Origin of the sequence: Rhodococcus olei, assembly GCF_039540555.1 — a bacterium.
GTDB classification, from domain to species: Bacteria; Actinomycetota; Actinomycetes; order Mycobacteriales; family Mycobacteriaceae; genus Rhodococcus_G; species Rhodococcus_G olei.
Map to the genome: position 1 here is coordinate 56,796 of NZ_BAABFB010000048.1, position 57,671 is coordinate 114,466.

Annotated in this window: 49 protein-coding genes and 1 pseudogene (2 of these 50 cut by a window edge); 25 read left to right on the forward strand and 25 right to left on the reverse strand. The window is 70.5% G+C overall.

The window, feature by feature from the left end; all coding sequences use genetic code 11:
• Together ABD951_RS14975 and ABD951_RS14980 are read left to right on the forward strand one after the other, a co-directional pair.
• Positions 1-999, forward strand: partial view of an NAD(P)/FAD-dependent oxidoreductase gene (locus ABD951_RS14975; protein WP_345346381.1) — the 3' portion only. It extends 390 nt beyond the left edge of the window; 999 of the gene's 1,389 nt are visible here — the last part of the coding sequence; its start codon lies beyond the left edge, outside the window; its stop codon occupies positions 997-999.
• Between the two features lie 531 nt (positions 1,000-1,530).
• Entirely contained in the window at positions 1,531-2,307 is a 777-nt protein-coding gene (locus ABD951_RS14980; protein ID WP_345346154.1) for a VOC family protein, read from the forward strand.
• Positions 2,308-2,546: 239 nt separating this feature from the next.
• Here ABD951_RS14980 and ABD951_RS14985 read toward each other — a convergent pair whose 3' ends face one another.
• The 5 genes from ABD951_RS14985 to ABD951_RS15005 all read right to left on the reverse strand — a co-directional run bounded on the left by ABD951_RS14985 (position 2,547) and on the right by ABD951_RS15005 (position 6,798).
• The gene (locus tag ABD951_RS14985; protein WP_345346157.1) at positions 2,547-2,990 is read right to left on the reverse strand and encodes an SRPBCC family protein; all 444 of its coding nucleotides are present in this window, start codon (positions 2,988-2,990) and stop codon (positions 2,547-2,549) included.
• A gap of 6 nt (positions 2,991-2,996) precedes the next feature.
• Entirely contained in the window at positions 2,997-3,623 is a 627-nt protein-coding gene (locus ABD951_RS14990) for a maleylpyruvate isomerase family mycothiol-dependent enzyme (protein ID WP_345346160.1), read from the reverse strand.
• A gap of 141 nt (positions 3,624-3,764) precedes the next feature.
• Entirely contained in the window at positions 3,765-4,481 is a 717-nt protein-coding gene (locus tag ABD951_RS14995; RefSeq protein ID WP_345346163.1) for a type 1 glutamine amidotransferase, read from the reverse strand.
• Positions 4,474-5,724 (reverse strand): MurT ligase domain-containing protein, encoded by a 1,251-nt coding sequence (locus ABD951_RS15000; protein WP_345346166.1) that lies wholly within the window; start codon positions 5,722-5,724, stop codon positions 4,474-4,476. Before ABD951_RS15000 ends, ABD951_RS14995 begins: the two co-directional genes overlap by 8 nt.
• Positions 5,725-5,760: 36 nt before the next feature.
• Positions 5,761-6,798 carry an EamA family transporter gene (locus tag ABD951_RS15005; protein ID WP_345346169.1) on the reverse strand — a complete coding sequence of 346 codons (1,038 nt, stop codon included), beginning with the start codon at positions 6,796-6,798 and terminating at the stop codon, positions 5,761-5,763.
• A 72-nt stretch (positions 6,799-6,870) separates the two neighbouring features.
• Between ABD951_RS15005 and ABD951_RS15010 the strand changes: the two genes are divergently transcribed.
• The gene (locus ABD951_RS15010) at positions 6,871-7,767 is read left to right on the forward strand and encodes a LysR family transcriptional regulator (RefSeq protein WP_345346172.1); all 897 of its coding nucleotides are present in this window, start codon (positions 6,871-6,873) and stop codon (positions 7,765-7,767) included.
• Positions 7,768-7,855: 88 nt separating this feature from the next.
• On the opposite strand, the gene ABD951_RS15015 is transcribed toward ABD951_RS15010, so the two are convergent.
• The gene (locus tag ABD951_RS15015; protein ID WP_345346175.1) at positions 7,856-8,245 is read right to left on the reverse strand and encodes an SHOCT domain-containing protein; all 390 of its coding nucleotides are present in this window, start codon (positions 8,243-8,245) and stop codon (positions 7,856-7,858) included.
• A 150-nt stretch (positions 8,246-8,395) separates the two neighbouring features.
• Here ABD951_RS15015 and ABD951_RS15020 point away from each other — a divergent pair, with 150 nt between their 5' ends.
• The 3 genes from ABD951_RS15020 to ABD951_RS15030 all read left to right on the forward strand — a co-directional run bounded on the left by ABD951_RS15020 (position 8,396) and on the right by ABD951_RS15030 (position 11,188).
• Complete coding sequence (locus tag ABD951_RS15020) at positions 8,396-8,821, forward strand: DUF6325 family protein (protein ID WP_345346178.1); 426 nt, start codon at positions 8,396-8,398, stop codon at positions 8,819-8,821.
• A gap of 27 nt (positions 8,822-8,848) precedes the next feature.
• Positions 8,849-9,205 (forward strand): SHOCT domain-containing protein, encoded by a 357-nt coding sequence (locus ABD951_RS15025; protein ID WP_345346181.1) that lies wholly within the window; start codon positions 8,849-8,851, stop codon positions 9,203-9,205.
• A gap of 81 nt (positions 9,206-9,286) precedes the next feature.
• Positions 9,287-11,188: an alkyl/aryl-sulfatase gene (locus tag ABD951_RS15030; RefSeq protein ID WP_345346184.1), complete on the forward strand. Its 1,902-nt coding sequence runs from the start codon at positions 9,287-9,289 to the stop codon at positions 11,186-11,188.
• A gap of 12 nt (positions 11,189-11,200) precedes the next feature.
• Here the strand turns inward: ABD951_RS15030 and leuA are convergent, their stop codons facing one another.
• Entirely contained in the window at positions 11,201-13,009 is a 1,809-nt protein-coding gene (leuA, locus tag ABD951_RS15035; RefSeq protein ID WP_345346187.1) for a 2-isopropylmalate synthase, read from the reverse strand.
• A gap of 220 nt (positions 13,010-13,229) precedes the next feature.
• Here leuA and ABD951_RS15040 point away from each other — a divergent pair, with 220 nt between their 5' ends.
• Together ABD951_RS15040 and ABD951_RS15045 are read left to right on the forward strand one after the other, a co-directional pair.
• Entirely contained in the window at positions 13,230-14,933 is a 1,704-nt protein-coding gene (locus tag ABD951_RS15040) for a SulP family inorganic anion transporter (protein WP_345346190.1), read from the forward strand.
• A 153-nt stretch (positions 14,934-15,086) separates the two neighbouring features.
• Positions 15,087-15,758 carry a pentapeptide repeat-containing protein gene (locus tag ABD951_RS15045; RefSeq protein ID WP_345346193.1) on the forward strand — a complete coding sequence of 224 codons (672 nt, stop codon included), beginning with the start codon at positions 15,087-15,089 and terminating at the stop codon, positions 15,756-15,758.
• A gap of 149 nt (positions 15,759-15,907) precedes the next feature.
• Here the strand turns inward: ABD951_RS15045 and ABD951_RS15050 are convergent, their stop codons facing one another.
• The 5 genes from ABD951_RS15050 to ABD951_RS15070 all read right to left on the reverse strand — a co-directional run bounded on the left by ABD951_RS15050 (position 15,908) and on the right by ABD951_RS15070 (position 20,443).
• Positions 15,908-16,132: a hypothetical protein gene (locus tag ABD951_RS15050; RefSeq protein ID WP_345346196.1), complete on the reverse strand. Its 225-nt coding sequence runs from the start codon at positions 16,130-16,132 to the stop codon at positions 15,908-15,910.
• Positions 16,133-16,268: 136 nt separating this feature from the next.
• A complete protein-coding gene (locus ABD951_RS15055; RefSeq protein ID WP_345346199.1) occupies positions 16,269-16,598 on the reverse strand; it encodes a carboxymuconolactone decarboxylase family protein in 330 nt (109 codons plus the stop codon).
• A gap of 120 nt (positions 16,599-16,718) precedes the next feature.
• Positions 16,719-19,358, reverse strand: a complete 2,640-nt coding sequence (locus ABD951_RS15060; protein ID WP_345346202.1) for a winged helix-turn-helix domain-containing protein — start codon at positions 19,356-19,358, stop codon at positions 16,719-16,721.
• A 276-nt stretch (positions 19,359-19,634) separates the two neighbouring features.
• Entirely contained in the window at positions 19,635-20,051 is a 417-nt protein-coding gene (locus tag ABD951_RS15065; RefSeq protein ID WP_345346384.1) for a carboxymuconolactone decarboxylase family protein, read from the reverse strand.
• Between the two features lie 53 nt (positions 20,052-20,104).
• Positions 20,105-20,443 carry a GNAT family N-acetyltransferase gene (locus tag ABD951_RS15070; protein WP_345346205.1) on the reverse strand — a complete coding sequence of 113 codons (339 nt, stop codon included), beginning with the start codon at positions 20,441-20,443 and terminating at the stop codon, positions 20,105-20,107.
• Between the two features lie 115 nt (positions 20,444-20,558).
• Between ABD951_RS15070 and ABD951_RS15075 the strand changes: the two genes are divergently transcribed.
• From ABD951_RS15075 to ABD951_RS15090, 4 genes are all read left to right on the forward strand, one after another.
• Positions 20,559-21,536, forward strand: coding sequence for a pirin family protein (locus ABD951_RS15075; protein WP_345346208.1), 978 nt, complete (start codon positions 20,559-20,561; stop codon positions 21,534-21,536).
• A 99-nt stretch (positions 21,537-21,635) separates the two neighbouring features.
• Positions 21,636-22,727, forward strand: coding sequence for an LLM class flavin-dependent oxidoreductase (locus tag ABD951_RS15080; protein ID WP_345346211.1), 1,092 nt, complete (start codon positions 21,636-21,638; stop codon positions 22,725-22,727).
• Positions 22,724-23,332: a CE1759 family FMN reductase gene (locus tag ABD951_RS15085; protein WP_345346214.1), complete on the forward strand. Its 609-nt coding sequence runs from the start codon at positions 22,724-22,726 to the stop codon at positions 23,330-23,332. Before ABD951_RS15080 ends, ABD951_RS15085 begins: the two co-directional genes overlap by 4 nt.
• A 76-nt stretch (positions 23,333-23,408) precedes the next feature.
• Positions 23,409-23,927 (forward strand): GtrA family protein, encoded by a 519-nt coding sequence (locus tag ABD951_RS15090; RefSeq protein ID WP_345346217.1) that lies wholly within the window; start codon positions 23,409-23,411, stop codon positions 23,925-23,927.
• Between the two features lie 51 nt (positions 23,928-23,978).
• On the opposite strand, the gene ABD951_RS15095 is transcribed toward ABD951_RS15090, so the two are convergent.
• Positions 23,979-26,324 carry an arylsulfatase gene (locus ABD951_RS15095; RefSeq protein ID WP_345346220.1) on the reverse strand — a complete coding sequence of 782 codons (2,346 nt, stop codon included), beginning with the start codon at positions 26,322-26,324 and terminating at the stop codon, positions 23,979-23,981.
• 146 nt (positions 26,325-26,470) lie between these two features.
• Between ABD951_RS15095 and ABD951_RS15100 the strand changes: the two genes are divergently transcribed.
• Positions 26,471-28,195 (forward strand): SulP family inorganic anion transporter, encoded by a 1,725-nt coding sequence (locus ABD951_RS15100; protein ID WP_345346223.1) that lies wholly within the window; start codon positions 26,471-26,473, stop codon positions 28,193-28,195.
• 187 nt (positions 28,196-28,382) lie between these two features.
• Here the strand turns inward: ABD951_RS15100 and ABD951_RS15105 are convergent, their stop codons facing one another.
• Positions 28,383-28,574, reverse strand: coding sequence for a hypothetical protein (locus ABD951_RS15105; protein WP_345346226.1), 192 nt, complete (start codon positions 28,572-28,574; stop codon positions 28,383-28,385).
• Positions 28,575-28,712: 138 nt separating this feature from the next.
• The gene (locus tag ABD951_RS15110) at positions 28,713-30,008 is read right to left on the reverse strand and encodes an ion channel protein (protein ID WP_345346229.1); all 1,296 of its coding nucleotides are present in this window, start codon (positions 30,006-30,008) and stop codon (positions 28,713-28,715) included.
• 109 nt (positions 30,009-30,117) lie between these two features.
• Here ABD951_RS15110 and ABD951_RS15115 point away from each other — a divergent pair, with 109 nt between their 5' ends.
• From ABD951_RS15115 to ABD951_RS15135, 5 genes are all read left to right on the forward strand, one after another.
• Positions 30,118-31,839: a SulP family inorganic anion transporter gene (locus ABD951_RS15115; protein WP_345346232.1), complete on the forward strand. Its 1,722-nt coding sequence runs from the start codon at positions 30,118-30,120 to the stop codon at positions 31,837-31,839.
• 92 nt (positions 31,840-31,931) lie between these two features.
• Complete coding sequence (locus ABD951_RS15120) at positions 31,932-33,269, forward strand: DUF1254 domain-containing protein (protein ID WP_345346234.1); 1,338 nt, start codon at positions 31,932-31,934, stop codon at positions 33,267-33,269.
• A gap of 278 nt (positions 33,270-33,547) precedes the next feature.
• Entirely contained in the window at positions 33,548-34,204 is a 657-nt protein-coding gene (locus ABD951_RS15125) for a GAP family protein (RefSeq protein ID WP_345346237.1), read from the forward strand.
• A 232-nt stretch (positions 34,205-34,436) separates the two neighbouring features.
• Entirely contained in the window at positions 34,437-35,081 is a 645-nt protein-coding gene (locus ABD951_RS15130; protein WP_345346240.1) for a protein kinase family protein, read from the forward strand.
• Between the two features lie 75 nt (positions 35,082-35,156).
• A complete protein-coding gene (locus tag ABD951_RS15135) occupies positions 35,157-36,125 on the forward strand; it encodes a helix-turn-helix domain-containing protein (RefSeq protein ID WP_345346243.1) in 969 nt (322 codons plus the stop codon).
• Here ABD951_RS15135 and ABD951_RS15140 read toward each other — a convergent pair.
• Entirely contained in the window at positions 36,076-37,653 is a 1,578-nt protein-coding gene (locus ABD951_RS15140) for a bifunctional 3'-5' exonuclease/DNA polymerase (RefSeq protein WP_425569860.1), read from the reverse strand. The two genes, ABD951_RS15135 and ABD951_RS15140, sit on opposite strands and share 50 nt — an antisense overlap.
• Positions 37,654-37,685: 32 nt before the next feature.
• Positions 37,686-38,897: a low temperature requirement protein A gene (locus ABD951_RS15145; RefSeq protein WP_345346246.1), complete on the reverse strand. Its 1,212-nt coding sequence runs from the start codon at positions 38,895-38,897 to the stop codon at positions 37,686-37,688.
• A gap of 138 nt (positions 38,898-39,035) precedes the next feature.
• On the opposite strand from ABD951_RS15145, the gene ABD951_RS15150 reads away from it, so the two are divergent.
• Positions 39,036-40,301, forward strand: a complete 1,266-nt coding sequence (locus ABD951_RS15150) for an aspartate kinase (protein ID WP_345346249.1) — start codon at positions 39,036-39,038, stop codon at positions 40,299-40,301.
• Positions 40,302-40,305: 4 nt separating this feature from the next.
• Positions 40,306-41,343 carry an aspartate-semialdehyde dehydrogenase gene (locus ABD951_RS15155; RefSeq protein WP_345346252.1) on the forward strand — a complete coding sequence of 346 codons (1,038 nt, stop codon included), beginning with the start codon at positions 40,306-40,308 and terminating at the stop codon, positions 41,341-41,343.
• A 165-nt stretch (positions 41,344-41,508) separates the two neighbouring features.
• Here ABD951_RS15155 and ABD951_RS15160 read toward each other — a convergent pair whose 3' ends face one another.
• Entirely contained in the window at positions 41,509-41,889 is a 381-nt protein-coding gene (locus ABD951_RS15160; protein WP_345346255.1) for a DUF309 domain-containing protein, read from the reverse strand.
• Positions 41,890-41,899: 10 nt separating this feature from the next.
• Entirely contained in the window at positions 41,900-42,910 is a 1,011-nt protein-coding gene (locus ABD951_RS15165; protein ID WP_345346258.1) for a hypothetical protein, read from the reverse strand.
• A 160-nt stretch (positions 42,911-43,070) separates the two neighbouring features.
• Between ABD951_RS15165 and ABD951_RS15170 the strand changes: the two genes are divergently transcribed.
• Both ABD951_RS15170 and ABD951_RS15175 read left to right on the forward strand, forming a co-directional pair.
• Positions 43,071-45,428, forward strand: coding sequence for an arylsulfatase (locus tag ABD951_RS15170; RefSeq protein WP_345346261.1), 2,358 nt, complete (start codon positions 43,071-43,073; stop codon positions 45,426-45,428).
• A 199-nt stretch (positions 45,429-45,627) separates the two neighbouring features.
• Entirely contained in the window at positions 45,628-47,094 is a 1,467-nt protein-coding gene (locus ABD951_RS15175) for a catalase (protein WP_345346264.1), read from the forward strand.
• A gap of 52 nt (positions 47,095-47,146) precedes the next feature.
• On the opposite strand, the gene ABD951_RS15180 is transcribed toward ABD951_RS15175, so the two are convergent.
• The gene (locus ABD951_RS15180; RefSeq protein ID WP_345346267.1) at positions 47,147-48,781 is read right to left on the reverse strand and encodes a GMC oxidoreductase; all 1,635 of its coding nucleotides are present in this window, start codon (positions 48,779-48,781) and stop codon (positions 47,147-47,149) included.
• A 150-nt stretch (positions 48,782-48,931) separates the two neighbouring features.
• Here ABD951_RS15180 and ABD951_RS15185 point away from each other — a divergent pair, with 150 nt between their 5' ends.
• Complete coding sequence (locus ABD951_RS15185; protein ID WP_345346270.1) at positions 48,932-49,369, forward strand: Fur family transcriptional regulator; 438 nt, start codon at positions 48,932-48,934, stop codon at positions 49,367-49,369.
• Positions 49,370-49,497: 128 nt separating this feature from the next.
• Here the strand turns inward: ABD951_RS15185 and ABD951_RS15190 are convergent, their stop codons facing one another.
• From ABD951_RS15190 to ABD951_RS15205, 4 genes are all read right to left on the reverse strand, one after another.
• Positions 49,498-50,964 (reverse strand): pyridoxal phosphate-dependent decarboxylase family protein, encoded by a 1,467-nt coding sequence (locus ABD951_RS15190; protein WP_345346273.1) that lies wholly within the window; start codon positions 50,962-50,964, stop codon positions 49,498-49,500.
• A gap of 3 nt (positions 50,965-50,967) precedes the next feature.
• On the reverse strand, positions 50,968-52,308 hold the full coding sequence (locus ABD951_RS15195) for an MFS transporter (RefSeq protein WP_345346276.1): 1,341 nt from the start codon (positions 52,306-52,308) through the stop codon (positions 50,968-50,970).
• 130 nt (positions 52,309-52,438) lie between these two features.
• Complete coding sequence (locus tag ABD951_RS15200) at positions 52,439-55,042, reverse strand: beta strand repeat-containing protein (protein WP_345346279.1); 2,604 nt, start codon at positions 55,040-55,042, stop codon at positions 52,439-52,441.
• Positions 55,043-55,296: 254 nt separating this feature from the next.
• Positions 55,297-56,157, reverse strand: a complete 861-nt coding sequence (locus ABD951_RS15205; RefSeq protein ID WP_345346282.1) for a GmrSD restriction endonuclease domain-containing protein — start codon at positions 56,155-56,157, stop codon at positions 55,297-55,299.
• A 171-nt stretch (positions 56,158-56,328) separates the two neighbouring features.
• On the opposite strand from ABD951_RS15205, the gene ABD951_RS15210 reads away from it, so the two are divergent.
• Positions 56,329-56,706 (forward strand): VOC family protein, encoded by a 378-nt coding sequence (locus ABD951_RS15210; RefSeq protein ID WP_345346285.1) that lies wholly within the window; start codon positions 56,329-56,331, stop codon positions 56,704-56,706.
• A gap of 45 nt (positions 56,707-56,751) precedes the next feature.
• Here the strand turns inward: ABD951_RS15210 and ABD951_RS15215 are convergent.
• Positions 56,752-57,381: pseudogene (locus ABD951_RS15215) on the reverse strand (dienelactone hydrolase family protein); the annotation flags it as partial.
• Between the two features lie 210 nt (positions 57,382-57,591).
• Here ABD951_RS15215 and ABD951_RS15220 point away from each other — a divergent pair.
• Positions 57,592-57,671, forward strand: partial view of an NADP-dependent oxidoreductase gene (locus tag ABD951_RS15220; protein WP_345346288.1) — the start only. Its footprint extends 847 nt past the window's final position; only the first 80 of its 927 coding nucleotides appear in the window; the start codon lies at positions 57,592-57,594; its stop codon lies off the right edge, out of view.

The following is a 57,671-nucleotide window of genomic DNA, read 5'->3' on the forward strand; positions in this document are numbered from 1 at the left end:
GTCGACGACGCCGAGCGGCTGCGCGCCCAGATCGTGCGCTGCTTCGAGGAGGCGCACACCACCAGCGATCCCGAGCGCCGCAAGAACCTGCTCAGCTTCATCGTGATCGGCGCCGGCGCGACCGGTGTCGAACTTGCCGGCCAGATCAAGGAACTCGCGGGCCGCTACTTCGAGCAGTCGATCCGCGGCGTCACCGCCGACGACGTCACCGTCACCCTCGTCGAGGGCGCGGGTGTCGCGATGCCGGCCTACGGCGGCAAGCTCAGCGAGTACACGAGGACGTCGCTGGAGAACGCGGGCGTCGAGGTCGTGCTGAACACCCTGGTCACCGACATCGACGAGCACGGCGCGACGCTCAAGGCGCACGGTGAGCAGGACGGCGTGCGGCGCACCGCCGAGACGATCATCTGGTCGGCCGGCGTGCAGGCCAACGACTTCGCGCGGGTGCTCGCCGAGCGCACCGGCTGCGAGACCGACCGCGCCGGACGGCTGCTCGTCAACCCCGACCTCACCGTCGGCGGGCGTGCCGACATCTTCGCCGTCGGCGACATGACGTCGCTGAACAACCTTCCCGGCCAGTCTCCGGTCGCGATGCAGGGCGGCCGTCACGTCGCCCGCACGATCCTCGGCAAGACCAAGCGCGGCACCCCGTTCCGCTTCCGGGACAAGGGCAGCATGGCGATCATCAACCGTTTCCGCGCCGTGACGAAGGTCAAGGGCATCGAACTGACCGGCGTCCTGGCCTGGGTGCTGTGGCTCGCCGTGCACATGGTGTACCTGGTCGGTTTCCGCAACCGCTACGTCGCGGTGATGTCGTGGTTCGGGTCGTTCCTCGGCCACCGGCGCCCGCACTTCCACTACGCGCAGGAGCCGCAGCACATCGCGGAATCTGTTGCAGGAGACGGCGGTTCGGGCGACGGCACTGCAGAGGCGATCAAGCCCGAGGTGATCAAGAGCGCGGTGCCGGTCGAGCCGAAGGAGCCGGTCGCGGTCTCCTGACCCCCGCAGACGGCCGAGTGCGCCCCACCCAGGGATTCCGGGTGGGGCGCACTCGCTTCTTCCGGGCGGCCGACTCGGTCGGCGACAGCCGCGCCGGCGACCCGAAGAGTCGGGCAGGTCGGTCGGTGCCTACGTGCTGCCGAGTGCATCCGGCTCGGGGCCTCCGGGCGGTCCGTCCGAGGGGGGTCCCGCACGGAAAGTCGTCGGGTCGAATGCTCTTCGGTGCCCTTGCCCGACGTCACGGTGCGGACACGCGCGTCGGTGTCGGGTTGCAACTCGGGAACGGTCGGTCGGAGCCCTTGCTCGACCGTTCGCTGCGCGTAGCATCAGTGCTGCGGATCGAGTGAGTAATCGGAAACGGTGAAATCCTCGTGAAACAGAGATCCGGCCGAGAGTGCGCAAGCATTCCCGGCCAGACCCCTGTTCGGGGGTTCGCCTCTTCGGGCCGGGTTGTCACCCGGCACCTGTCGGTGGCCGGGCGTAGGTTGGGGCGAGCACCAAGCCCTCAGCACCCTGCCGAAGGAGTCCGTTGTGCCCGAGCGTAAGTCCCTGGTCGGAGCCCCCTGCTGGATCGACCTGTCCAGTTCCGACCTGTCCCGCGCAGTCCCGTTCTACACCGGCCTGTTCGGCTGGTCCTGTGACACCAACGAGGACCCGCAGTACGGCGGGTACGCGATCTTCAGCAAGGACGGTGAACCGGTCGCGGGAATCATGAAGCAGGACGAGGAGAACCCGTACGGCGACGTGTGGACCGTCTACCTCGAATCCACCGATGCCGCGGCGACCGCGGAGGCGGCCACGCCGGCCGGCGGTCAGGTGATCATGCCCGCGATGCAGGTGGGGGACCAGGGCAGCATGGCGATCCTCACCGACCCCGCCGGCGCGGTGATCGGGGTCTGGCAGCCGGGGCAGCACCGCGGCTTCGGGCGCTGGGGCGAACCGGGCACGCCGGCCTGGTTCGAAACGCTGTCGCGCGACTACCGCGCGGCGCTGCCGTTCTACGAGACCGTGTTCGGCTGGACCCTGAACCCGATGGGCGACGACGACGAGTTCCGCTACTCCCAGGCCCGGATCGGCGGCGAGAACATCGCCGGACTGATGGACGCCTCCGGCTTCCTCCCGGCCGAGGTGCCCTCCTTCTGGCGGTGGTACGTCGCGGTGCCGGACGCCGACGCCGCGGTGTCCACGGTGCTCGAGCTCGGTGGCTCGGTCGCGGGGCCCGCGGAGGACAGCCCGTACGGCCGCGTGGCCACGGTCGCCGACCCGCTCGGCGCCCAGTTCCAGATCGTCGCGATGCGCGACGAGTAGGCCGCCCCGCCCCGCCCGGCCCCTGTCTCGCGGGCCGGGCCGGGTCGCGGCTGCGCGGGCACGGGAAACCTCGAATTGCTGATCAGGGATATTGCCCGAGGTGCACAGTGCGCGTACCGTAAGTGATGCGGATCGAGAAGAGCGAACTGGTAACGGTTCGAAGAACTCGAAAAGCAGAGATCCGGCCGGGAACGCGATTTATCGCTACGTTCTCGGCCGAACCCCTGTCCGGGGCCGGGTCATTCGGCTTCCAGCAGTTCCTTCAGTCGGTCCAGGTCCTTGCGGTTGGCCCGACGCATCGCCGCGGCCATCAGCGGAGCCGCCACGGCGCCGAATCCGGATGGCTCACCGACATTGCGCAGCGTCATCAGCGTCGACCCCCGGCCCGCGTCCCGCCACTCGTATTCCGTCCGCATCGGGAACGGCCCCCGCGCGGTGCTCATCACGAGCCGTTCACCCGGGGTGTACTCGCGAACCTCGTAGGTGTAGGCCAGCCGCCGACCGAGGAACTCGGCGACGAACTCGAACGTCGAACCCACGACGAGCGGTGGATTCGACGTCCACCGCGCCTCGGTGATGTTCGCGTACCACGCGGTCGCGTTCACCGGGTCGCACGCGAAGTCCGCGACCACCGAGCGGGGTCGTGCGATCACGGCCTCGGTGCGGACGTCGACAGCGGCCACCGGCCGTCAGGTCCGGTCCCGGAGGGTCTGCACACCCTCCCCGGACAGGTCGTCGAGCGCCGCCGCGCGGCCTGTCATGGCCATCGTCAGTGCCAGCATCGGGCCCGCCACCTCGGGTCCGGACCCGATCGTCCAGGCGGTGTCGGTCGCCCGCAACGTCAGGCCGGCGATCCGGTTCTTCGCGCCGATCAACAGGTTCGAGCCCTTGTAGAAGTCGGCGACCCGCACCAGCGCGTCCATCGGGTAGGCGTGCTCGATGCCGAGGGGGCGGCGAATGTCCTCGGCGTGCACGATCGTCTCGCCCAGCCAGGAATCCACCGGTCCGGGTGGTGACGTGGTCGACCCGGCAACCGCCCGGAACTCGGCGAGCGTGTCGGCCGGCGTGCCGCGGGTCTCGGCGGCCACGTTCTTCGCGGCGAACGTCTCGAACCGCAGACCGGTGCCGAGCATCCCGAGGAAGAACTTCGGCGGGGTCATCTTCGCGGTCGCGGTCATGTGACCGAGCGTTTCCCAGACCGACCACTTCGCGCACAGGGACCGGGTGGACCACTGCTCGTCGGTCAGCGAGGCCAGGTCGTCGGCGAGAGCCAGTCGTTCGGCGTGGATGGTCGCCCAGGGGCTGTTGGATGCCACGGTTGCCTCCTCAGCAGGGCGCGGCCGCGGTACGTGCCGCTGCTCGGAACGTACACCCGCTGCGCCGACCCCGCCCGCTCTCGGAGCCCGCGCACCGGACGTTCCGTCGCGAGCGCCCCTCCGGCCTGCCCGCCGCCGGCCTCAGCGGCCTGCCGCGAGCCGCTCCCGGCGCAGCCGGTCGACCTCCGGAAGTTCGAGCGGTGCCAGCGCGTCGACGCCCAGCGCGCGGGCCAGCAGCAGGTCCGCCAGTTCCGGATTCCGGGCCAGCGCCGGGCCGTGCATGTACGTGCTGATCACCGACCCCTGCACCGCGCCCTCGAAACCGTCCCCGACGCCGTTGCCGACACCGTGCGTGACCGTCGCCAGCGGGCGGGCGTCCGGGCCGAGGGCCGTGCCGCCGCGGTGATTCTCGAATCCGGTCAACGGCTGACTCAGTCCGTCGATCAGCGGACGGGTGATCACCTCGCCGATCGCGCGGGTCTGCTGCGGGGAGGTGGTGACGTCGAGCATCGACACGCCCTCGACCCGCTCGCCGGCGGAGGTCTCGTACCAGTGCCCGAGGACCTGGATCGCCGCGCAGATCGCCAGGACCGGTGCGCCGCGCTCGGCGGCCTTCTGCAGACCCGGGTAGCGGCGCAGGTGCCGGGTGGCCAGGCGTTGTGCCGAATCCTCCGCGCCGCCAAGGGTGTACACGTCGAGGGACTCCGGAACCGGATCGGACAGCGTGATCTCGACGATCTCCGCGTCGATTCCGCGCATCCGCAGCCGCTGCCGCAGGATCAGCGCGTTGCCGCCGTCGCCGTAGGTGCCCATCACGTCGGGCAGCACCAGCCCGATCCGTACGGTCGACTCAGACACGCTCGGCTCCCTTCGCGATGGCGGTGTTCAGGTCCCGGAACGCGGTGTAGTTGGCCAGCACCTCGACCCGTCCGGCCGGGCAGGACGCGATCGCGCGCAACGGATCCGGCTCGAGTGTGTGCTCGACACCGGCGTAGGTGAGCCGGACCGCGAGATCGGTGGCGCGTTCCCCGGACGCGACGACCTTGACCCCCTCGAAGTGTTCGAACCGCACGTCCCACAGCCAGGAGAGGTCCTCGCCGTCCGGGACCTGACCGTTGACGGCGATGACGAGACCGTCGACCGTCGGGTCGATCATCGACAGCGCCTCCTGCCAGCCGGCCGGGTTCTTCGCGAGCAGCATCCGCAACGAGTGCTCGCCGACCTGGACGGCGGCGTACCGTCCGGCGATCTCCCGGACCCCAGCCGCCGCGGCCACCGCCGCGCGCGGGTCCGCGCCCATCGCGACGGCCGCCGCGACGGCCTGCGCCGCGTTGCCGCGGTTCGCGCGACCCGGCAGGGTCAGTGCCATCGGGACCACGACACCGTCCGGGCCGTACAGGTTCTCGTCGTCGACCCACCAGTCCGGCGTCGGGCGGGCGAAGTCGGCGCCGGTGCTGCGCCAGTTGCCGTCGGCGTCCCACACGATCGGTTCGCCGCTGCGCGGACAACTCGTGGCGTCGTTCGCCCACCCGGATCCCGCGGCCACCCACACCACGTTCGGGTTGTCGTACGCCGCGGAGGCGACCAGCACGTCGTCGCAGTTCGCGACCACCACCGCGTCCGGGTGCGCGGCCAGGCCCGCCCGCAGCCTCCGCTCGATCATGTTGATCTCACCGACCCGGTCCAGCTGGTCGCGGCTGAGATTGAGCAGCACGATCGCCTCGGGCCGCAGGGCGTCCGCGACGTGCGGGGTGTGCAGCTCGTCGACCTCGATCGCGGCGAGCCGGGCGTCGACGTGCGCGCTCAACGCCGAGACGATGCCCGCGTCCATGTTCGCGCCGTCCGCCTGCGTGGCAACCGTGCCGACGGTCGCGAGTGCGGCCGCGGTCATCCGGGTCGTCGTCGACTTGCCGTTCGTACCGGTGACCAGCACCGTGCGCTTGCCGTGGCCCAGCTGGGTCATCAGGGTCGGGTCGATCTTCAGGGCGATCAAACCGCCGATCATCGACCCGTTGCCGCGCCCCGCCTTCTGCGACGCCCACGACGCCAGCGCGGCCGCGCGCAACGCGAGACGGCCGCGGGCGGAAAATCGAGTGCTCATAGCCACGCGCGCAGTTTTCCACACCGCGCGACCGGGTCAGACGCGCGCCGGGTCGGGGGTGGGCAGCACCACAGCCGCGCGCCCGTCGACGGCCACGCTCGTCGGCCCGCCGACGGCCACATCTGTCGGCCCGCCGACGGGTGCGGATGCCGCCCCGACCCGGGTGCGGGACCCGGTGGCTCCGTGTAGACACCCCGCCACCACCAGGGCACCGCCGCACAGCGAGAGCGGGGTCGGGCGCTCGCCGAGGACGATCCAGGACGCCGCGATCCCGACCACCGGAACCAGCAGCGAGAACGGTGCCACCGTCGATGCCGGGTACCGGCTCATCAGCACGGTCCACAGGCCGGATCCCGCGATCGTGCCGAGAGCCACGATGTAGACGAGCCCGATCAGGGCGGGCAGCCCGTCGGTCGTGGTGAACGCCGTCCCGAGCGCCGACCAGCCCACGGTCGGTCCCTCGAGCACAGCGGACAGGGCGAGCATCGGGAGCGGCGGGATCACCGTCATCCACAGCATCAGTCGCATCGGCGACTCGGATCGAGCTCGCGGACCGGCGATGGTTGCCTGTCGGCCGGCGATGGTTGCCTGCCGGCTGGCGATGTTGCCGACGGCCCAGCCCAACGCGCCGCACAGCGTCAGCAGCAGGGGGAGCAGGCTCGCGTGCGCGAACCGGTCCCATCCGATCGTGACCATCCCGGCCACCGCGACGACGATCCCGACGACCTGACGGCGGCTGACCCGCTCGCGCAGCAGCAGCGCGCCAAGCAGCACCGTCATCGGCGCCGACGACTGCAGCACGAGCGAGGCCAGCCCGGTCGGCATGCCGGCGTGCATCGCCCAGAACAGGAACGTGAACTGGAGGATCCCGAATCCGATCCCGTACAGCAGCAGCCATCGCACCGGTACGTTCGGCCGCGGCACGAACAGCACCACCGGGATCGCGATCACGAGGAAACGCAACGCCGCAAAGAAGAACGGCGGAAAGTGATCGAGGCCGGCGCGGATGGCCAGGAAGTTCAGTCCCCACAGCAGCGCGACGGTGATCCCGATCAGGCGGTCCCGGTTGGTCATGTGCTCAATCGTCCGGGCCGAAATACATCAGGACAATCGAATATTGGTACACCATCCATGTAGATTTTCTGCATGGATGTGGAGCGGTTGCGGGTGCTGCGCGAGCTGGCGGACCGGTGCACTGTCGCCGCCACCGCGGCGGCCCTGTCGCTGACGCCGTCCGCGGTGTCCCAGCAGTTGAAGATCCTCGCCCGGGAGGCCGGTGTCGCGATTCTCGAACCCGACGGGCGGCGGCTGCGGTTGACCGACGCCGGCCACGCGTTGGTGCTGCGCGCCGACGACGTGCTCGCCGCGCTCGACCGGGCGACCGCGGAGATGGCGTCGTACGCGGGCTCGCCGCGAGGTCGCGTCCGCGTGGCGCTGTTCCCGTCCGGCGCCGCACTGCTGCTGCCGGGCGTGCTCGAGCGCGCCGCGCGGGTCGGCGTGCTGATCGACGCCCAGGACGTCGACGAGCCGGCCGCCGCGGTGCCGCAGCTGCTCGCGGACTTCGACGTCGTGCTCACCCACCGCGACGAGCGGGCGCCGACGCTGATCTCGCCGCGGGCGCGGTTCGAGACAGTGATGCGGGAGCCGATCGACCTGGTGATGCCGCCCGGGCATCGGCTGGCCGGGCGATCCGCGGTCGGGCTGGAGGAGTTGGCGGACGAGAGCTGGATCAGCGTCCGGGGCGGATTCCCCGTCGACGACGTGCTCGAGTCGGTGGCGACGGTGACCGGGGTGCAGCCGCGGGTCGTGCACCGCATCAACGACTTCGCGGTGATCGAGGCGCTCGTGCTCGCCGGTCACGGTGTGGCGCTGATGCCGAGGTACGTGCCGCTTCGGGCCGGCCTGGTGAGCGCCCGCCTCGCGGGCGTGCGGGCGGCGCGCAGCTACGAACTCGCGACCCGCCCCGCGGCCGCGGCGCGTCCGGCCGTGGCGGCGGTGCTCGCCGCGTTTCGCGCGGAGGCCGCGGAACGCTCCGGATCGTGACGGCCGGTCCGGCGGAGCCGCGCGGAGAAACGACCGCGCCGGTCCGGGCGGGGGCCCGAACCGGCGCGAGACGTCGGTGAGACTGCGGTCAGCCCAGCGCCTTCGACTTCAGCGACTGGAACTCGGCCTCGGTGATCGTGCCCTCGTCGAGCAGCGCCTTGGCGGCAGAGATCTGGTCGGCCGGGGACTTGCCCGCAACCTCCTTGATGTACGCGTCCTGTTCGCTCTTCATGACCTGGGCCGCCGCGAGCGAGCGCCTCGTCATGCCTTCACCGCGGGCGATCAGGTAGATCAGGGCCGTCAGGAACGGAACGAAGATCAAGAAGAAGACCCACACGGCCTTCCACCATCCGGACAGCTTGTGGTCGCGGAAGAGGTCGCCGATGATCGAGAAGAGCAGCATCAGGTAAGCCACGAAGGCGAACGTGATGAGGATTATCCAGAGAACGTCCCAGAACGAGTTGACGGCAGAGTTCATCGGAGTGACTCCATTCCACATTGATGATTCGATTGTGGAACGAGGATCGCGTGTTTCCGGCCGCCCCGCCTCATCCTCCGTAGGTGAGATCGGCCTCATTCATCCGCAGCGGGTGATGTGCCGGAAGCCGGGCTCGACGAGGGTGGGGGCATGGACGAGACGGTGAGCATCGGTCCGGTCGAGTTGGTCGTGTTGACGTTTCCCGGTGCGGGGGTCGACCCCGCAACGGTCGCCGCCCTGCAGGATGTCGTGTCGAGTGGTTACGTGACCCTCCTCGACCTCGTGTACATCTCCAAGGACGAGGCGGGCAACGTCATCCAGATCGACGTCGACGAGGACCTTCAGGACGTGGGCCTCGAGATTCTGTCGATTGAGGCGAAGGCACTGATCAGCGACGAGGACCTCGACGTCGTGCGCGACTCGCTGGACCCGGGCAGTTCGGCCGCGATCATCGTGTACGAGCAGAGCTGGGCCCGGCAGTTCACGTCGAGCGCGCGCGCGGCCGGTGGCGAGGTCGCGTTGCACGTGCAGATTCCCCATGACGTCGTTGTTGCCGCGGTCGAGGCCGCGCTCTAGTTTTCGCGCCCGAGCTTAGGAGGAACCATGGTTTTCAGGGCAGGACGCGTCGGACGTCCCGGACTGCTCGGTACCGTCGCACGGACCGCGGTGGTTGCGGGAACGGCCCGAGCCACCACCAACGCGATGGACCGTCGCGCGCAACGCAAGTACTCCGAGCAGCAGGCGTACGCGGAGCAGCAGGCCGCGGACCAGCAGGCCGCCTACGCGGCCCAGCAGCAGGCGGCCGCCCAGCAGCAGGCGGCGCAGCAGGCCGCGGCGCAGCAGCAGGCGCCGGCGGATGACGACATGATCGCGAAACTGCAGCAGCTCGGACAGCTGCACCAGTCGGGCGTGCTGACCGACGACGAGTTCGCTGCAGCGAAGGCCAAGCTGCTGGGCTGAGGCGGTTCCGCCGCCCGTGCGCGAGATCGTGGTTGCGGGGTCCCGGAGGGGCGCGGACACAACGCACCGGAGGTGCGGGGCATGACCGAGCAGGCGGACGCGGCGCCGACGATCGCCGCGGCCAACGCCGCCGCGGCGGCGATGTTCCCCGACGACACGGCCGGCCTGGCGGAGGCGGACCGCGGATTCGTCGCGGCCCTCGACCCCGGTGTCGTCACCGGGGAGGGGGGCGCCCCGGTGTGGGACGTGGACACCTACGACTTCCTGGCGGGGTCGTGTCCACCGACCGCGCACCCCGGTCTGTGGCGGCAGTCGCGGTTGTGCGCCAAACAGGGATTGTTCGAGGTCGCCGACGGCATCCACCAGATCCGCGGACTCGACCTGTCGAACATGACCCTCCTCGAGGGCGAGTCCGGCGTCGTGGTGATCGACCCGCTGATCTCGGCGGAGACCGCGGCGGCCGGGCTCGCGCTGTATCGCGCCCACCGCGGCGACCGTCCGGTCACCGCGGTGATCTACACGCACTCGCACATCGACCACTTCGGCGGTGTCCGCGGTGTCACCACCGCAGCCGAGGTCGCGTCGGGGCGCTGCCCGGTCCTCGCCCCGGTCGGGTTCACCGAGCATGCCGTGGCGGAGAACGTCTACGCCGGCACGGCGATGGCCCGACGGGCGGCGTACATGTACGGCGCGGCGCTGCCCCGGGGGCCGCGAGGTGGCATCGGGGCGGGTCTCGGGCAGACGACCTCGACCGGTACCCCGACGCTGATCCTCCCGACCCGGCTCGTGACCCGGACCGGCCAGGTCGAGACGGTCGACGGGCTGCGGATCGAGTTTCAGCTGACCCCGGGCACCGAGGCGCCGGCGGAGATGAACTTCCACCTCCCGGACCTACGCGCCCTGTGCATGGCCGAGAACGCCACCCACACGCTGCACAACCTGCTGACCCTGCGGGGCGCCCTGGTTCGCGACCCGCACGTGTGGGCGTACTACCTGACCGAGGCGATCGTCCGGTACGCGGGGCGGTCCGATGTGCTGTTCGCCTCGCATCACTGGCCGACCTGGGGGACCGAGCGGCTCACCGAGTTCCTGTCGTTGCAGCGCGACCTCTACGGGTTTCTGCACGACCAGACCCTGCGGCGGATCAACCAGGGGCACACCGGAATCGAGATCGCCGAGCAGATCGAACTTCCACCGGCACTGCGGGCGGCGGTCCACGCGTTCGGCTACTACGGGTCGGTCAGCCACAACGTCAAGGCCATCTACCAGCGCTACATGGGGTGGTTCGACGGCAACCCGGCGCACCTGTGGGAGCATCCGCCCGTCGAGTCGGCCCGGCGGCACGTCGAGTTCATGGGCGGTTCCGCGGAGGTGCTGCGGAAAGCACGAATCTCGTTCGCGGAAGGCGACTTCCGTTGGGTGGCGCAGGTCGTGAACTACGTGGTGTTCGCCGAACCGGACAACGCCGAGGCCCGCGCCCTGCAGGCCGACACCCTCGAGCAACTCGGCTACGGCGCGGAGAACGGCACCTGGCGCAACTTCTACCTGACCGGTGCCCACGAGCTGCGGCACGGGTCCGTCGGCACCCCGACCACCGCGTCGGCGGCCGACATCGCGGCCGCGCTGACGGTGCGGCAGGTGTTCGACGCGGTCGCGCTGAGGATCGACGGGCCGCGAGCGTGGGACGCGCACCTGATCGTCGACTGGAACGTCACCGACGAGTCGGTGGTGCACCGCACCGAACTGCGCAACGGCCTGCTGGTGCACCACGACCTGGACCCGGAGTTCGGTGTTCAGGTGGCGCCCGACGCGCTGTTCACCCTGACCCGCCCGATCATGATCGGGGTGCTGCTCGGGTCGGTCGACCTGCCCACGGCGATCGCGGACGGGCGGGTCGGAGTCGAGGGTGAGGTCGCCAGGCTGGTGGAGCTCGCCGGCTACCTCGACGCCCCCGACCCCGACTTCCCGATCGTCACGCCGTAGGTCGCGGAGCGCCTAGTGGGCGCGGTTGACGGCGGAGACGACCGCGCGCAGCGAGGCGGTCGTGATGGAGGTGGCGATGCCGACACCCCACACGGTCCGGCTGGTGCCGTCGGGGCGGGTCACCGCGCACTCGACGTACGCGGCGGCCTGCGCGTCGTCACCGGCGGACATCGCGTGCTCGCTGTAGTCCAGCACCCGCACGTCGTACCCGATCGTGCCCAGCGCGTCGACGAACGCGGCCAGCGGTCCGTTGCCGGATCCGGTGATCTCCTGCTCCTTGCCGTCCACCTTCACGACGACGTTGATCGCGTCGGTGCCGCCGTCCTCCTCGGACGCGGTCACCTTCTGCCGCATCCGCTCCAGCGGCCGGATCGGGCCCAGGTACTCCTCGTTGAAGACGTCCCACATCTCCTTCGGGGAGACCTCGCCGCCCTCACCGTCGGTGATCTTCTGCACGATCTGCGAGAACTCGATCTGCAGGCGGCGCGGCAGCACCAGCCCGTGGTCGGCCTTCATGATGTACGCGACGCCGCCCTTGCCGGACTGCGAGTTGACCCGGATGACGGCCTCGTAGGTGCGGCCCACGTCCTTCGGGTCGATCGGCAGGTACGGGACCTGCCAGACGATGTCGTCGACGTCGGCGTCCTGCGCGTCCGCCGTGAACTTCATGTCGTCGAGGCCCTTGTTGATCGCGTCCTGGTGGCTGCCGGAGAACGCGGTGTACACCAGATCGCCGCCGTACGGGTGACGCTCGTGGACGGGCAGCTGGTTGCAGTACTCGACGGTGCGGCGGACCTCGTCGATGTTCGAGAAGTCGATCTGCGGGTCGATGCCGCGCGTGAACATGTTCAGGCCCAGCGTGATCAGGCAGACGTTGCCGGTGCGCTCACCGTTGCCGAACAGGCAGCCCTCGATGCGATCCGCGCCCGCCTGGTAGCCCAGCTCGGCGGCGGCGACGCCGGTGCCGCGGTCGTTGTGCGGGTGCAGCGACAGGATCACCGAGTCACGACGGGCCAGGTTGCGGTGCATCCACTCGATCGAGTCGGCGTACACGTTCGGGGTCGCCATCTCGACGGTCGCCGGCAGGTTCAGGATCACCGGGTTCTCCGGGGTCGCGCCGAGCACCTCGGTGACCGCGTCGCACACCTCCTTGGCGTAGGTCAGCTCGGTGCCGGTGTAGGACTCGGGCGAGTACTCCCAGCGCCAGTTGGTGTCCGGGTACTTCTTCGCTTCCTCGAGCACCAGCTCGGCGGCGTCGGTGGCGATCTTCTTGATCGCGTCCCGGTCGGCGCGGAACACGACCCGCCGCTGCAGGATCGACGTCGAGTTGTAGAAGTGGACGATCACGTTCTTCGCGCCGTGGCAGGCCTCGAAGGTGCGGGTGATCAGTTCGGGCCGCGACTGCGTCAGCACCTGGATCGTGACGTCGTCGGGAATCGCGCCGTCCTCGATGATCTCGCGGACGAAGTCGAAGTCGGTCTGGCTCGCCGACGGGAAGCCGACCTCGATCTCCTTGTAGCCCATGCGGACGAGCAGCTCGAACATCCGGCGCTTGCGGGCGGGGCTCATCGGGTCGATCAGGGCCTGATTGCCGTCCCGCAGGTCGACGGCGCACCACTGCGGGGCGCGGTCGATGACCTTGTCCGGCCAGCTGCGTTCGGGCAGCGTGACCGGCTCGACCTCTTCGGCGAACGAGCGGTACCGGTAGGTCGGCATCGAGGAGTTCTTCTGGGTGTTCCACGCGGGCTGGTCGGCGGGCGCGGGCTTGGACGGCGGCGTGATGGTGCGCGATCCGGAAGTGAAGGCGTCGGCGGGTGACATTGACGAATCTCCGAAATCAGAGGGGGACCAGCGGTCCCAAAGGTGGTCGACCGGCGCGACTGAACCCCGCGACGGGAGGCCAGTCTGGATCAGACCCCGCCGCGGCGGTGAAGAAGGAGCGCCCTCTGCATGTAGCGCAGTCTACCTGCTCCCTACCACACCGAGGAGTTCACCCACCGCGAACGATGCCCCGACCGCCCGGGCCGGGAACGCTGGGCGGATGGTGTCGACATGGTCAGCGGCGCGTGCCTGGCTGACGGAGCACGTGCCCGCGCGGGCGGACCTGAAGGCCGATCTGGTGGCCGGCCTGCCCGGCGCGATCGGCAGCGTTCCCGACGGCATGGCCGCCGGGGTGCTCGCCGGCGTCAGCCCGGTGCACGGGCTGTACGCGAGCTTCGCGGGCCCGACGTTCGGTGGTCTGCAGACCAGCACGAAGCTGATGGTCGTCACGACCACCGGCGCGTCCGCGCTGGCCGCCGGCTCGGCGCTGGCCGGGGTCCCGGAGTCCGACCGGGCCGACGCGGTGATCCTGCTCACCCTGCTGGCCGGGGCCGTGATGATCGCCGCGGCCCTGCTGCGTCTCGGGCGCTACACCCGGTTCGTGTCGCACTCGGTGATGACCGGGTTCCTCACCGGGGTCGCCGTCAACATCGTGCTCGGACAGCTCGCGGATTTCACCGGCGCCGAGGTGTCCGGCTCCGTCGCCGCGGTCAAGGCGTTCGACCTGGTCACCCACCCGAGCCGGATCGATCTGCCGTCGCTGCTGACCGGGGCCCTCGCGCTCGCGCTGCTCGTGCTGCTCGCGCGCACCCGGCTGGCACTGTTCAGTGCGCTGATCGCACTCGCGGTGCCGTGCCTGATCGTGATCGTGTTCGGCCTGGACTCCGTGCAGCGGGTCGCCGACGTGGGAACCATCCCCTCGGGAATCCCGATGCCGCGGATCCCCGATTTCGGCCTGCTGTCGCCGTCGCTGATCGGCGGTGCCCTGGCGGTCGCGGCGATCGTGCTGGTGCAGGGCGCGGGTGTCGCGGAGGCCGCGCCGAACCGTGACGGGTCGCGGTCCCGGCCGAACCGGGACTTCACGGCGCAGGGTGTGGGCAACATCGGGTCGGCGTTGTTCGCCGGGATGCCCGTCGGCGGCTCGGTGGGGCAGACCGCGCTCAACGACACGGCCGGCGCGCGGACCCGCTGGGGCGCGGTGTTCTCGGGTGTCTGGATGCTGGTGATCCTGGCGGCCTTCTCCGGACTGGTCGGCACGGTGCCGATGCCGACGCTCGCCGCGGTGCTGATCTTCGCCGCGGTCGGCTCGATCCGGCCGGCCCAGATCGTCACGATCCTGCACACCGGGTGGGCGTCGATCGTGGCATTCACCGTCACACTCGGCGCGACGCTGTCGCTGTCGGTGACCGCTGCGGTCGGCATCGGGGTCGTGCTGTCGATCCTGCTGCAGCTCAACCAGGAACAGGTCGACCTGCGGGTGGTCCGCCTCGTGCCGGTGGGACGGGACCAGTTCGAGGAGGCGGCGGCACCGAAGACCCTCCACGACCGGGAGGTCGTGATCCTCGACGTGTACGGCAGCCTGTTCTACGCCGGGGCCCGGACGCTGCAGGTCCGCCTGCCGGACCCGGCCGACGCCGGGTCTCCCGAGGTCGTGTTGCGGCTGCGGGGACGCACCACGCTGGGCGCGACCTTCTTCAAGGTGATCGTCGACTACGCGGAGCGGCTCGACCGGCAGGGCGGGCGGCTGTACCTGAGCGGGCTGACCCCCGAGGCGCAGCGCTACTGGGACGAGGAGCGCCTGCACAGTCAGGGGATCCGGCTCGAGACCTTCGGGGCGACCCCCAGGATCGGCGAGGCGACCCGTCTCGCGTACGAGGAGGCGGAACGCCGACTGGTCCGGGTGACCAGAAGGGGGACGGCCTGAGCGCCTTCTTGGACGCTTGTTTCACCAAACGTCCGCACGGGCCGTGATCATTTCGTTAGGGTGTGGCCGATCAGGGTGGATTCGGCCCCCAGACGGGGGTTTCTGCGGAAGCGAGTAGAGATGGCGGCAAGGCTCAAAGGACGTGACCGTGTGATGGCCCGGCTCGGTGCCGTGGCCGCCGGAGCGGGCCTGGCGATCACCGCGTTGGGCCTTGCGGCGCCTGCCGCGCACGCCGACACGAAGATCGGTACCTGCACGATCGTCTCCAACCCCACCGAATCCGTGTTCACCGACTGCGCGGACGCCAACCTCGTCGGGGCCAACCTGTCCGGAGTCGACCTCTCGCACGCGAACCTGTCCGGCGCCAACCTGCTCGGTGCGAGCCTCGACGACACGAAGCTCGTCGGGGCCAACCTGTCCGACGCGAACCTCTACCTCGCGTACGCGACGGGCGCGAACCTCACCGGCGCCGACCTCACCGGGGCGAACCTGGGGAGCGCGAACCTGTCCGGCGGCAAGCTCACCAACGCCAACCTCACCCGGGCGAAGCTCAACGGCACCAAGCTGATCGGTACCGACCTCACCGGCGCGGTCTCGGCGAACCTCGCCGGCGCGATCACCACCGAAGCGGACCCGGACGCCAAGGAGTCCGGCGGCAGCAGCTCCCTGCCCGAGCGGGCACCGGACGCGCCGCTGTTCGGCTCCGTGATGACCGGTTCGACCAACGTCAGCGGTATCGGTGGCAACAACAGCCCCGGCAAGGTCGAGGTGCCGTTGATCGGGTCCGCGGTCACCGGTTCGACCAACATCAGCGGCGTCGGATAGCGGTGGTCGGTGGGTGAGCCCCCAGGCGGGCGCTCACCCACGGACCGCGGGGGCCCGGATCCGGGGAGGGCCGTTCCGGGCTTCGGACTGGACGCCGGGAAGGACCCCGACCGGGTGACCCCACGGCCACGCCGTGTGAGCCGACTGTGTCAGTCGGGGAGCCGGCGCATCTCGATGACCGTCAAGCCGAGCGCATCGAACCGTGCGAGCATCGCGCGGAGGGCGGAGTCGTCGTTGACCGGTCCGTACAGCCTCGTGAAGTCGCCCGAGCTGTGGGACGGGCTGAGCTCGGGAAATGCCGAAAGCGTTCGCTCCGACAGCTCGCCACGCAGCAGGAATTCGTAACGAACCCGGGCCGGCCGAGGCTGCGTCACCGGCGACCTCCTTCGCTGCACGTGTGCCGTCGGGCTGGAATTTGCCCTGAATGCAACTCTTGTGCAGCGGAGGTGATTGCGCCTCACCCGCGGGTGATGAGAATACGCCGGGAGGCGCCCGATTCGATGCCGCGAGTCAGTGCGCGTCGAACCGTTTCAGTGCGAGCGCCGCGTGGGTGGCGCCGGCACCGGCGCGCAGGGCCGCCGCGATCAGGGCGGCCTCGGACACCTCGGCGCGGGTCGCGCCCGCCTTCTTCGCCGCGGCCGCGTGCACGTCGAGGCAGTACGCGCACTGGGTCACGTCGGCACAGGCCAGGGCGATCAGTTCGCGGTACTTGCGGGGGATCGCGCCGTCCTCCCGGGCGACGACGCCGTCGAATCGCAGCCAGGCCGCGTATTCGGCCGGAGCCTCCTTCTTCAGCTCGGCCAGGTGTTCGAGGTCGTCGGTGTCGTGGATGTGGGCCATGATCCCTCCCGCGGTTGGCGGACGTATGGTGTCCGCGACACTACGACCCCGGGTCGGGACGCGCACCGCCTTCGGGGTCTCCCCGTCCGTCGGCGAGCGGGGTCCCACCGGGCGCGGAGGTCAGATCAGTCCAAGGCCGCGGGCCGCGTTGATGGCCTCCCGCCGCGACCGCACATCGAGCTTCCGGTAGATGCCACGCAGGTGGGTCTTGACGGTGTTCACCGACACGAACAGGTCGGCCGCGATCTGCTCGGCGGTGCGCCAGGACGGGAGCTCGAGCAGCAGTTCCATCTCCCTCGACGTCAGCGGGTTGGCGATCCGGCCGGGGCCGGCCGGGAGGAGGGAGAGGACGTGTTCGGCGAACGGGTCGTGGACGCCGAATCGTCCGCGATTCTGGTTCAGCAGCTCCCGGACCGGTGCGCCGGCATCCGCGAACGGACGGACGATGCGTTGCGGTTCGGCGAGTGTCAGGGCCGCGAACAGGGCGTCGCGCACCGCGATCGGATCGTTCTTCTCGTGTGCGATCTGCGCGGCCGTCAGCCAGGCCAGGATCTCGGTGGTCACCGCGGTGCACCCGCGGTCGCCGGCCAGGACCAGGGCGAGGTGTGCGCGGGCCGCGTCCGGACGTCGCTGGTGCAGCGCGGCGACGGCGGCGAGGACAGCCGGCTCACCCGAATCCGCACCGAGGGTCCGGGCGACGTGATCCGTCAGCTCGGCCGCCCCCGTCGCATGCCCGGCCCCGAGCAGCGCGTTGTGGATGGCCGGGGCCAGCAGTGCGGTCAGGATGGGCGGCATCGGGCGACGGTGCGCGGCGAGGAGGTGCTCGCGGCTGGCGCTCGCCGTCGACTGCGGGGCATCCGACGTGTCGAGCGCCAGTACCCCCGCGGCGCACGCCGTCGCCTCGGCGACCGCGGGGATGCCGCGGTCCGCCAGTACCTGCAGGGTGCGCTCGTCGAGGGCGGCCCGACGGTCCATCCTCAGGTGGTCGCCCCACGCGATGACGACCAGTGCGAGGTGGAAGTACCAGCTGTCGGTCAGGCCGTGCCGACGTGCGACGGCGGCGGCCTCGTCCGCGCGCGCGGTCATCTCGGTGAGGTCGCATCGCCAGCAGCCGATCGTCGCCAGCGAGGTCAGTGCCTGCAGTTCGATGGACGGCAACCCGGCCGACCGGGCGATGGCCAGACCGTCGTCGAGGTGGTGCACGGCCTGGTCGAAGCGGCCCAGGTACATCTCGGCGATTCCCAGCCGGGTCAGCGCGAAGGCGTCGACGTCGTGTTCGCCGGAGTTGCCGAGCGGATCGGTGCCGATCGCCGTGAGAGCGTGTTCGATGTGGCCTCCCCGGACGGCGAGTTCGAGCCGGAGAGCGTGTTCGAGGGGAACCGCCCAGGTGGGTCGCATCGACCGCGCGGTGTCGTCCGCGACCGCCCCCCGCACTCCGAGGATCGAGGCGGCTGCGGCCTCGTTCCCGCGATCCAACTCCGCGGCGGCCCGCACGAGCCGGGACACCGGGTGGGTGCGGACCCGGGTCGGGGCCTGGGTGAGGACGTCGATCACGGTGTCGGCGTGGCCGCGGAGCACCGCGCCGAACCCGAGTCCGCAGAGCAGGTTCTGCAGGCTGTCGTCGTCCCCTGCGTGGAGGCTGTGGCGCAGCGCGCGCACGTCGGCGCCGGATTCGGCGAACCATCGGGAGGCGACGCGTTCGAGGTCGGCGACCGCTTGGCGGCCCCGGTGTCCGGCCTCGGCTCGCAGATACTCCCGCAGCAGAGGGTGGTACCGATACCAGCCGGGTGCGCCGGGGACGGGTTCGAACAGCAGGTTCTCGCGCTCGAGCATGTCGATGAACCGGTGTGTGTCCGGGCTGCCGGTGAGCGTTTCCGCGAGTTCGGCGTTGAACGCGTCGGGCACCGACGTCTCGACCAGGAAATCGCGGGCGGCGGAGTCGAGGTGGTCGAGCACCTCGCCGACGAGATAGTCGGCCACGACCCGGCTGTCGCCGCTGAAGTCGGTGATCATCCCGTGCGGGTCGTGGTGGTGCGCGAGCGTGATCGCGGCCAGCCGCAGTCCCGCCGCCCAGCCCTGCGTGCGGTTCTGGATCGTCGCCAGGTCCGCGGGGTCGAGCGCCACGTCGTGTTCGGCCAGCAGCGTCGCCGCCTCGTCGTCGGTGAACGCGAGCTCGTGGGCGGGGAAGTCCCGTACCCGGCCGTCCAGGCGCATCCGGTGCAACGCCAGCGGCGGCTCGAAGCGGCCGGACAGGACGGTGCGCAGGGTGGTCGGTGCCCACTGCAGGAACGAACCGAGCGTCTCGAGCGTCTCGCGGTCGTGCAGCAGGTGGACGTCGTCGAGCACCATCAGGATCGGCCTGTGCAGGGCGCCGAGGGCTTCGGCGATCGCGGTCGGGAAGTCGTTGGAGTCGGGTGCCGGGACGTCGCGCAGGGCGTCGACCACGGCCGGATCACCGGTGGCGCGCAGCGCGGCCAGCGAGGAGGCCGCGAAGGCGGCCCGGCTGTTGTCGTCCTCCGTGACGGTCAGCCACGCGATCGTCGGTGTGTTCGCGGTGGTGGCGGACCGGGCGGCCCAGTCGGACAGCAGCACCGTCTTGCCGGACCCGACCGGTGCGCTCAGCATCGCGACGGTTACCGCGGTGGGGTCCGGCAGCAGCATGGCTTCGGACAGGGCATCGAGCAAACGCTGGCGTCGGATCGCAGGGCGTCCGTACGTGGGGGTGTGGATGCGGTGTGCGCTCCACATCGGCACAGCCATGCTCTTGTCTCCTCCCGTGGACAAACAGCGCGGTCTGTCGTCGGGGGCCGGCCCCGGCGAGCCCGAAGCGTATAGCGATTGGTCCGGTTTTTCCTGCCGGGACACGGCCGATGATGCGGCTGGTGCGCAGCTTCTCGAAAATGAAATCGCTACGTAACGTAATTGTGATATCCGCGTCGGTGGCAGGACACCCGCGGTTCACCGTCCTTCGCGGTGTCGGAATCGGTGTCGGCTGCGCAGCTATGGCAACAATGTGGCTATCGACCGTCCGGCGGTCTAGGTGGGCTTCGGGGACGGGCGCACCGCGTGCAGGCTCGCGATCGAGACCCGGTTGAACGCGTTGATCGTGATCGCCGCCCATGTGACGATCGACACCTGGTCGTCGGTCAGGTGGGCTCGGACTGTGGCGTACGTGCGGTCGTCGAGATGGTCGCCGGTCGTGTGTGTCATCGCCTCGGCGATCTCGAGGGCCGCACGCTCGGTGTCGCTGTAGAGGGTGACCTCCCGCCACGCCGGCAGCACCGTGATCCGCCGGATCGACTCGCCGCCCGTCAGCGCGCGCCGGGTGTGCAGGTCGAGGCAGAACGCGCACCGGTTGAGCTGCGAGACCCTGATGTTGACGAGTTCGATCAGCGTGCGGTCCAGTCCGGCGTCCCTGGCGCGATGCCCGACCTCGACCGCGACCGCGGTCATCGCGTCGTAGATCGACGGCGACTGCTTGTCGATCGGTATCCGCCGGTGGGCGGTCACGACGATTGCACCGCGGCGATTGCATCAGGGGTGACCGGGTCGAGGTTGTCGTCGAAATCATGATGACGCCGAACGTATTTCGCGACGTACGGGCAGATCGGCACGATGCGCTTGCCCCGGGCTACGGTGTCGGTGAGCGCGTCGTGCACGAGGATGGACGCCAGGCCCTGGCCCTCGTATCGCTCGCCGACCTCGGTGTGGAAGAAGATGCGCTGCTCGCCGTGGTCGAGGTATTGGGTCAGGCCGGCCACGGCTCCGTCCACGACGATCTCGTAGCGGTCACCGGCGTCTCGGACGGTGGGAGTCGACTCCGTCGACTGCTTCTCGTCGCTCATGGAACCACTATGCCGCACCGCCGGATCCGGTGCCCGCTGATCGGGCACCCCGCTCGAGGCGCGGGATAGGCTCGAGTCCCTCGGCAGGACCCGTGACCGACAGGATGTCAGGACCATGAGCAACCTCGATCCCGAACCCGGCGAAATTGTGTGTGCGAGCACCGAATGTCACTCCCCGGAGTTGCTGGACTTCCGGGAGGTGCCGCTGGGCGGGCCGCGTGCGATGACGGTCCGGCGTTCGCTCCCGCAGCGGGAGAGGTCGCTGATCGGGGCGTGGTGCTTCCTCGACCACTACGGTCCCGACGACGTCGCCGACAGCGGCGGCATGAAGGTCGCGGGGCATCCGCACACCGGATTGCAGACGGTGTCCTGGTTGTTCCGCGGCGAGATCGAGCACCACGACACCACCGGCGCGCACGCGATGGTCCGGCCGCGCGAGATCAACCTGATGACGGCGGGGTCCGGGATCGCGCACTCGGAGTTCTCCACGCCCGGCACCACCGTTCTGCACGGGGTCCAGCTGTGGGTGGCGCTGCCGAACGAGCACCGTTTCACCGCGCCGGCCTTCGAGCACTACGAGCCGCCGCTGCTCGATGTCGAGGGTGCGCAGGTGCTGGTGTTTCTCGGCAGCCTGTTCGGGCAGACGTCGCCGGTGCGGACCTTCACGCCGCTGCTCGGCGCCGAGCTGACGCTGCGCGCGGGTCAGCGGCTGGCGGTGGACCTGGATCCGACGTTCGAGCACGGCGTCATGGTCGACACCGGTGCGGTGACGGTCGCCGGGATGGACGCGAAGGTCGGGCAGCTGGTGTTCCTACCCGCCGGACCGTCGCGTGTCGAGTTGGTGGCGTCGGCGGACGGTCCGGTGCGGATCCTGCTCCTCGGTGGTCCGCCGTTCGGTGAGCAGATCGTCATGTGGTGGAACTTCATCGGCCGCAGCCACGAGGAGGTCGCAGGCTACCGGCAGGACTGGCAGCGGGAGCGCGAAGACCGGAGCGACCCGGCGTCGGGGCGGTTCGGGCCGTTCCCGGCGCAGTGGCGCGAGACGATCCCCGCACCGATCCTGCCGAACGCGCGGCTCAGGCCGCGGGGCTGAGCCGGCCCGGACGCGCGGGACAGGTCCGGGAATAGCGGCGCCTGCGCTACGGTTAACCGATTGAATCTTCAATTACCTACCGTAGGGCGAGGAGACGACATGCAGTTCGGAATCTTCACGGTCGGCGACGTCACCACCGACCCGACCGCCGGGCGCACCCCGACGGAGGGGGAGCGGATCAAGGCGATGGTCGCCATCGCGCAGAAGGCCGAGGAGGTGGGCCTCGACGTGTTCGCGACCGGCGAGCACCACAACCCGCCGTTCGTGCCGTCCTCGCCGACGACGATGCTCGGCTACATCGCCGCGCGCACCGAGAAGATCGTGCTGTCCACCTCGACCACGTTGATCACCACCAACGACCCGGTGAAGATCGCCGAGGACTTCGCGATGCTGCAGCACCTCGCCGACGGCCGCGTCGACCTGATGCTCGGCCGCGGCAACACCGGGCCGGTGTACCCGTGGTTCGGGCAGGACATCCGCCAGGGCATCCCGCTCGCCATCGAGAACTACGCGCTGCTGCACACGCTCTGGCGGGAGGACGTCGTGGACTGGCAGGGCAAGTTCCGCACCCCGCTGCAGGGCTTCACGTCCACGCCGCGCCCGCTCGACGACACGCCGCCGTTCGTCTGGCACGGTTCGATCCGCAGTCCCGAGATCGCGGAGCAGGCCGCGTACTACGGCGACGGCTTCTTCGCGAACCACATCTTCTGGCCCACCGACCACTTCCGGCGGCTGATCGATCTGTACCGCCGTCGCTACGAGCACTACGGTCACGGCTCCGCGGACCAGGCGATCGTCGGGCTCGGTGGTCAGGTGTTCATGCGCAAGAACTCCCAGGACGCGGTGCGCGAGTTCCGTCCCTACTTCGACAACGCACCGGTGTACGGGCACGGACCGTCGCTCGAGGAGTTCACCGAACAGACCCCGCTGACCGTCGGCAGCCCGCAGGAGGTCATCGACAAGACGCTCACGTTCCGGGAGTCGTTCGGCGACTACCAGCGTCAGTTGTTCCTGATGGACCACGCCGGGCTCCCGCTGAAGACCGTGCTCGAGCAGCTGGACCTGCTGGGTGAGGAGGTCGTACCGGTGCTGCGGCGCGAACTCGACGCGAGACGTCCCGCGCACGTGCCCGACGCCCCGACGCACGACTCGCTGGTCGCCGCTCGCTCCGCCGCGGCGGTGACGCGATGACCGCCCGCACGATCGCCGTGGTCTCCGCGGGCCTCGGAAATCCCTCGTCCACGCGCCTGCTCGCCGACCGGCTCGGCGCCGCGACGGCCCGGGACCTGGGTCGCGGCGCCGAGGTCCGGGTGGTGGACCTCCGGGATCACGCCCACGACCTGGTGAACAACCTCCTGACCGGTTTTCCCTCGCCGGCGCTGCGGGAGGCGATCGAAACGGTCACCGGCGCGGACGCGCTGATCGTCGTCACCCCGATCTTCAACGCCTCCTACAGCGGACTGTTCAAGACGTTCTTCGACGTCCTCGAACCGGGGTCGGTGGACGGGATGCCGACGCTGATCGCCGCGACCGGCGGCTCCGCGCGGCACTCGCTCGCGCTCGAGCACGCGGTGCGGCCGCTGCTGGCGTACCTGCGGGCGGCGGTGGTCCCGACCGCGGTGTTCGCCGCGTCCGACGACTGGGCCGGCGACGCGGACGCCGACCGGACCCTGGCCGATCGCATCGACCGTGCGGCCGGGGAACTCGCCGCCGTGGTGGCGGGTCGGCCACGAGCCCGGGCGGCGGACCCGTACGACGAGCCGGTTCCGTTCGCCGAGCTGCTCGCCCGGGGCTGACGTTGCCGGTGCCGCGACGACGAAACCTCCCACTGAGGGGGACGGATTCGGGCCTCCGGCTTGCGGAGTCGCTTCCATGTACCTCGTGATCAAGCAGGGGAACGGCCGCGGTGGCACCGTCGTCGGCCCGGCGGTCGCCGCGCCCGACCTTCGCCGCGCCGCCGCGCGCGGGTCCCGCCCGTCGGTGGCGCGGGCGGGACTCCTGCGCGGTGACGGCGTGGTCGCACAGTTCGGCCGGTTCGTCCTGGTGGGCGGGTCGAGCAACGTCGTGTACGCGCTGGTGTTCCTCGTGCTCCACTCCACCGGGATCTTCGCGGCCAACGTCGGGGGAGTGCTCGCCAGCACGGTCCTGGCCAACGAACTCCACCGCCGGATCACCTTCCACGCGTCCGCGCGGGTGCACTGGTTCCCCGCGCAGTGGGAGGCCGGAGGCGTCGCGATCATCGGATTGCTGCTCAGCACGGTCTCGCTGGCCGTGCTCGAGGCCTGGTTCCCGGCGGCAGGCGGGGTCGTGCAGGCGGTCCTCGTCGTCGCGGTCAGCGCGGTCGTCGGACTGCTCCGGTTCCTCGCCCTGCGCGGTTGGGTCTTCTCGTGAACGAGGACGGCCCGCCCACCGCTCGGTGGGCGGGCCGTCGTTCGTGCGAGGTCAGTCGCGGGCCATCGCAGCTTCCATGTGCTTCTCGACGTCGATGTACGCGTCGTCGGCGATGTCGAAGACGACCTTCTTGATCTCGCCGTCCCGGAACTCGAAGCGCGGCTCGGGGTAGGCGCTGGACACCGGGTCGGCGCTGTCGTAGCCGATGCACAGCCCCTCTCCGCACAGCGAGAAGTGGCCGAGCACGGTGCGGATCTTCTGCTCGCCGACCTGCTCGTCGTCGATGAACAGCCTCAGCGGTCCGACGCCTTCGCGGTACGGGCCCATCCCCTCCTTCGTGAACTCGACGCCGATGATGTGCCTGCCCGACGCCGGGACCGGGGCGGAAATGCGGTCCTCCGGCGGAATGCCGAGGAAGTTGTACGCGTAGGTGACGACACCGCCGGAGATGAACAGCGAGTGCCCGCCGAAGCGCGAGCCGTGCGCGAAGATCACGCCCTGCGAGTCCGGCGTGAGGTCGACCTCTGCGAGGATCTTGTACGACACGCCGTGCACGTTCGCCGCGGACCGCTCGGGCACCTCGGACGTACCGGGGTAGTAGACGTACTGCCCGCTCGGTGGCACCGGCTGGTGGAACTCCATCGACACGAACGTCTCGAAGTCCTTCGGGTTGCCGATGATCTGCAGGTCGTTCAGCGGCAGGACGTTGTTGGCCTTGGCCTCCTCCATCCACAGGGCCTTGAGTTCTTCGAGCTTGTCGGGGTGCTGTGCCGCCAGATCGTGTGCCTCGGCGCGGTCGACGTCGGCGTGGTACAGCTCCCACTCGTCCTTGTCGAAGTTGCCCATACCCGAGACCGGGCCGTGCACCGAGACGGCCTTCCAGCCCTTGTGCCAGAGGCCGCGCTGGCCGAACATCTCGTAGTACTGGGTCTCCTTCGCCGTGGGCCCGTCGGCGGGCGCGTCGAAGGAGTACGTCATCGAGACGCCCGACAGCGGCGTCTGTTCGACGCCGTTGTAGGTGTCGGGCAATTGGACGCCGCACGCCTCGAGGATGGTCGGCACGATGTCGGTCGAGTGGTGGTACTGGTGGCGCACCTCGCCGCGCGCCTTCATCCCGGCCGGCCAGTGGATCACCAGCGGATCGCAGACGCCGCCCTGATAGGTGTAGCGCTTGAACATCTTGTACGGCGTGGAGAACGCCGCCGCCCAGCCGGTCGGGTAGTGGTTGTAGGTGTCGGGGCTGCCGAGCTTGTCGACCATCGTGAGGTTCTGCGCCTCGTCGTCGGGGTAACCGCCGAAGATCTTGCCCTCGTTCACCGAGCCGTTCGGGCTGCCCTCGCCGGAGGCGCCGTTGTCGGCGCAGTAGATGATCAGCGTGTTGTCGAGCTGGCCCGACTCCTCGAGGTAGTCGACGATCCGGCCGACCTGGGCGTCGGTGTACTCCGAGAAGCCGGCGAACACCTCGGCCATCCGGCTGAACATCCGCTTCTCTTCGTCGTTCAGCTCGTCCCACGGCCGCACCTCGTCCGTGGGCGAGAAGGTGCCGTCGGGCATCGGGTTCAGCGGCGTCAGATCGGTGTCCGCGGGCAGGATCCCGCGCTCGATCATCCGGGCCAGGACCCATTCGCGGTACGCCTCGTAGCCGTCGTCGAACATGCCCTTGTACTTGTCGATGTACTGCTGCGGGGCGTGGTGCGGGGCGTGGTTCGCGCCCGGACAGAACCACAGGTACCAGGGCTTCTCCGGCTCCGTCTGCTTGACGTCGCGGATCATCTTCAGCGCCTGGTCGGCGAGGTCCTTGGACAGGTGGTAGCCCTCCTCGGGTGAGTAGGGCTGATCGATGTAGCGGTTGTCCTCGGCGAGGGAGGGATACCAGTTGTTCGTCTCGCCGCCGATGAAGCCGTAGAAGCGGTCGTAGCCCTGCGCGAGTGGCCAGTTCTTCTTCGACGCGCCGGCGGTCCACTCGTCGATCGGGACGTTGTGGTTCTTGCCCACCCAGAACGTCGACCAGCCGGCGTCCCGCAGCAGGTGGGCCATCGTGACGTTGGACGGCGGGATGTGGGAGTTGTAGCCGGGGAACCCGGTCGACGACTCCGAGATCGACGCGAAACCGTTGAGGTGGTGGTTGCGTCCGGTCAGGAACGTCGAGCGGGTCGGCGAGCACAGGGCGGTCGTGTGCCACTGCGTGTACGTCAGGCCGCCTGCCGCGAGGCGGTCCATCGTCGGCATGTTGATCCGCCCGCCGTACGGGGACCACGCGGCCATGCCGGTGTCGTCGTAGAGCACGACGAGCACGTTCGGTGCGCCCTGCGGTGCCTTGTCGGAAAGGAAGGCGTCCCAGTCGGACGTCGAGTCCCTGACGTCGAGGTTGACGACGCCTTTGAATTCCTTGGCCACGGTCACTCCTTGCCACGAAGAGGTCAGGTCACCCCATCGTGGAACGGGAGGTCGGCGCCCACCTCACCCGTGCGAGGTGAAGCCCCGACGACCGTGTTCGGCGACGATCGGACGCGGTGATCTCTCGCGAAGACGGGGTGATGTGAATGGATCGCGGTGCCACCCGGGCGACGGTGCGCAGGAACTGGTGGTTGTTCGCCTCATTGCAGGGGTACGACCGGAGCTGGCTGCGGCCGGACGTCATCGCCGGCCTGACCGTGTGGGCGGTGCTGGTGCCCGAGTCGCTGGCCTACGCCACGATCGCGGGCGTCGCCCCGGTCGTCGGTCTCTACGCCGCGGTCCCGGCCCTCGTGCTGTACGCGGCGGCGGGCAGCTCCCGGCACCTGGTCGTCGGTCCGATGTCGGCGACGGCCGCGCTGTCGGCCGCGATCATCGCACCGGTCGCCGGAGCCGACGGCGGGCACTACCTGACGCTGACCGCGGTCCTCGCGATCATGACCGGTGTCGCCGGACTGCTGGCGGGCCTGTGCCGACTGGGATTCGCCGCGGCGTTCATCTCCGAGCCCGTGCTCAAGGGCTTCATCGTCGGTCTCGCGCTGACCATCGTCGTCGGGCAGGTGCCCAAGCTGTTCGGTGTCCCGAAGGCCGACGGCGACTTCTTCGAGCAGGCGTGGGGGGTGATCCGCCACCTCGGCGACATCCAGTGGACGACCTTCGCGGTCGGCGCCGCCAGTCTGGTGTCGGTGCTGCTCCTGAAGCGGTGGCTACCGCTGGTCCCCGGGTCCCTGGTGGTCGTGCTGCTCAGCATCGTCGCGGTGAGCGTGTTCTCGCTCGACGAGCACGGCGTGGACATCGTCGGGCACATCGACGCCGGGTTGCCGTCGATCGGGTTGCCGCAAGGTCGCACCTGGCGCGACTACTACGACCTGGCCGGGCCCGCGTTCGGTGTGCTGCTGATCGGATTCGCGGAGGGGCTCGGGGCGGCGAAAACCTATGCCGCCAAGGCCGGATACGAGGTCGACGCCAACCGGGAACTGCTCGGCCTCGGCGCCGCGAACCTCGGCGCCGGGCTGAGCTCGGGCATGGTCGTCAACGGCAGCCTGTCCAAGACCGCCGTCAACGGCACCGCAGGAGCGAAGTCCCAGCTGAGCGGCCTCGTCGTGGCTGTGCTGACGATCGTCACGCTGCTGTTCCTGACCGGCCTGTTCGAGCAGCTGCCGGAGGCCACCCTGGCCGCGGTCGTGATCGCCGCGGTGATCGAGCTGGTCGACATCGCCTCCCTGCGCCGGCTGTACGGGGTCTGGTCGCACCGGCTCGGCAGCATCTACGGGTTCGCGGCGCGCGCCGACTTCACCGCCGCGATCGCCGCGATGCTCGGCGTGCTGGTGTTCGACACCCTGCCCGGACTGGTCATCGGCATCGGCGTGTCGATGTTGTTGCTGCTGTACCGATCCTCCCGCCCGAACGTCGCGGTTCTGGGGCAGGAGAAGGCGATGTGGGTGGACACCGACCGGCACCCGCACGCGGAGGTGCGCGGCGACAGCGTGGTCGTCCGGGTCGAGGGCGGTCTCTTCTTCGCGAACGCCGATCACGTCAAGGAGCGCGTCGAAGCGTTGTGCACCGACGGCACGCGGGTCGTGGTGCTCGATGCCGAGACGATGCCGTTCATCGACGTCAGTGCCGCCCAGATGCTCGAGGAGCTACAGGACGCATTGCGGCGCAGGGGGATCGAGTTGCGTATCGCCCACGACATCGGGCAGGTGCGGGACGTCCTGGAGGACACCGCCCATGACGGTGTGCATCTGACCGTGTTCCCGACCGTGGACGAGGCGCTGGCCGACAGTCCGGGCCCCGCCGGATCCGCGGAGTGACGAGCCCGCATCCCCGACCGCCCCGGGGGATGCGGACCTCCCGGTGTGCGGAGGGTCTCGTCGGCCGGACGAATGCATCGGTCCCGCAGAGGGGTCGGCCACCACCGCGACCGCTCGTGGCGATCCGGCCGGAAGCAAGGTTCGCGTGTCGGGGCACGAGGTCACCGGTCGGGACCGGCGGCACGGATCAGCTCTCGCACTCGCGTCGCGGCCGGATCAGGCCGGGCAGTTCGAGTTCGCGTTCGGACTTGCGGTGCAGTTTGCGCCCGAGCAGCGGGCGGCCGTCCTCGTGGATGTACGCGCCCTGCGGCTCCTTCTCCAGCGGCTCCTCCCAGGCGCGGTACAGCGCCGCCATCCGGAACGTGAGGCCGACCGCCACCGCGGCCGGAGCCGAGATCCAGTTGTTCGGATGGAAGGTGTTGAGAGCAACCAGACCGCTCCGGTGAGAAGGGCGGTGAACACGAATGGGCGAACCCGACCGACATGGGGGTCGGGCCGGCGGCGAGCAGTTCGGTGCTCATGCGGCCGCCCCCGCCCCCGCCTTCGGCACGGCTTCCGGTTCGGTGTGGATGAGCATCTCGGGCCGCCGCGCGACGAGCAGCCACACGGGCAGGACCACGATGCACAGCACCGGAAGAACCTCGATGTCCGCGACGGTGGTCACGCCCATGAACAGCGCCAGCCAGCCGTTCCGGGCGACGACGAGGACGGCGCCGAGCACGCCGGAGGCGACCGCGACCGCGAGGGGGATGTCGGGCAGCGCGCCGTGCGCGGTCAGTCCGACACCGACGCCGATGAACACGGCGGGGAAGATGCGGCCGCCGCGGAATCCGCAGCCGGCCGCGACGAGCAGGGCGAGGAGTTTGACCACCGTGATGAGGGCGAGCTCGCCGGTCGTCTTGTCGCCGGCGGATGCGGTGAGCTCCTTCATCTCGTCGAGGCCCTTGAACAGGGTCAGCTCGCCGCCGAGCGCGCCGAGCAGGCCGAGAACCATGCCGCCCGCGGTGATCGCGAGCACCGGGTTGCGCAGCCAGTGGAACGCACGGTGCACGACCGGGAAGGCGTAGACCGCGACCAGGCACAGCAGCGCCGCGATCAGCGCCACGGCGGATCCGGTGACGAGGTCCAGCAGTCTCGGATCGTCGTAGGCGGGGACCTGCACCGCCAGCGCCGGGCTGGCGAAGAACACCATCGTCAGTGCCCCCGCGCCGGCCGCGACCAGTGGCGCGAACAGTGTGCTCCACAACTGGCGGTCGCCTTGCGCGGCAACGACTTCGGTGAACACGAGCGCGGCCGCGACCGGGGTCCCGAACATCGCGCCGATCGTGGCCGCGGCGGCGATCATGATCGCGACCTCGACCGGAACCTTCTTCCACATCCGGCCCACGAGCCACACGGTCAGGGCGGTGTTGATCGCGATGATCGGGTTCTCCGGGCCGAGGCTCACCCCACCCGCCAGGCCGACGAGGATCGTCAGGGCCAGGCCGGGCAGCACCGGCAGCGTCAGCGGAGTCGAGACCAGGCCGGTCGTCGCGGGGTCCGGCCCGGCGTGCCCGGGCACCTTCCACACGATCACGCCCACGACGAAGCCGACCGCGGTGAGCATGCCGAACGTCCACAACCGGGAACCGTCCGCGACGCCGGCCCAGTCCGGCAGGGTCGTCCACAGCAGGCGCTGCAGCCGGTCCGCCAGCACGCTGAGGGCGAGGAGGGTCAGGGCACACAGCACTCCGACCGCGACCGCGGGCACGGCGAGCGCGGCGAGCTGCCGTGCGGTCGGGGCGGGGGCGGGGGCGGGGGTGTCGGTGACCATGACCGGATGGTTCGCGAGCGCCGACGGCCGCGGATCACCCGGCGTGGGTGATCCGGCCCGGCGCACGACGGTGGTTCGCTGGGACGACCGTTCGAATCGGGAGGGACTCATGGCATCGACCCCGTTGCCGTCGTGGCGAGCAGGCGCGGGATCCGCGAAGGCATCGGTGCTCGCGCCGACACTGGTCGGCTACCGGAAGTCCTGGCTGCGGGCCGATGTCGTCGCCGGTCTCAGCGCCGGTGCGGTCGTGATCCCGCAGGCGATGGCGTACGCGACGATCGCCGACATGCCGGTGCAGATCGGCCTGTACACCTGCATGGTGCCGATGGCCGTGTACGCGCTCCTCGGCGGCTCCCGCACCGCCAGCGTCAGCACCACCTCCACGATCGCCACCCTGACCGCGTCGACCCTGATCGGCGCCGGGATCGCGGCGGGGTCGGACGACGCGGTGACGTCGCTGATGACACTGACGTTGCTGGTCGGTGTGCTGCTCCTGCTCGCGCGGGTGTTCCGGCTCGGCTCGATCATCGAGAACATCAGCGAGGCAACACTCTCCGGGATCAAGGCGGGGGTCGGGCTGACGGTGGCGGCCGGCCAGCTGCCCAAGCTTCTCGGGGTGCCGGCCGATCCCGGGGCAACCGGATTCGTCCCGGTCCTGTGGTCCGCGGTCCGGCAGCTCGGTGACGCGGTCCCGGCCACCGTTGCACTCGCGGTGGGCTCGATCGCGGCGCTCTACGCGATGCAGCGACTCGTGCCCCGGGTCCCCGGGGCGCTCGTCGTGGTCGCCCTCGGCATCGCGCTGGTCGCCTTCGCCGGTCTCGACGATCACGGCGTCGCCCTGATCGACCCGGTGCCGCAGGGTATTCCGCTGCCGGGCATTCCGCGCCTGCACGACATCGGGGCCCTGCTGCCCGGCGCGCTCGCGATCGCGGTCATGGCGTTCCTCGAGACGGTGTCCGTGGGTCGTGGGGTGCGCCGGGCCGGCGAGCCGCAGATCGACGCCGATCAGGAACTGCTCGCCAACGGTGTGTCCGCGGTGGCCGGTTCGTTCTTCCACACACTGCCGCCGGCGGGTGGGTTCTCGCAGACCGCGGTCGCGTTGCGGGCCGGTGGTCGCACTCAGGCGGCCGGCCTGGTGACAGTGGTGCTCGCGGTGGCGGTGGCGCTGTTCCTGGCCCCGATACTCGACGATCTTCCACAGGCCACCCTCGGTGCGATGGTCGTGGTGGCGACGCTGGGTCTACTGGATTTCGGCTCGTTCCGGCGGTACTGGCGGGTCAACCGGCTCGAGTTCTGGATCGCGCTGAGCACGGCGTTGGTCGGGTTGGTCGCCGGACTGTTGCCCGCAGTCGCGGTGGGTGTTGTGCTGACGCTGTACCTGGTGCTGCGGGAGCTGAATCGTCCGCACGTCGTTCAGCTGCAACGCGATGGTCGCGGCGAGTGGCGCCCCGGCCCGGAGGAGGCCCCGACCGATCCGGCGGATCCGCTCGTGCTCCGGGTCAACTCGGCGCTGTACACCGCGAGCGTGCGCGCCACCGTCACGGCGATCGAGAGGCGCGCCGGCGTTGGTGAGGGGTCGGAGGAGATCTCTCCGCCCGGTGCGGTCGTCCTCGACGTCTCGCGGGCGTACCTGGTGACGACCACGGTGATCGACCAGATCCGCGATCTGGTGCGGGAATTGGACGACGCCGGCGTCACCCTCCACGTCGCCGACCTGCCCGCCTCGGAGATGCCGAAGCTGCTGGCGACCCCGTGGTGGCACGAGCACGGTGCGGACCGGTACCACGACCGGGTCGACGACGCGGTCCGGGCGATCGAGGCCGCCCGGTGAGTGCCGACCAGTGCCGAATCATCCGGATCGGGTGATTCGGTCCACGCCGAAACCTGATGGCATACAGACGGAACAGTCGACGAGGAGACACAGTGGGAACCGAACTGCAGGAACCGGCCGTGAAGGCGTACGTCTACGGGTTTCCGCTCGTGTTCAATCTGGACCAGGTGCGGCGCTACGTGACCACCGGGGTCGGGGCGAATGCCGCGGCGCCGTTCAACCGGTTCAGTCATGCCGGCACCCTGGCCGGGCCGCGGGACACCTTCGTCTCGATCAACAACGACACCGTGTACTCGATCGGTCAGGTGGACCTGTCGGAGGGGCCGCTGCTGTTGGAGGTGCCCGACACCGGCGGCGCCTACTACGTGCTCCAGTTCGTGGACGCCTGGACCGACAACTTCGCCTACATCGGCAAGCGGGCCACCGGTACCGCGGCCGGCCGCTACCTGCTCACCCCGCCCGGCTGGAGCGGGGACGTACCGGCGGGCGCGACGCGGATCTCCTTCCCGACCGTGATCGCCTCGATCGTCGGCCGGTGGGCCTGTGACGGTGAGGGTGATCTGCCGAGGGTCGGCGCGCTGCAGCGGCAGCTCACGCTCACTCCGGTCGGGGAGCAGGCCGCGCCGCCCGGGCTGCCCACCCCGGACCCGACCGTGCCGGAGGAGCTGGCCTTCTGGGAGAAGCTGCGGGTGTACTCGCAGGCGTATCCGCCGGCAGCCCAGGATCTTCCGCTGCAGCAGGCGTTCGCGTCTCTGGGGCTGCTCGGGTCCGGGCCGTCGCCGTACGCCCAGCCCGACCCCGACCTGGTCGCCGCGCTCACCGCCGGCGCGAAGACCGGGCACGACGGTCTGGTGGCCGCCCTGAAATCCGGTGCGGGCGACGCGACCGTCAACGGCTGGCAACAGCCGTTCCACATCTTCGACTACAACGACGACTTCCTCGAGATCGGCACGATCGACGCGCCGGAATGGCGGATCGCGGACCGCGCGCGGGCGATCGGGCAGCGCGCCGCAGCGGCGATGGCCGGGCTGTGGGGCAATCACGGCTACGAGGCCGCCTACGCACCCGTCTACGTCGACTCGGCCGGCGACGAGCTGACCGGCGCCAACACCTACACACTCACGTTCACGCAGGCTCCCCCGGTGGACGCGTTCTGGTCGATCACGATGTACAACCTGCCGAACTTCTACCTGGTGGACAACCCGATCGGCCGGTACTCGATCGGCGACCGCACCCCGGGTCTCGTGCACGGCGACGACGGTTCGCTCACGATCACGCTGAGCGCCACCGAACCCGCCGACCCGACCGCGCGGGCCAACTGGCTCCCGGCCCCGGCGGACGGCTTCCGGCCGATGCTGCGCATGTACAGCCCGCGGCCGGCGGTCTTCGACGGCAGCTACGAGATCCCGCCGATCGTCAAGGTCGGCTGAGCGGCGCACGGCCCCCGGCGGGCCGGCTTTCGCACGCCACCGGCATGGCCGCGAGTCCGGGACGCCCGCCGGCCCACACGACCCTCGCCGCGACCACCCGAGGGTTTCTCGGACGTCGATGGCCGTTGCGGCGCAGTGGGTTTCCTGGGCCGGGCCGATGCAGCACGCATGCCGGAGTGTGGCCCGTGGCGGTCATCCTCCGCGGGTGATTCGCTGCGCAGGCGCCGCCGCTACCGTCCGGGGCGGCGGGCACGATCCACGCGGGAACGGAGGAGAACATGGGTGAGCTGATCGGGCTGCTGGTCCCCGAGATGATCGGCCTGATCGTCACCCCGGCGGCCGTCGCCGGCTGCATCCTGCTGCTGCAGTCGGGCAACCCGATTCGCAACGCGTTGAGCTTCGCCGGGGCATTTCTGTTCGTGTACACCGCCATCGGCACCGCCGCGCTGCTCGGTGGCGCCGGCGACCCGTCGGCCACGTCGCAGGCCGTCTCCCACTGGATCGGCCTGATCGTCGGTGTCCTGTTCCTTCTGGTCGGCGCGGCACAACTCCTGCAGCGCAAGAAGCTCTCCGCGGCGAAACCGAAATGGATGGTGGAGCTCGAGGAAGCCACACCGCGTACGGCTTTCGTGCTCGGCCTGCTGCTCGCGAACGTCAACCCGAACCTCTTCATCATGCTCTCCGGCATGAGCATCATCGCCGGCTACGGCTCGACGTGGCCCCAGGCGCTGGCCGGCACCGCGTTGCTGCTGCTGTCCGCGATGGTCGACTTCCTCGTCCCGACGGGTGCGTACCTGCTGCTCGGTGTCCGCGCCAAGCGAGGGCTGGACGCCGCGAAGGAGTGGATGGTCCACCGCAACAAGGAACTCGGCGTCGGGGTATTCCTCGGTTTCGGGTTGCTGTTCACGGTCCGCGGGCTCACAGCGCTGTTGTGAGCCGGAGGGACGGAACAATTCGCGCACGGGGATTCGATGAATCGCGACGTGGCGACGGCGGCGCAGGGGCGGCTCGAGGTGACTACCTGCAAGGTGTCCCCCGGCGCCGGCGGCGAACCCCGTGCGCCGACCGCTGCGGCGGCCGGCGCACGGGGTTGCGTCGCCGGCGGGCTGTGTGAGGATGCACGAATGCTCTGCGTTGACACACGGTCGAGCGGCTGGACGTCGGTGCATGCACTCTGACACCGAACGGTTCACCGCTGTGGTGGCTGCCCAGCCCACCCACCCCTGTCCGCCCGCGGGACGGTCGGCTGCCGGGCACGTCCCCGGCGGCACGTTCGGAGCGGGTCGCTACCGTCTGCTGCACTGCTGCGGGGGGACCCCGGCGATGGAGTTCTGGCACGGCCGCGACGTCGTCACCGGCCACGACGTCGGTTTGACCGTCCTCGACGGCCACGTCCGGGGCCTCGTCGACGTCGACGAGGTGTTCGCGCGCACCGTCTGGATGTTCGGCGTCCACTCGCCCGCGCTGGCCCGCATCGTGGACATGGTCGACACCGGCGCCGGGGGTGTCGTGGTCGCCGAGTGGCAGTCCAGCTGCTCGCTGGCGGCGGCGGCGTCGGTGCTGTCGTCCCGGTCGGAGGCGGCGCGCGCGGCACGACCGCTCACGGAGGCAATGCGGGTCGCGCACCGCGCCGGTGACGTTCTCGGTCTCGAGACCCCGGACCGCCTGCGCATCGGCGCGCGGGGCGAGCTGTACCTGGCCTTTCCGGGCGCCCTGCCGTCCGCGGACCGGTTCGCGGACGTGCGCGGACTGGCCGCCGCCCTGCGGGGGCTGGTCACCGGCGGAGGTGGTGTCACCGCACCGGTGTGGTGACACCCCTTCCGCGGGAGGGCCGGCGCGCATAAGGTGCACCGCGGTGTCCTCGCATTCGAGTGGCTGGGGTGGAACATGCAGGGGAGCTCGTTGCCGCCGACGGCGGAGCTGACGCAGCGGTTTCAGGGCGGCGTGCGGTTGGCCGGGCCGGAGGGGCTGGCGGCGTTGTCCATCGCCGCGGAGGTCGGGGCGGAACGCCCGAGCCGGTTCCGGGCCGTGATGCGGGCGACGGATGTGGGGTCCGTTCGCGTGAGTCGGTTACGGACGTCGGCGGTTTCGGTGGTCCGGACACCGCGGTGGCTCGGGGACGGCCACTGCGGCCACCTGTCCGTGTTCGTGGTGCGATCCGGTGGTGCCGAGGTCGAGCAGCAGCGGGCCCGGCGGCGGGTGGAGGTGGGCGAGGCCGCCTTCGTCAACTTCGCCGCGCCGTTCACCGTCTCGCTGTCCGGGCGGGGTGACTACGTCTTCGCCTATGTCCCACACGCGATACTCGCGGCGCGCTCGGTCGACGTCCGCGCGCTCGCCGGTGCGGTCGTGCCCGCCGAGCCGCTCACGTCGATCCTCGGCGCCGTGCTCGAGCAGTTCGCCGAGGCCGACCTGCGCCCGGGCGCCTCCGCGGAGGTGGCGCTCCTCGAACACGCCGTCGTGGACCTGTGTGTCGCCGTGATCCGGCAGGCCCAGGGGAGCAGTGGCGAGGCCGACGCCGTCCGATCCCGAAATCGAGCCCGTGCACTGGAATTCGTGGAGAACAACTTCACCGACCCGACACTCACGGTGGCCCGGGTCGCGGCCGCGATGAACGTCAGTCCCCGCTACCTGCACAAGTTGTTCGAGTCGGAACCGCACTCGGTGTACGAGCTGATCCGGCGGCGTCGGATCAGCCGCGGCCTCGAGATGCTGACCGACCCCGACCACACGGACCTGACCGTCGGCCAGGTCGCGGTGCGCAGCGGATTCGTCGGACCGACCCAGTTCGGTCGTGCGGTCCGCGACCTCACCGGGTCGACGCCGCGGGCGATCCGGAGGCAGGGGGCGGTCCCGTGACCTCGTCGGGGTCCGCGTAACAGTCCCGGACCGCGACGTCCATCGGGAAGCGAACGGCGGTGTCGCCGAACAGCAGTCGTGTCGCGGCCGCGGTCGCGTCGAGGACGTGCCGGGTCGCGGTGTGCGGATCGCGGCAGTGCACGACCACCTCGTCGTGCTGGAAGAACACGAGCTCGGCGTCGACGTCGCCGGCGAGTCGCAGGCGCAGGTCGGCGAGCAGACACAGCGCCCACTCCGCGGCCGTGGCCTGCACCACGAAGTTGCGGGTGAACCGGCCCCGCGCACGCGGGTCGCCGTGTGACCACCAGCGGTCGTCCGGCGGCGGGCAGGCCCGGCCCAGCCAGGAGTGCACCACCTCGCCGCGTTCCCCGGCCCGCGCTGCCTCCTCCACGTACCGGACCGCGACCGGAAATCGCTTGCGCAGCAAGGTGAGCAGGTAGCGGGCCTCGCCGGCCGTGGCGCCGTAGAGGACTCCGAGGATCGCGACCTTCGCCTGTGCACGGTCGCCGTCGAACACCTCCGCGGCGACCGGGGCGTACAGGTCGTCGGCGCCCGCGGCCGCGACCATCAGCGGGTCCCCGGACATCGCGGCCAGGATGCGGGGCTCGAGCTGGCCGGCGTCCGCGATCACGAAGGTGTGGCCCGGGTCGGCGATCACGCTCGCGCGCACCGGTTTCGGGATCTGGAGCGCGCCACCGCCCCGGCTGGCCCACCGTCCCGACACCACCCCTCCGGGCACGTACACCGGCCGGAACCGGTCGTCGCGCACCCAGGTGTCGAGCCACGCCCAGCCGTTCGCGGAGTGCAGTTTGGCCAGGTCTCGGTAGCGGAGCAGCGGCTCGACCGCGGGATGGTCGATGTCGCGGAGCAGCCACGCCCGCGTCGAGGGCAGTTCGATGCCGTCGCGCGCGAACGCCGCCACCACCTCCGGCTGGGACGCGGGATTGACGCGGCGGCCGAACGCGGCACCGACCTCGTCGGCCAGGTCCCGAAGCCGGTGCGGCAGCGCGTCCGGCGGCACCCGCGGCCCGAGGGCCGACTCGAGCAGGCGGCGGTGCTCGGTCGCCGAGAACGGCATCCCGACGTGGCCCATCTCCGCCGCGGCCAGCGCACCCGCGGACTCGGCGGCGACAAGCAGCCGCAGGCGCGGATCCGAGCCGATCGTGCGCAGCTGGGCGGTGTGCTCGCCGATCACGGTCGCCGGGTCGGCGGCCGGGGTGGTGTCGAACAGTGCCGGGCGCGCGTCCGGTGGGAGCGCCTGCGCCGGGGCGGGCTTCCCGGCCCGCACGCTGAGCAGGGCCCGGGTGAGGGCGAGGTCGTGGCAGCGGTCGACCCGCAGCCCGGTCCGCAGGATCTGCGGGTACACGGCGGCGGTGTCGGGCCACACCCACCGCGGATGTTCGGACTCGAACGCCCGGACCGCGGCCGCCGCGTCGGGGAACTCCACCGGGGAGCCGGTGACGGTGCCGTCGTCGCCGGTGCGGATCGCGACCACCCGCTCGGGTCCCGGTGCCAGCACGACTCTCACGCGCCCAGTGTGTCGGACGGGCCCGACACGGTTCAGCGTTCGTGGTCGCCGTGCCGGATCCGGTCCCGACGCTCGGCGTACCGCCACGTGTCGTAGCCGGTCATCGCGGCGAGCCCGGCGGCAAGCGCCGTGAGCGTCACCAGCGCCGGGGTGTGCCAGAGGACCGGGATCGCCGCCAGCAGCAGGGCCGCGGTCACCACGCGCGGCCAGCTGACCGAGCCGGTCGGGTACGCCTTGAAGTAGACCAGCGCCAGCAGGTACAGCGCGGCGCCGGCGAGCAGCGCCACCAGTGGCCAGCCGGTCAACGGGTCGGTGAGCCGGTGGGCGTTGCCGTCCGTCGCGTAGGACAGCACCTTCTTCAAGCCCAGGGACATCAGCACGATGCCGGCCACCATCGGCAGGTGCGCGTACGTGTAGCAGTGCTGGGCGATCCTGATCAGTCGGGTGCCGCCCGCGGCCTCGAAGGCGCGCTCGACGGCCAGCGACGTCACGTCGAAGTACGCCCACCACATCAGCGCGGCGACCGCGAGGCCGAGCAGCGACCCGACGATGATCGCCCACGAGATCGGCAGCGCGGCCACCCCGATGCCGATCGAGGTGATCGACTCGCCCAGCGCGATGATGACGATCAGCCCGTGCCGCTCCGCGAAGTGGCTCACCGACCGCAGCCGCCAGTCGGCCCCGCCGACGAGGGTGCCCAGGTAGTCCCCGGCCAGAGCGGCGAACCACATCGCGGTCTGTGCCGGGCCGGTCAGCTGGGAGGCGACCAGCAGGCACACGGTCCCCACGGCCATGCTCGGCGCGAACCGGAGCACCTGACCGCGCAGCTGCGGATCGTCGGCGCTGAGCACGAAGAACATCACCAGGTGCAGCAACCGCACCACGAAGTAGCCGAGCGCGAAGATCACCGGGCCGTCGAGTCCGCCGGACATGTCGTCGAACGCCTCGGGGATGGTCAGCGCGAGAACGAACACCGCCCCCATCGCCGCGAACAGCACCACGCGGGAGGCACCCTCGTCCGCGCGGACCAGGTTCCACAGCCACGAGTACCCGACCCAGCTCCACCACAGCACGCCGAGCACCAGCATCGCGTGGAGCACGTTCACGCCGCTCGGATCGTCCGCCATCAGGTCGGTGACCCGGGTCAGCGCGAACACGAAGACCAGGTCGAAGAACAGTTCCAGCGGTGAAACGGAGGCCCGCTCCTGCACCTCCTGGACCCGTAGCCGTCGAGTGAAGTCCATGGATTCATCGTGACAGCGGAGCCCTGCCGCCGCAGCCCGCCGATGTGTCACCCGGCTGCGTGCGGGAGCTGCGGGCACCGTCGGTAAGCTTGACCCTCGGACTTCGAAACCTGACCCCAGATCCGGAGGTTGATTGGCGTGGCGCTCGTCGTACAGAAGTACGGCGGATCCTCGGTGGCATCCGCCGAGCGCATCCGACGTGTCGCCGAACGGATCGTCGAGACCAAGCGTGCCGGCAACGACGTCGTCGTCGTGGTCTCCGCGATGGGTGACACCACCGACGAGCTGCTCGACCTCGCGCAGCAGGTGTGCGACACCCCGCCGGCGCGCGAGATGGACATGCTGCTGACCTCCGGTGAGCGCATCTCCAACTCCCTGGTCGCGATGGCCATCCACGGCCTCGGCGAGGAGGCGCGCTCCTTCACCGGTTCGCAGGCCGGCGTCATCACCACCGGTGCGCACGGCAACGCCAAGATCATCGACGTCACGCCCGGCCGGGTCCGCGACGCCCTCGACCGCGGCTCGATCGTGCTGGTCGCCGGCTTCCAGGGCGTCAGCCAGGACAGCAAGGACGTCACCACCCTCGGTCGGGGCGGCTCCGACACCACCGCCGTCGCGCTCGCCGCGGCCCTGAAGGCCGACGTGTGCGAGATCTACACCGACGTCGACGGCATCTACACCGCCGACCCGCGGATCGTCTCCGATGCGCAGCGCCTCGACACCGTCTCCTTCGAGGAGATGCTGGAGATGGCGGCGTGCGGCGCGAAGGTGCTGATGCTGCGGTGCGTCGAGTACGCCCGCCGCTACAACGTGCCCGTGCACGTCCGTTCCTCGTACACCACCAAGCCCGGCACCATGGTGTCCGGATCGATGGAGGACATCCCCGTGGAAGAAGCCATCCTCACCGGCGTCGCGCACGACCGCTCCGAGGCCAAGGTCACCGTCGTCGGACTGCCCGACGTGCCGGGATACGCGGCCAAGGTCTTCCGTGCGGTCGCCGAGGCAGAGATCAACATCGACATGGTGCTGCAGAACATCTCCAAGGTGGAGACCGGCAAGACCGACATCACCTTCACGCTGCCGCAGACCGATCTGCCGGCGGCGGTGGAGAAGCTGACCGCGCTGCAGGGCGAGATCGGGTTCTCCGAGATCCTCTCCGACGACAGCATCGGCAAGGTGTCGCTCGTCGGTGCCGGCATGAAGAGCCACCCCGGCGTCACCGCCACCTTCTGCGAGGCGCTCGCCGAGGCCGGCATCAACATCGACCTGATCTCCACCTCCGAGATCCGGATCTCGGTGCTCGTCGACGACGCCGACCTCGACAACGCGGTCCGCGCGATCCACAACGCATTCGACCTGGGCGGCGAAGAAGAGGCCGTCGTCCACGCGGGAACGGGACGGTAAACCCATGGCTCTGACACTCGCCGTCGTCGGCGCGACCGGACAGGTCGGCGCCGTCATGCGCGCCCTGCTCGAGGAGCGCAACTTCCCCGCCGACAAGGTCCGGTTCTTCGCCTCGGCTCGGTCGGCGGGCACCACGCTGCCGTTCCGCGGCCAGGACATCGTCGTCGAGGACGCCGCCGCCGTGTCCGACGAGGACCTGAAGGGCATCGACATCGCCCTGTTCTCCGCCGGCGCCACCCTGTCGCGCGCGCAGGCCCCGCGGTTCGCCGCGGCCGGTGCCACCGTCATCGACAACTCGTCGGCGTGGCGCAAGGACCCCGAGGTCCCGCTCGTCGTCAGCGAGGTCAACCCCGAGGAGGCGAAGAACCCGCCGAAGGGCATCATCGCCAACCCGAACTGCACCACGATGGCCGCGATGCCGGTGCTCAAGGTGCTGCACGACGAGGCCGGGCTGCAGCGTCTGATCGTCTCCAGCTACCAGGCGGTCTCCGGCAGCGGCCTCGCCGGTGTCGAAGAACTCGCCACCCAGGTGCGCGCGGTCGTCGACGAGGCGGAGAAGCTCGTGCACGACGGTTCCGCGGTCGCCTTCCCGGAGCCGAAGAAGTACGTCGCGCCGATCGCGTTCGACGTCGTCCCGCTGGCCGGCTCGCTGGTCGAGGACGGCAGCGGCGAGACCGACGAGGACCAGAAGCTGCGCAACGAGTCCCGCAAGATCCTCGGCATCCCGGACCTGCTTGTCAGTGGCACGTGTGTCCGGGTACCGGTGTTCACCGGGCACTCGCTGTCGATCAACGCGGAGTTCGGCAACCCGCTCTCGGTGGAGCGGGCGAAGGAACTGCTCGCCGACGCCCCGGGTGTCGAGCTGGTCGAGGTCCCGACCCCGCTGGCCGCCGCGGGCAGCGACCCGTCCCTGGTCGGCCGCATCCGTCAGGACCCGGGCGTCCCCGGCGGCCGCGGACTGGCCCTGTTCGTGTGCGGCGACAACCTGCGCAAGGGCGCCGCGCTGAACACCATCCAGATCGCGGAGCTGCTCGTCGGCTGACCGCTGGCACTCGCTTCTTCACCGTTCCCCAATGCCACATCGGGCCACCTCGAGTGACCGGATGTGGCATTGGGGAACTGTCGTTTCCGGGGTCACAGCGGGTCACGTGACGACCCCCGATGTGACATCACGGAACTTCCGGGGCCGACCCGACGGGTCTCGGGGTCAGGGCAGCCGGAGGCGGGGGACCGGGGGCTGCGCCGGGAACGCGGGGGCGGCGGGGTCGCCCAGTTCGTCGATCAGGTGCTCGGCCCAGCCGACGAGCCCGGTGACGTCGAGGGCGTGCGGTGGGGCGCTGTCGAACGCGCCGAGCAGTTCGGCGCCGCGGCGCAGGGACACGGCCGCTCCGGGGTCGCGTCGCGAGACCTGCGTCAGGCCCTCGACGAGCAGCGTCAACCCCTGCCAGAGTTCCAGTTCCGTGTCGGGCGCGGCCGTCGTCGTCGCGGCGAGCAGGACCGCGGCCTCCTCCGTCGCGCCGTGATCGAGGAGTCGCTGCGTCTCGGTCACCGCGGCACCGGGAGCGAACCGTGCACCGACATCGGTCATGGTCGACACGCTAGCCTGTTCGGTCCGCCCGGTGAAGGGTGCCGGGAGCGAGGTCCGTCGCCGGCGGATCGTCGTCGTGCGCCGCCTCCCCGACCTCTGCCTCCCCGACCTCGGCCGCTTCGGCCTCGGCCGCCACCACCTCGGGTGTCGGTCCGCGCAGCAGGCGGCCGGCGATGCCCTCGTCGACGGCCAGTGCCTTGATGATCACGGTCGCCGCCACCACGACACCGGACTGGATGAACATCCAGGTGATCGTCGTGAAGACGAGCCCGAGCTCGCCGAACTTGCCCGCTGCGGACGTGCTCGCCATCGGCAGGTAGACGACGCCGGCGAGACCGACCGCCGTCAGCCCGGCGGCGGTGAGTCCGGCCGTCGCCCACAGCACCCGCCCGGCGAGCCGGCCCTCGGTGAGCAGATAGGGCACCGTGGCCCAGAGCAGGAACCAGACCAGTGCCTCGCCCAGCACCGCCAGGGGCGGACCCACCCAGTCCACCGAGGACAGCGAGCGAACCCGGCCGAGCATCCCGACCGCGCTGGCGACCGCCATCAGCACCGCGATCCACCGCCACCAGCCGCGCACCGACAGCGCAGGCACCCCCCAGACCTTCCCGTACACCCGGCCCAGGGCTCGGGCGAAGGAGGTGCCGCTGAGCAGCACCATGAACACGCCGACGACACCGAACGCCGCGAACGTCGGGCGGCTGGAATCGACGGCGTTGGCGGTCGTCTCGGTGATCGTGGTCAGGGCGCGCGGATCGATGCCCAGCTGGTCGGTGAGCGACTCCGACACCCCATCGAAGTTCCGGACCGTTCCGGCGAGGATGATCACCGGCAGCACCGACGTGAATTCCTGCGCGGCGAGGGTCATCGACCGGTCGGCCAGCTCGATGTCGATGATCCCCCGGATCACGCGTGCCACCGTCCGTCCGGGAGCGGTGTGCCGCATCCACCCCTCGGCGGATTGCCTCCGGACCTCGAGTGCTTCCTTCGCCAGGGCGACCGACAACTTCGTGGACTTCACGACAACCAGTCAAGCCGATCTGCGCCGGTTGCGGGTCATCCGAGGGAGGTGAGTCGTGGTCACACCCCGGAGTGCTTAGCCCGGCTCAGTGCCCTGGTCCGGCCGTGGCGGCGGTGGTTCGCTGGTACTCGGGGCGGGGGCTTTCCGAGGAGGAGAGAACATGGCCAGTCCATTCCGGGGCATCGTCAACCTCGACATCCGCGACTCGGTGCCCGACTGGGGGCCGTACGAGCAGCCGAAGGCGCCCCCGGGCTCACCGAACGTGCTGTACATCGTGCTCGACGACGTGGGTTTCGGCGCGCTGAGCTGTTACGGCGGACCCGTCGAGACCCCCAACATCGACAGGATCGCGGCCGCCGGGTTGCGCTACAGCCAGTGGCACACCACCGCGTTGTGCTCGCCGACCCGTTCCTGCCTGCTCACCGGACGCAACCACACCACCAACGGAATGGCCTGCATCAGCGAGGCCGCGATCGGCTTTCCCGGCGCGAACGGCCACGTTCCCCCGGAGTGCGCCACCCTCGCCGAGATCCTGGTCGAACGCGGGTTCAGCACGGCCATGGTCGGCAAGTGGCACCTGTGCGCCGCGGACGAGATGAACCTCGCCTCGACGAAGGCGAACTGGCCGGTCGGCCGCGGTTTCGAGCGCTTCTACGGGTTCCTCGGCGCGGAGACCAGCCAGTGGTACCCGGACCTGGTGCACGACAACCATCCGGTCGAGCAGCCCACGACGCCGGAGCAGGGCTATCACTTCGGCGTCGACATCACCGACAAGGCAATCGAATTCATCGACGACGTGAAGGCGATCGCCCCGGAGCGGCCGGTGTTCCTGTACTACGCGCCGGGCTGCGCGCACGCTCCGCATCAGGTGCCGCGCGAGTGGGCGGACCGCTATCGCGGCGCGTTCGACGCCGGCTACGAGGTGATGCGCGAGCGGATCCTCGCCCGCCAGAAGGAGATCGGCCTGGTGCCGGAGGACTGTGCGCTGCCGCCGCTCAACCCGATCGGCACCCCCGAGTCCCGCACCGGTCCCGACGGGCAGCCGTTCCCGCCGCTGGACTACACCCGGCCGTGGGCGACGCTGTCCCCGGACGAGCAGCGGCTGTTCGCCCGGATGGCGGAGGTGTACGCGGGTTTCCTGTCGCACTGCGACGACCAGATCGGCCGGCTGCTCCGCTACCTCGAGGAGATCGACCAGCTGGACAACACCATCGTCGTGCTGGTCTCCGACAACGGTGCGAGCGGCGAGGGCGGCCCGAACGGGTCGGTCAACGAGAACAAGCTCTTCAACGGCGTGCCCGACGACCTGGCCGAGAACATGCGGATGCTCGACGAGCTGGGCAGCACCGCGACGTACAACCATTATCCGAACGGGTGGGCGATGGCGTTCAACACCCCGTTCAAGATGTGGAAGCGCTACTCGTTCAACGGCGGCACCTGCGATCCCTGCATCATCTCCTGGCCGAACGGCATCATGGCGCGGGGCGAGACCCGCGACCAGTATCACCACGCGATCGACCTGGTGCCGACCCTGCTCGACTGCCTCGGCGTCGAACTCCCGGACACGGTCAAGGGCTACACCCAGCACCCGCTGCAGGGGGTGAGCATGCACTACAGCTTCGACACCGCCCGCATCCCGACGGCCCGGCACACGCAGTTCTATTCGATGCTCGGCACCCGGGGGATCTGGCACGACGGCTGGAAGGCGGTGACCACGCACCCGGCGATCAGCGGGTGGGCGCATTTCCCGGAGGACACCTGGGAGCTGTACCACACCGACACCGATCGCACCGAGCTCCACGACCTCGCCGCCGCGGAACCCGGGCGGCTGGCCGAGCTGGTCGGGCTCTGGTTCCACGAGGCCGGCGCCAACCGGGCGTTCCCGCTCGACGATCGCTCGCCGATCGAGATCCTCGCGACCCCGCGCCCGCGGCTCGCGCCTGCGCGCAACCGCTACGTGTACCGTCCGGGTCGCGCCGAGGTGCCCGAGACGGTCGCGGTCAGCCTGCGCAACCGGTCGTACTCCCTCGGCGCGCTGGTCGATCTGCCCGCTGCCGGTGCGACCGGGGTGCTGCTGTCGCAGGGCGGCCGGTTCGGCGGCCATGCCCTCTATCTGAAGGACAACCGGCTGCACTACGTCTACAACTTCCTCGGCAGCGAGGAGCAGCGGGTCGACGCGACCGAGGACCTGCCGACCGGTGAACGCCTGATCCTGGCGGCCTCGTTCGACAAGGACGGGGAGGACCCGCCCGGCACCGCCCACGGACTGCTGTGTCTCTACCACGGCGACCGCAAGGTCGGCGAGGGCCGCATCCGGACCCAGCCCGGGCCGTTCGGGCTCGCCGGCGCCGGCCTGACCGTCGGTCGCAGCGCCGGCGACCCGGTCACCCGCGACTACGCGGGCGCCGCGCCGTGGGCGTTCACCGGGGGCTCGCTGAACCGCGTGGTCGTCGACGTCAGCGGGGAGCCGTACGTGGACCTGGAGCGGCAGGCCGCCGCGATGCTGTCCCGCGAATAGCGCACGACACGGTGGTGGGTGGTCGGCCGCCGACACACCCACCACCTATTCTTGACTAATTCCAGAATGGGTGTTGCAGTGGTGGCGGTACCCGGGTTCCGGCGCGACTCGCGAGCGTCGCGCCGGAACTGTCACCGGGGTTCAACCGAGGTCCGACCGAACGCCGCGGATGCGCGGAGAGAAGCGAAGGGATCACTCCATGAGCACTGCCGACCCGAAGTCCACCGACGCGAAGCTGACCACCGCAGTCGGTGCACCGGTCCCCGACAACCAGAACGTCGCCACCGCCGGACCGCGCGGGCCGCAACTGCTGCAGGACGTCTGGTTCCTGGAGAAGCTCGCTCACTTCGACCGTGAGGTCATCCCCGAACGGCGCATGCACGCCAAGGGATCCGGCGCCTACGGCACCTTCACCGTCACGAACGACATCACGAAGTACACCTCGGCGAAGATCTTCTCCGAGGTCGGCAAGAAGACCGAGCTGTTCGCCCGGTTCTCCACCGTCGCCGGGGAGCGGGGCGCGGCCGACGCCGAACGCGACATCCGCGGCTTCGCGGTGAAGTTCTACACCGAGGAAGGCAACTGGGACCTCGTCGGCAACAACACGCCGGTCTTCTTCTTCCGTGATCCGCTCAAGTTCCCGGACCTCAACCACGCGGTCAAGCGTGACCCGCGCACCAACATGCGCAGCGCCAACAACAACTGGGACTTCTGGAGCAACCTTCCCGAGGCGCTGCACCAGGTGACGATCGTGATGAGCGACCGAGGCATCCCGGCGTCGTATCGGAACATGCACGGATTCGGTTCGCACACTTTCAGTTTCGTCAACGCAGCCGGTGAGCGGTTCTGGGTCAAGTTCCACCACCGCTGCCAGCAGGGGATCGAGAACCTCACCGACGCCGAGGCCGCCGAGCTGGTCGGCCGGGACCGGGAGAGTCACCAGCGCGACCTCTACGAGGCGATCGAGCGCGGCGAGTTCCCGAAGTGGAAGCTGATGGTGCAGATCATGCCGGAGGCCGACGCCCAGAAGGTGCCGTACCACCCGTTCGACCTGACGAAGGTGTGGCCGAAGGGCGACTACCCGCTGATCGAGGTCGGCGAATGGGAACTCAACCGCAATCCCGACAACTACTTCGCCGAGGTCGAGCAGGCCGCGTTCAACCCCGCGCACGTCGTACCCGGCATCAGCTTCTCGCCGGACCGGATGCTGCAGGGCCGGCTGTTCTCGTACGGTGACGCGCAGCGGTACCGCTTGGGGGTCAACAACTTCCAGATCCCGGTCAACGCGCCGCGGTGTCCGGTGAGCAACTTCCACCGCGACGGCGCGATGCGGGTGGACGGCAACATGGGGTCCGCGCTGCACTACGAACCCAACTCGTACGGCCGCTGGCAGGAGCAGCCGCAGTACCGGGAGCCGGCGCTGGCCGTCGGTGCGGTCGCCGACCACTTCGACCACCGCGCGGACGACGACGACTACTACTCGCAGCCGCGGGCGCTGTTCAACAACATGAACGCCGAGCAGAAGCAGGCGCTGTTCGAGAACACCGCCCGCAACATCCACGGTGTGGACCCGCAGATCATCAAGCGGCACATCGACAACTGCACCAAGTGCGACCCCGCGTACGGGGAGGGTGTCGCGAAGGCGCTCGCCGCGCTCGACGCCTGAGCACCGACCGAGGTGGGCCGCCCGCGGAACCGGGCGGCCCACCTCGTCGCGGTCAGCCGCCGTCGGCGACGATCCGGGACAGGTTTCGTTCGGCCAGCGCGGTGATCGTCAGCGACGGGTTGGCCGTGCCGGTGCTGCCGGGGATCAGCGCGCCGTCGACGACGTACAGGCCGCGGTAGCCGTGCACGCGACCGTGCCCGTCGGTGGCGTCTCCGAGCACGGCCCCGCCGAGCGGGTGGGCGGTGAACGAGACGTCCACGTCGGCGGCCAGCGGAGCCAGCCCGGCCACGGTGCCGCCGGCCGCGGCCATCGCGTTCTGCACCGACCGCAGCGCGTCCGCCGACGCGCGTCCTCCGCCGGCCGGCCACCGCAGCATCGCCCGCCCGGCCGCCGCGTCGTACTCGAAGGACGCCCGGGTCGGGTCCATCGTCATGCCCAGCGAGGCGAGCACGCCGACATCCTTCGCGACACCGGCCGCGTACCAGTTCTCGAGGCTCACCGGCAGGCCGGTCTCGTCGACGATCCGCGACGCGCACGGTGCGGCCTGATCGCCGAACAGTCCGTCGGTCAACGCGAAACTGCGCACCATCGCCGCGTCGCCGTTGGTGCCCCAGCCGTGGCCGACGTGCTCGTTCAGGTCGGGCAGCGTGCCGGTGGCCTGCGCCTGCACCAACAGCTCCGTGGTGCCGACCGACCCGGCGCCGAGCACCAGCCGGTCGCAGGTCAGCGTCGAGCTCGCGACGACGGCGCCGAACGGGTCGCGGCGGTCGACCTGCACCCAGTAGCGGCCGTCGCGTTCCCGGCCGATCGCGCGCACCGTGTGACCGTGGCAGATCGTCGCCCGCCCGGTCGCCTCCGCGGCGGGGATGTAGTTCTGCGTGAGGTCGTACTTCGCGCCGTTCGAGTTGCCCAGCGTGGATTCCGCGGCGAGCGCGGAGCGGCGGGACCGGCCGGCGCGTTCGGCCCGGACCACGTCCCAGTTCCAGATCCCGTCCACCCGTTGGGGCCGGTGACCGGCCGCGATCGCGTCGGCGTCCCACCGTCGCGAGTGCGCGAACTCCGGCGCGGCGTAGAGGTCGTCCGGGAGCGGGGACAGCCGCAGGTACTGCCGGACCCGCGGATACCAGGTCGCCGCCATTTCGGCGTAGTCGAGTCGACGGCCGAAGGCCTGCTCGAACAGGTGCCGTTCGGGCGCGATCATCACGCCGGTGAACACCACCGAGCCACCACCGACGGCGGCGCCGCGCCACACCGACAGGCCGGGGTAGTCGGTGACGTCGAGGACTCCGGCGAAGTCGTCACAGACCACCGGCAGCCCGGTCGGGTTCGTGAACCGCGTGCGGTGGTGGAGGCCGCGGCCGTCGGCGAGCATGTCGGTGGTGAAGATCTCCCGCCACGGATCCCGCGGCCAGCGCAGCCCGCGTTCGAGCACGGTGACCCCGAGACCGGCCTCGGCGAGGCGCAGCGCGGCGACGCTGGCGCCGAAGCCCGACCCGACGACCAACGCCTCCGAATGGGGCGGCGGGGTCGGCGGCTCGGCGAACAGCTCCGGAACGAGCCGCCGGTAGGTGTCCGGGCCGACCGGCAACGCGGCCGCGTCGCGTGGAGTCAGCGCCGCCGGACCCAGCACGGCGGGCGCGAGCAGCGCGGCGCCCCCGACGCTCCTGAGAAACGCACGACGATCCACGAACTCGCCCCCTCGGTACGACCCGACCCGCCACGGTGGTCGCATCGTCGGCGACCGCGCCCGGCAGCCTAGCGGGTTTCCGGTGTGGTTCGGGCGACACCCCGGCCGGTTTTATTGACCTGTTCCAGAAAGGGGGTCGATACTGGGCGCATGCGAGACGCCGGAACCCACCCGGACCCGCGCATGCAGCTGCGCGATGCGGGTCTGCGAGTGACCGCGCCGCGCGTCGCAGTCCTTAACGCGGTCGCCGCCGCGCCGCATGCCGATGCCGACCGGATCACCGCGGCCGTTCGGGTCGAACTCGGATCGGTGTCCACCCAGGCCGTCTACGACGTGCTCAAGGCCTGCGTGGGGGCCGGGCTCCTGAGGCGCATCGAGCCCGCGGGCTCTCCGGCCCTGTTCGAGACCCGCACCGGGGACAACCACCACCACGTGGTGTGCCGCGGATGCGGCACCGTCGCCGACGTCGACTGCGCCGTCGGCCACGCACCCTGCCTGGACCCCTCCGACACCCACGGCTTCGACATCGACGAGGCCGAGGTCGTGTACTGGGGGATGTGCCCGCGGTGCCGGGTCGATCAGCGCTGAGCGGTCACCAGTTCGACCACCAGTACACGGCGCAGGCCAACAGGAACAGCAGCACGGTGTCCATCACGCCTCCCCACGTAGTGCTCACCACCATCATGCGCCGGGACGGTCGGTCGCGCCGTCGCGCGTCAGTCCATGAAGCGGGCCAGGAACTCGACCAGCAGGCGTTCGGCGACGGGCTCGGGGAGGGCTTCGATCAGGGCGAGGAGCTCGGCCATCGGGCCGCCGAGGCCGGCCGCCGGGTCGAGGCCGACCATCGACAGGACGGCCGCGCAGTTCTCGCTCGTCAGGTCCTCGGGCCGGATCTGCCGGGCGGCCGCGACGAAGTCGGCGGGGGCCTGTGCGCCGGGCACGGCCCGAACGGTGTCCGCCGCCGCGGTCAGCGCGTCGGCGAGCTCGACCACCACCGACTCGGTGACCGGGGTGATCGTCAGGTGCGTCGTGCGGGGCAGCCGAGTGCCGTCGGGCTGGGTGCGGCCGGGTTGCGGCTGCAGCGTCCAGCCGAGGTCCTTCACCGCGTCGGCCCACCGGTGCGGGTCCACCCGCCCTTCCGGAGCCGCGCCCTCGTCGGTCGCCACCGCCAGCAGCGGTCCGACCGGGTCGCCGACCACCCGCAGCCCGTCGATGGCGTCGACGGACTTCCGTAGCTGCTCCGCAGCCCGCGCGATCCGCCCCGTCAGCTCCGCGAACCCGGACCGGCCGAGCGCCCGGGACACCGCCCAACCCGCCGCGACCGGCATCACCGTCCGCGATCCCAGCATCGTCGGGTTCACGACCGCGTATCCCGGCCACGCGCTGGTCGCGAACCACTGCCTGCGGTGCCGATCCCGATCCCGGTACAGCAACACCGACACCCCCTTCGGGGCGTAGCCGTACTTGTGCAGGTCCACCGACAGGCTCGCGACCCCCGGCACCCGCAGATCCCATGCGGGACGGTCCTCCGCACCCGGCCACCACGGCAGCACCCAGGCGCCGATGCAGCCGTCCACGTGCACCGGAACACCCTGCTCTGCGCAGACTTCCGCGATCTCGTCGACGGGGTCGAGCGCACCGTGCGGATACGACGGCGTCGACGCGACCACCAGCGCCACCGACTCGTCGAGCGCGGCCGCGACGCTCTCCGGCCGCAGCCGGCAGGTGTCCGGGTCCACCGGCACCACCCGCAGTCGCAGGTCCAGGTAGTGGGCGGCCTTGACGAACGCGGCGTGCGCGGTCGATCCGATCACGAGGGTGGGCCGGTCGTCGCGGCCGGTCGCCGCGCGCCAGGAGTCGCGGGCCGACTTGACCGCCAGCAGGCAGCTCTCGGTGCCTCCGCTGGTGACCGATCCGACCACCCCGTCGACACCCTCGGCGAGCACCGACCGCGCCAGCGCGACCAGGTCCCGTTCGAGGGTCGCGACGGACGGGAACGTGGTCGGGTCGAGACCGTTGAGCGACTGGACCTTTCGGGCCGCCGCCCCGGCGAGGTCGTCGAGGCCGGCGACGCCGGGGTCGTAGACGTACGAGAGCAGGTGGCCACCCGACGTCGGGGCGTCGGCGGCCCGCAACTCGTCGAGCCGGGACAGGATCTCCTGCGCGGAGTGTTCGAACTGCATTCTCTAGCCCCTGTTCCGTTCCTCGGCCGCCAGCCGATACCGGCGGAGAACCAGCATGCTCACCGTGACCAGAAGCGCCGGTGCGGCGGTGAACGCCAACGCGATGCCGGTCAGAGCGGTGTGGGACTGGGCGGCGACGTCGTCGCCGTCCGACGAGACGAACCCGGTCGCCGCGAGGATCAGCAGCACCAGTGCCGGTCCGAGCGCCATCGCCACGGTCTCGGCCGCCGTCCACACTCCGCTGAACGCGCCGGCCCGCACCGACCCGCCGGTCCGCTCCTCGTGGTCGCTGATCACGTCCGGCAGCATCGACATCGGCAGCATCTGCATTCCCGCGTACCCGATGCCGGCGACCGCGACCACCGGATAGATCCACGGGCCGGCCCCGGCCAGCAGTCCCAGCAGCGCGAGCGTGGCGGCGAGGAACAGGGAGGAGGCGAGCAGGAACGCGCGCTGCTTCCCCCACGCCCGCACCAGGCGGATCCACAGCGGCATCACCGCGACCGCGGGGCCGACCAGCGCCGCGAACAGGATCGACACCGCGCCCTCGGAGTCCAGCAGATACGTCGCCACGTACTGCGCGCCGCCGAGCATCGTGCCGGTCGCCAGCGCCTGCAGCGCGAACGTCGCAAGCAGCACGCGGAACGGCTCGCTCGCGCGCACCGCGGCCAGGGTGTCGGCGAACCCGTGCGCGGCACCGGAATCGGCGACGGATCGCGCGGGACCACGGGGAGCGATCGCCCAGGCGGCCGACATGCCCGCGCCGAGCAGCACTCCCGCGACGACGCCCATCACCAGGTACCCGGTCCGCCCGCCGCCGATCTCGCGCAGCGCGGGCCCGCCCGCGCCGAACAGCAGGATCGCGACGCCGAGCAGCGCGACCCGCCACGACATCAGGCGGGAGCGCTCGTGATAGTCCTCGGTCAGTTCGGCGGGCAGCGCGATGTACGGCACCTGGAACAGTGCGAACGCGATCGCCGCGAGGATGAACGAGACACCGACCCACAGGCTGCTCGCCGCGGTGGACAGCCCGGCCGGCACCGCGAACGTGAGGGCGAAGAACACCGGCAGCGTGAGTGCGCCGAGCAGCAGGAACCGCCGGCGCGTGCCCGTCCGCGCGGCCGCGGCGTCGCTGCGCGCCCCGACCAACGGGTTGACCAGCACGTCCAGCGCCTTCGGGGCGAAGACCACCACGCTCGCGGCGACCGCGGGCACCGCGAGCGTGTCGGTGAGGTAGTAGGCGAGCACGAGCCCGGGCAGGGTCGCGAAGCCGCCGGTACCGACCGAACCCAGCGAATACCCGGCGACGGTCGACCTGCTCAGGCGCGGGGGAGCGAGGGTCATGCGGTCAACATAGGACATTTGTCCAGGTTGCGACGAGGGTTGCGCGCACCCCCGTTGCGGGGCTCGGAACGGCGGGACGCCCCTCACCGTGGCGGTGAGGGGCGTCCGTCCTTCAGTGGGATCGGGACCGTCAGGAACCGAAGATGTTCTCCAGCGAGCCGAGGCTGCCGCCGCCACCGGGGTTGCCCGGCGCGGACACGGTCACCGTGGAGGCCGTGGAGGTCGACTCCTTGAACCCGGTGCTGCCGGTGTACACCGCGGTGATCTGGCGGGCGCCGGTCTCACCGAACGCGTACGGCAGGACGGCCTTGCCGTCGACGACGTTCACGGCCTCGCCGATCGGGGTGGTGCCGTCCATGAAGCGCACAGTGCCGGTGGTGACCGCGTCACCGGACTCGGTCTTGACCGTCGCGGTCAGGTTCACCGGATCGCCCTTCGTCGCCGTCGCCGGCGCCTCGAGCGTCGTCACCGTGGCCACCTCGACCGGCACCGGATCGGTGACGGTCACCGTCTTCGCCTGCCCGGTCGAGCCGTTGAAGCCGTCCGCGCCGCTGTAGACGGCGGTGATCGAGTGGTTGCCGGCGCTGGTGAACGTGTGTGCCAGCTTCGCGCCGCCGTCGACGAGTGCGATCGGGCCGCCGATGTCGGTGCCGCCGTCCTTGAACTGGACGGTGCCGCCGACCGCGTCGGTGTTCTCCGGGGACTTCACCAGTGCCCAGAGGTCCACGGATTCGCCGGTGGTCGCGTTGCCCGGCACGTTCAGCGTCGTGGTGGTGTCGACGACGTCGACCGAGACCTCGATCGCCCCCGCGGACGCGGTGGACGGGCGGTGCGTCGTGTCACCGGAGTACCCGGCGGTGATGTCGTGGGTGCCGACCGTGGTGAACGTGTGGCTCAGCGTGGCGGTGCCGCCGGTGACCGGGGCGGTGCCGAGAACGGTTGCGCCGTCCTTGAATTCGACGGTGCCGGTGGCCTCGGCGGGGGTGACGGTGGCGGTGAGGTCGACGGCGGTGCCGGTCTTGGCGGTCGCCGGGACGTTCAGCGTGGTCGTCGAGTCGACGATGACCGGGTCGGTGGAGACCTCCACCGTGCCGGCGCCCGAGGTCGACGTGTTGTGCCCGGTGTCACCGCTGTAGACGGCGGTGATGCTGTGGGTGCCGTCGGCGGTGAACGTGTGGTTCAGCGTGGCGGTGCCGCCGGTGACCGGGGCGGTGCCGAGAACGGTTGCGCCGTCCTTGAATTCGACGGTGCCGGTGGCCTCGGCGGGGGTGACGGTGGCGGTGAGGTCGACGGCGGTGCCGGTCTTGGCGGTCGCCGGGACGTTCAGCGTGGTCGTCGAGTCGACCATGTTGACCGAGACGTCGACGGTCGCCGCCGCGGACGTCGAGGGGCGATGCGTCGCGTCACCGGAGTACACCGCGGTGATCGCGTGCGCCCCGGTCGTCGTGAACGTGTGGTTCAGGGTCGCGGAGCCGTCCGTCACCGGGACCGGCGCACCGATGTCGGTCGCGCCGTCCTTGAACTGCACCGTGCCGGTCGCGCCTGCCGGGGCGACGGCGGCGGTCAGGTCGACCGCGGTACCGGTCTTCGCGGTGGCCGGGGCGGTGACCGTGGTGGTGGAGTCGACGATCACCGGATCGGTCGTGACCTCCACCGGGCCCGCCGCGGAGGTGGACGGGTGGTGCGTGGCGTCGCCGCCGTAGACGGCGGTGATGCTGTGGGTCCCGTTCGCGGTGAACGTGTGGTTCAGCGTCGCGGTCCCGCCCGTGACGGGTGCGGAGCCGAGAACGGTTGCACCGTCCTTGAATTCGACGGTGCCGGTCGCGTCGTTCGGGGCGACGGTGGCGGTGAGGTCCACCGCGGTGCCGGTCTTCGCGGTCGCCGGGACGTTCAGCGTCGTGGTGCTGTCGACGACAACCGGACCCGCATTGTTGACCGTGATCGTGGCCAGCGGGCCGGCGCCGGCGTTGAGTGCCGCGTCCTTGTTGTCGCGCGGGGTGCAGCGAGTCGGAGCCCACTGGGTGCCGCCGAGGAACGACGCGCGCGGCAGGAAGGAGTAGTAGTTCTCGTTGTTGTTGTAGCTACCTGCATTTCCGGCCGTGCGGATGGTCGGGGTGATCACGCCCGGCGCGGTTGCCGTCACCGTCACGTCGATCGCGGGCAGCCGGAACCAGCTGTCGCCGCCGGTCGAGTTTCCGTTGAGGTCCTTCTGCAGCTTCGGGGCCCGGATCCCGCCCTCGCTGTTGGTGCTGTTGTTGCCGCCGTTGGCGATGACCTCGTTGTTGCCCGACAGGCGCAGGAGGGTGCCCGCGGGATCCGCCGCGCCGGAGGTGTTGATGCGCAACACGCTCGGCGCGACGCCGTCGAGGTTGACGCCGGTCCCGGGTACCACCGATGCGCTGACGAAGGTGGCGTTGGCCGGGATGTTGTAGTCCACCTTGAGTCGAGAGATGTTCGTGGTCGTCGCACCGGACTCGCTGTTCGGGTACGACGACCCGCCGGGCTGGATCCGGTACGTGAACGTCTCACCGGCCTCCACCGATGCCGGCGCGTCGACCGTCATGGAGGTTGCCGCGGTCTTGTGAACCGTGAGCACGGCGCTCGCCTGGCAGGAGTTGGTGAAGGGAAGGGTTGTGGCTGCTGCGCTCGCCGGCGTGGCGGTGAACATCATGCCCGCGACGACCGCGGCAGAGGTGACCGGCACGGCGAGACTCCGCGCTGAGGGTGTGGACATCGAATCTCCTTGCGCCCCTCGGCGGGCAGCCGGTAGGGCCTCGGGTGGTTGAAATTCACAACACCATGCCAGCGACGGTGAGATTCCGTTGCAGTTTCGAGACAATTCACCTGCGGGTGAAGTCGAATTTTCAACTGTTTAACGAAAGCGCTGTGACCTGCGGATTTTAGGGAACCATGGTGAGCCGGTCCGAGGCCGAATCGGTCATTTTGCCCCGCGGGATCGCCGACTGCGTGCGGTTTTCGAAAATCAGTTCAGCGGGGTGCCGTCTCGCACGCGACCCCGTCGCCGTCGCCGTCCAGGTCGGGCCGGTACCCCGGCGAGCCGGCGTGCAGTGGTGCGGCTCCGGCGGCCCGGGCGGCCGCGCAGGTCGGATACCGGACGGCACCCGGGTCCGCGGGCGCCGCCGGAGTCGCGGGTGCCGGCGCGGGGTCGGCGCCACCGCACCCGCTCAGCACCCGCGCGATCGCGTCGCGTTCGGCGGGCGTCACCCACAGTCGGTACGCGGCCTTCACCTCGACCTGCCGGGCCACGTACGTACAGCGGTAGGCCCGGCGGGGCGGCAGCCACGTCGCGGCGTCCCCGTCGCCCTTCTGCTGGTTCACCGCGCCCCCGACCGCCTGCAGGTTGCGGGGGTCGTTCGCGAGGTCGGTCCGCGTCGCCTCGTCGAGCTGCTGTGCGCCGGTCTGCCAGGCGTTCGACAGCGACACCAGATGGTCGACCTGCGCCAGGGGTGAGGTGTCCGGTCCGGATTCGAAACTTCCTGTCTCGCCGGTGTATTCGTCGAACAGTGTGCCGGACACGACCTTGCAGCCGGCGGTGCCCGCCTTCGTCGTGGCGTCGGTCAGATCGCGGCGCAGCACGTCGTTGCGGGTGTCGCATCCGTTGTGGCCGCCCGCGACGCGCACGTCGTCGGTCCACGCCTGGCCGAACAGGTCGCGCGAGTACCCGGTCCTCGGGGCACGGCCCTTCACCGGCAGCGTCGCCAGCAGTGCCAGCGCGTCGGTGTCCGGCACACTCGCCACCCCGGCCGGCGGGCCAACGGCCTCCACCGAGGTCGCGGTGTCGACGGCCGGCGACGGGGCCGCCGAGTCGACCGCGGCGGAACAGGACACCGTCCACGTCGCGGCCGACAGCAGGACCGCAACGCGGGCCGCGCGATACGCGAGTCGGGGCGTGGCGGTGTCGATCGGGCGCTCCTGGGGTCGTGGCGTGCACCACACTGTGCCCTGGCCGGTTGCGTGTGAGCCCTGCGGGGTCGTCCCGAGGTCGTTAGCCTCGACGCCATGCGAATCAAGATGTGCGGAATCCATGTCATCGATCCCGCCGCGGCGTTCGACTTCTACACGAAGACCCTCGGCTTCGAGGAGCTCCTCGCCGTACCCGAACATCTGCTGTACATCGTCAGGTCCCCGGAGGACCCGGACGGTGTCGGCCTGCTGCTCGAACCGAGCGACAATCCGATCGCGACCGCCTACCGCGAGGGTGTGTACGGCCTCGGGTTGCCGTCCATCGTGTTCGGTGTCCCGGATGTGCGAGCCGAGTACGAGCGGCTGATCGGGCTCGGTGTCCGGTTCACCGGCGAGCCGACCAGCGACCCGTCCGGTGTGTCGGCCGTCTTCGACGACACCTGCGGAAACCTGGTGCAGATCCACCAGGACTGACGAGCGGGCGTCCCGACGCGACACGCCGCGTTGCGAACTCCGGGCCTACGCCTGGTCCCGCGGCTGCCCGTCGATCCACCGGGCCAGGAACGTGGTCGCCAGGTCGATGACATCGTCGAGGGCGCCTGCCTCCTCGAACAGGTGGGTCGCGCCCGGCACCACCGCGACCTCGACGGGTCCGGGGATGCACTTGGCCGCCCGTCGGTTGAGTTCGAGCACGAGGCGGTCGTGACCGCCGACGATGAGCAACGTCGGTGCGCCGACCCGCCGCAGCGCGGCCCCGGCCAGGTCGGGGCGGCCGCTGCGCGAGACGACGCCCCGGACCCGTTCCGGCCGGTCGGCCGCCGTGGTCAGTGCGGCCGCGGCGCCGGTGCTCGCGCCGAACAGGGCATCCGGGAGTTCGACGTGGGTGCCGAGCCAGTCGACGACCGCGGTCAGCCGCGCCGACAGCCGGGGGATGTCGAAGCGAAACTCACGGGTGTGGAGGTCGATTCGTGTCTCCTCCTCGGTCAGCAGATCCACCAGGAGAGTCGCGAATCCGGTCGCTCGCAGCCCGGCCGCGACGTGCCGGTTGCGGGGGCTGTGCCTGCTGCTGCCGCCGCCGTGCGCGAACGCCACGACACCCCGGGCCCGGTCGGGCACGCAGAGGTCACCGTCCAGCGTCACGCCCGCGGCGTCGAACCGCAGGGTGCGCTCACCGATCCCGTCACCGGCCACCCGCGTCCACTTCTTCCCGGCCGTCCTCGTGTGGCCGATGCTACGCGGCCGAGACCGTCGTCGACGTGGACGATCGGACATGTTTCCGAGCACTTCGGACATTCCGCGGCTCGTCCGACCTCCCTAATGTCGTGTGCGGCAACACAAACGACTGAGGAGGGAACCCCCATGCAGGCTGTGATCCAGAACGTCCTCGGCGCTCCCGAGGTGCTCGAGACCGTGGAGGTAGAGCGACCCGTGCCGCGCCG

Bases quoted from the DNA above. Each gene is read 5' to 3' on its own strand.
- ABD951_RS15000 (WP_345346166.1), bottom strand. From the start codon at position 5,724: ATGAGCACTCGATTTTCCGCCCGCGGCCGTCTCGCGTTGCGCGCGGCC.
- ABD951_RS15005 (WP_345346169.1), bottom strand. From the start codon at position 6,798: ATGACCAACCGGGACCGCCTGATCGGGATCACCGTCGCGCTGCTGTGG.
- ABD951_RS15010 (WP_345346172.1), top strand. From the start codon at position 6,871: ATGGATGTGGAGCGGTTGCGGGTGCTGCGCGAGCTGGCGGACCGGTGC.
- ABD951_RS15015 (WP_345346175.1), bottom strand. From the start codon at position 8,245: ATGAACTCTGCCGTCAACTCGTTCTGGGACGTTCTCTGGATAATCCTC.
- ABD951_RS15020 (WP_345346178.1), top strand. From the start codon at position 8,396: ATGGACGAGACGGTGAGCATCGGTCCGGTCGAGTTGGTCGTGTTGACG.
- ABD951_RS15025 (WP_345346181.1), top strand. From the start codon at position 8,849: ATGGTTTTCAGGGCAGGACGCGTCGGACGTCCCGGACTGCTCGGTACC.
- ABD951_RS15030 (WP_345346184.1), top strand. From the start codon at position 9,287: ATGACCGAGCAGGCGGACGCGGCGCCGACGATCGCCGCGGCCAACGCC.
- leuA (WP_345346187.1), bottom strand. From the start codon at position 13,009: ATGTCACCCGCCGACGCCTTCACTTCCGGATCGCGCACCATCACGCCG.
- ABD951_RS15040 (WP_345346190.1), top strand. From the start codon at position 13,230: ATGGTGTCGACATGGTCAGCGGCGCGTGCCTGGCTGACGGAGCACGTG.
- ABD951_RS15045 (WP_345346193.1), top strand. From the start codon at position 15,087: ATGGCCCGGCTCGGTGCCGTGGCCGCCGGAGCGGGCCTGGCGATCACC.
- ABD951_RS15055 (WP_345346199.1), bottom strand. From the start codon at position 16,598: ATGGCCCACATCCACGACACCGACGACCTCGAACACCTGGCCGAGCTG.
- ABD951_RS15060 (WP_345346202.1), bottom strand. From the start codon at position 19,358: ATGGCTGTGCCGATGTGGAGCGCACACCGCATCCACACCCCCACGTAC.
- ABD951_RS15065 (WP_345346384.1), bottom strand. From the start codon at position 20,051: ATGACCGCGGTCGCGGTCGAGGTCGGGCATCGCGCCAGGGACGCCGGA.
- ABD951_RS15070 (WP_345346205.1), bottom strand. From the start codon at position 20,443: ATGAGCGACGAGAAGCAGTCGACGGAGTCGACTCCCACCGTCCGAGAC.
- ABD951_RS15075 (WP_345346208.1), top strand. From the start codon at position 20,559: ATGAGCAACCTCGATCCCGAACCCGGCGAAATTGTGTGTGCGAGCACC.
- ABD951_RS15080 (WP_345346211.1), top strand. From the start codon at position 21,636: ATGCAGTTCGGAATCTTCACGGTCGGCGACGTCACCACCGACCCGACC.
- ABD951_RS15085 (WP_345346214.1), top strand. From the start codon at position 22,724: ATGACCGCCCGCACGATCGCCGTGGTCTCCGCGGGCCTCGGAAATCCC.
- ABD951_RS15090 (WP_345346217.1), top strand. From the start codon at position 23,409: ATGTACCTCGTGATCAAGCAGGGGAACGGCCGCGGTGGCACCGTCGTC.
- ABD951_RS15100 (WP_345346223.1), top strand. From the start codon at position 26,471: ATGGATCGCGGTGCCACCCGGGCGACGGTGCGCAGGAACTGGTGGTTG.
- ABD951_RS15110 (WP_345346229.1), bottom strand. From the start codon at position 30,008: ATGGTCACCGACACCCCCGCCCCCGCCCCCGCCCCGACCGCACGGCAG.
- ABD951_RS15115 (WP_345346232.1), top strand. From the start codon at position 30,118: ATGGCATCGACCCCGTTGCCGTCGTGGCGAGCAGGCGCGGGATCCGCG.
- ABD951_RS15125 (WP_345346237.1), top strand. From the start codon at position 33,548: ATGGGTGAGCTGATCGGGCTGCTGGTCCCCGAGATGATCGGCCTGATC.
- ABD951_RS15130 (WP_345346240.1), top strand. From the start codon at position 34,437: ATGCACTCTGACACCGAACGGTTCACCGCTGTGGTGGCTGCCCAGCCC.
- ABD951_RS15135 (WP_345346243.1), top strand. From the start codon at position 35,157: ATGCAGGGGAGCTCGTTGCCGCCGACGGCGGAGCTGACGCAGCGGTTT.
- ABD951_RS15145 (WP_345346246.1), bottom strand. From the start codon at position 38,897: ATGGACTTCACTCGACGGCTACGGGTCCAGGAGGTGCAGGAGCGGGCC.
- ABD951_RS15155 (WP_345346252.1), top strand. From the start codon at position 40,306: ATGGCTCTGACACTCGCCGTCGTCGGCGCGACCGGACAGGTCGGCGCC.
- ABD951_RS15160 (WP_345346255.1), bottom strand. From the start codon at position 41,889: ATGACCGATGTCGGTGCACGGTTCGCTCCCGGTGCCGCGGTGACCGAG.
- ABD951_RS15170 (WP_345346261.1), top strand. From the start codon at position 43,071: ATGGCCAGTCCATTCCGGGGCATCGTCAACCTCGACATCCGCGACTCG.
- ABD951_RS15175 (WP_345346264.1), top strand. From the start codon at position 45,628: ATGAGCACTGCCGACCCGAAGTCCACCGACGCGAAGCTGACCACCGCA.
- ABD951_RS15185 (WP_345346270.1), top strand. From the start codon at position 48,932: ATGCGAGACGCCGGAACCCACCCGGACCCGCGCATGCAGCTGCGCGAT.
- ABD951_RS15190 (WP_345346273.1), bottom strand. From the start codon at position 50,964: ATGCAGTTCGAACACTCCGCGCAGGAGATCCTGTCCCGGCTCGACGAG.
- ABD951_RS15195 (WP_345346276.1), bottom strand. From the start codon at position 52,308: ATGACCCTCGCTCCCCCGCGCCTGAGCAGGTCGACCGTCGCCGGGTAT.
- ABD951_RS15200 (WP_345346279.1), bottom strand. From the start codon at position 55,042: ATGTCCACACCCTCAGCGCGGAGTCTCGCCGTGCCGGTCACCTCTGCC.
- ABD951_RS15210 (WP_345346285.1), top strand. From the start codon at position 56,329: ATGCGAATCAAGATGTGCGGAATCCATGTCATCGATCCCGCCGCGGCG.